The 57,459-nt window shown below is 72.0% G+C and carries 44 protein-coding genes, 1 tRNA gene and 1 pseudogene; 13 read left to right on the top strand and 33 right to left on the bottom strand.

The window, feature by feature from the left end; all coding sequences use genetic code 11:
* From AC3RJ6_RS18800 to AC3RJ6_RS18815, 4 genes and pseudogenes are all read right to left on the bottom strand, one after another.
* Window positions 1–110: pseudogene (locus AC3RJ6_RS18800) on the bottom strand (UTP--glucose-1-phosphate uridylyltransferase); the annotation flags it as partial.
* Between the two features lie 50 nt (window positions 111–160).
* On the bottom strand, window positions 161–1,615 hold the full coding sequence (locus AC3RJ6_RS18805; RefSeq protein ID WP_491428664.1) for an aminobutyraldehyde dehydrogenase: 1,455 nt from the start codon (window positions 1,613–1,615) through the stop codon (window positions 161–163).
* A 108-nt stretch (window positions 1,616–1,723) separates the two neighbouring features.
* The gene (locus AC3RJ6_RS18810; protein WP_491428665.1) at window positions 1,724–3,166 is read right to left on the bottom strand and encodes an NAD(P)/FAD-dependent oxidoreductase; all 1,443 of its coding nucleotides are present in this window, start codon (window positions 3,164–3,166) and stop codon (window positions 1,724–1,726) included.
* Window positions 3,163–4,464: a glycosyltransferase gene (locus AC3RJ6_RS18815; protein ID WP_491428666.1), complete on the bottom strand. Its 1,302-nt coding sequence runs from the start codon at window positions 4,462–4,464 to the stop codon at window positions 3,163–3,165. Before AC3RJ6_RS18815 ends, AC3RJ6_RS18810 begins: the two co-directional genes overlap by 4 nt.
* A gap of 130 nt (window positions 4,465–4,594) precedes the next feature.
* On the opposite strand from AC3RJ6_RS18815, the gene AC3RJ6_RS18820 reads away from it, so the two are divergent.
* Complete coding sequence (locus AC3RJ6_RS18820; RefSeq protein ID WP_491428667.1) at window positions 4,595–5,212, top strand: TetR/AcrR family transcriptional regulator; 618 nt, start codon at window positions 4,595–4,597, stop codon at window positions 5,210–5,212.
* Here the strand turns inward: AC3RJ6_RS18820 and AC3RJ6_RS18825 are convergent.
* The 4 genes from AC3RJ6_RS18825 to AC3RJ6_RS18840 are packed head-to-tail and all read right to left on the bottom strand — an operon-like array spanning window position 5,185 to window position 9,211.
* Window positions 5,185–6,363 carry an ABC transporter ATP-binding protein gene (locus tag AC3RJ6_RS18825; RefSeq protein ID WP_491428668.1) on the bottom strand — a complete coding sequence of 393 codons (1,179 nt, stop codon included), beginning with the start codon at window positions 6,361–6,363 and terminating at the stop codon, window positions 5,185–5,187. The two genes, AC3RJ6_RS18820 and AC3RJ6_RS18825, sit on opposite strands and share 28 nt — an antisense overlap.
* Entirely contained in the window at window positions 6,360–7,205 is an 846-nt protein-coding gene (locus AC3RJ6_RS18830) for an ABC transporter permease (RefSeq protein WP_491428669.1), read from the bottom strand. Before AC3RJ6_RS18830 ends, AC3RJ6_RS18825 begins: the two co-directional genes overlap by 4 nt.
* Window positions 7,198–8,100, bottom strand: a complete 903-nt coding sequence (locus AC3RJ6_RS18835; protein ID WP_491428670.1) for an ABC transporter permease — start codon at window positions 8,098–8,100, stop codon at window positions 7,198–7,200. Before AC3RJ6_RS18835 ends, AC3RJ6_RS18830 begins: the two co-directional genes overlap by 8 nt.
* Window positions 8,101–8,104: 4 nt before the next feature.
* Window positions 8,105–9,211: a polyamine ABC transporter substrate-binding protein gene (locus AC3RJ6_RS18840; RefSeq protein ID WP_491428671.1), complete on the bottom strand. Its 1,107-nt coding sequence runs from the start codon at window positions 9,209–9,211 to the stop codon at window positions 8,105–8,107.
* A gap of 120 nt (window positions 9,212–9,331) precedes the next feature.
* On the opposite strand from AC3RJ6_RS18840, the gene AC3RJ6_RS18845 reads away from it, so the two are divergent.
* From AC3RJ6_RS18845 to AC3RJ6_RS18855, 3 genes are all read left to right on the top strand, one after another.
* Entirely contained in the window at window positions 9,332–10,534 is a 1,203-nt protein-coding gene (locus tag AC3RJ6_RS18845; protein ID WP_491428672.1) for a hypothetical protein, read from the top strand.
* Window positions 10,498–11,493 (top strand): SIS domain-containing protein, encoded by a 996-nt coding sequence (locus tag AC3RJ6_RS18850; RefSeq protein ID WP_491428673.1) that lies wholly within the window; start codon window positions 10,498–10,500, stop codon window positions 11,491–11,493. Before AC3RJ6_RS18845 ends, AC3RJ6_RS18850 begins: the two co-directional genes overlap by 37 nt.
* A 98-nt stretch (window positions 11,494–11,591) precedes the next feature.
* Window positions 11,592–13,289: a flavin monoamine oxidase family protein gene (locus AC3RJ6_RS18855; protein WP_491428674.1), complete on the top strand. Its 1,698-nt coding sequence runs from the start codon at window positions 11,592–11,594 to the stop codon at window positions 13,287–13,289.
* A 136-nt stretch (window positions 13,290–13,425) separates the two neighbouring features.
* Here the strand turns inward: AC3RJ6_RS18855 and AC3RJ6_RS18860 are convergent, their stop codons facing one another.
* Window positions 13,426–15,972, bottom strand: a complete 2,547-nt coding sequence (locus tag AC3RJ6_RS18860) for an excinuclease ABC subunit UvrA (RefSeq protein WP_491428675.1) — start codon at window positions 15,970–15,972, stop codon at window positions 13,426–13,428.
* Between the two features lie 9 nt (window positions 15,973–15,981).
* A complete protein-coding gene (locus AC3RJ6_RS18865; protein WP_491428676.1) occupies window positions 15,982–16,599 on the bottom strand; it encodes a TetR/AcrR family transcriptional regulator in 618 nt (205 codons plus the stop codon).
* Window positions 16,600–16,701: 102 nt separating this feature from the next.
* Between AC3RJ6_RS18865 and AC3RJ6_RS18870 the strand changes: the two genes are divergently transcribed.
* Window positions 16,702–17,301: a dihydrofolate reductase family protein gene (locus tag AC3RJ6_RS18870; protein WP_491428677.1), complete on the top strand. Its 600-nt coding sequence runs from the start codon at window positions 16,702–16,704 to the stop codon at window positions 17,299–17,301.
* 85 nt (window positions 17,302–17,386) lie between these two features.
* Here AC3RJ6_RS18870 and AC3RJ6_RS18875 read toward each other — a convergent pair whose 3' ends face one another.
* From AC3RJ6_RS18875 to AC3RJ6_RS18910, 8 genes are all read right to left on the bottom strand, one after another.
* A complete protein-coding gene (locus AC3RJ6_RS18875; RefSeq protein WP_491428678.1) occupies window positions 17,387–18,448 on the bottom strand; it encodes a permease prefix domain 1-containing protein in 1,062 nt (353 codons plus the stop codon).
* Window positions 18,445–18,777 (bottom strand): PadR family transcriptional regulator, encoded by a 333-nt coding sequence (locus AC3RJ6_RS18880; protein WP_491428679.1) that lies wholly within the window; start codon window positions 18,775–18,777, stop codon window positions 18,445–18,447. Before AC3RJ6_RS18880 ends, AC3RJ6_RS18875 begins: the two co-directional genes overlap by 4 nt.
* A 94-nt stretch (window positions 18,778–18,871) precedes the next feature.
* Window positions 18,872–20,197, bottom strand: coding sequence for an MFS transporter (locus AC3RJ6_RS18885; protein WP_491428680.1), 1,326 nt, complete (start codon window positions 20,195–20,197; stop codon window positions 18,872–18,874).
* Window positions 20,194–20,763 (bottom strand): ArsR/SmtB family transcription factor, encoded by a 570-nt coding sequence (locus AC3RJ6_RS18890; protein ID WP_491428681.1) that lies wholly within the window; start codon window positions 20,761–20,763, stop codon window positions 20,194–20,196. The genes AC3RJ6_RS18885 and AC3RJ6_RS18890 overlap by 4 nt, the downstream gene beginning before the upstream one ends.
* A 150-nt stretch (window positions 20,764–20,913) precedes the next feature.
* Window positions 20,914–22,248 (bottom strand): flavin monoamine oxidase family protein, encoded by a 1,335-nt coding sequence (locus AC3RJ6_RS18895; RefSeq protein ID WP_491428682.1) that lies wholly within the window; start codon window positions 22,246–22,248, stop codon window positions 20,914–20,916.
* Window positions 22,249–22,362: 114 nt separating this feature from the next.
* Window positions 22,363–23,883, bottom strand: a complete 1,521-nt coding sequence (locus tag AC3RJ6_RS18900) for an APC family permease (RefSeq protein ID WP_491428683.1) — start codon at window positions 23,881–23,883, stop codon at window positions 22,363–22,365.
* Window positions 23,884–24,023: 140 nt separating this feature from the next.
* A complete protein-coding gene (locus AC3RJ6_RS18905; protein WP_491428684.1) occupies window positions 24,024–24,578 on the bottom strand; it encodes a TetR family transcriptional regulator in 555 nt (184 codons plus the stop codon).
* 54 nt (window positions 24,579–24,632) lie between these two features.
* Complete coding sequence (locus AC3RJ6_RS18910) at window positions 24,633–25,589, bottom strand: helix-turn-helix transcriptional regulator (RefSeq protein ID WP_491428685.1); 957 nt, start codon at window positions 25,587–25,589, stop codon at window positions 24,633–24,635.
* 60 nt (window positions 25,590–25,649) lie between these two features.
* Here AC3RJ6_RS18910 and AC3RJ6_RS18915 point away from each other — a divergent pair, with 60 nt between their 5' ends.
* Complete coding sequence (locus tag AC3RJ6_RS18915) at window positions 25,650–26,816, top strand: epoxide hydrolase family protein (protein ID WP_491428686.1); 1,167 nt, start codon at window positions 25,650–25,652, stop codon at window positions 26,814–26,816.
* An 86-nt stretch (window positions 26,817–26,902) separates the two neighbouring features.
* On the opposite strand, the gene AC3RJ6_RS18920 is transcribed toward AC3RJ6_RS18915, so the two are convergent.
* The 3 genes from AC3RJ6_RS18920 to AC3RJ6_RS18930 form a co-directional block, all read right to left on the bottom strand.
* Window positions 26,903–26,974 (bottom strand) — tRNA-Gln (locus AC3RJ6_RS18920).
* A 209-nt stretch (window positions 26,975–27,183) separates the two neighbouring features.
* On the bottom strand, window positions 27,184–28,698 hold the full coding sequence (gene gltX / locus AC3RJ6_RS18925; protein WP_491428687.1) for a glutamate--tRNA ligase: 1,515 nt from the start codon (window positions 28,696–28,698) through the stop codon (window positions 27,184–27,186).
* Window positions 28,699–28,751: 53 nt separating this feature from the next.
* On the bottom strand, window positions 28,752–29,699 hold the full coding sequence (locus AC3RJ6_RS18930; RefSeq protein ID WP_491428688.1) for a LysR family transcriptional regulator: 948 nt from the start codon (window positions 29,697–29,699) through the stop codon (window positions 28,752–28,754).
* A gap of 81 nt (window positions 29,700–29,780) precedes the next feature.
* Between AC3RJ6_RS18930 and AC3RJ6_RS18935 the strand changes: the two genes are divergently transcribed.
* Window positions 29,781–30,854, top strand: a complete 1,074-nt coding sequence (locus tag AC3RJ6_RS18935) for an aminotransferase class V-fold PLP-dependent enzyme (protein ID WP_491428689.1) — start codon at window positions 29,781–29,783, stop codon at window positions 30,852–30,854.
* Here the strand turns inward: AC3RJ6_RS18935 and AC3RJ6_RS18940 are convergent.
* The 5 genes from AC3RJ6_RS18940 to AC3RJ6_RS18960 form a co-directional block, all read right to left on the bottom strand.
* Window positions 30,847–31,341 carry a group III truncated hemoglobin gene (locus AC3RJ6_RS18940; RefSeq protein WP_491428690.1) on the bottom strand — a complete coding sequence of 165 codons (495 nt, stop codon included), beginning with the start codon at window positions 31,339–31,341 and terminating at the stop codon, window positions 30,847–30,849. The two genes, AC3RJ6_RS18935 and AC3RJ6_RS18940, sit on opposite strands and share 8 nt — an antisense overlap.
* An 11-nt stretch (window positions 31,342–31,352) precedes the next feature.
* Window positions 31,353–32,126: a fumarylacetoacetate hydrolase family protein gene (locus AC3RJ6_RS18945; protein ID WP_491428691.1), complete on the bottom strand. Its 774-nt coding sequence runs from the start codon at window positions 32,124–32,126 to the stop codon at window positions 31,353–31,355.
* A 107-nt stretch (window positions 32,127–32,233) separates the two neighbouring features.
* On the bottom strand, window positions 32,234–32,728 hold the full coding sequence (locus AC3RJ6_RS18950) for a GNAT family acetyltransferase (protein WP_491428692.1): 495 nt from the start codon (window positions 32,726–32,728) through the stop codon (window positions 32,234–32,236).
* Entirely contained in the window at window positions 32,725–33,840 is a 1,116-nt protein-coding gene (locus AC3RJ6_RS18955; protein ID WP_491428693.1) for a branched-chain amino acid aminotransferase, read from the bottom strand. The genes AC3RJ6_RS18950 and AC3RJ6_RS18955 overlap by 4 nt, the downstream gene beginning before the upstream one ends.
* Before the next feature lie 52 nt (window positions 33,841–33,892).
* Window positions 33,893–34,963 carry a 3-isopropylmalate dehydrogenase gene (locus tag AC3RJ6_RS18960; protein ID WP_491428694.1) on the bottom strand — a complete coding sequence of 357 codons (1,071 nt, stop codon included), beginning with the start codon at window positions 34,961–34,963 and terminating at the stop codon, window positions 33,893–33,895.
* Window positions 34,964–35,104: 141 nt separating this feature from the next.
* Here AC3RJ6_RS18960 and AC3RJ6_RS18965 point away from each other — a divergent pair, with 141 nt between their 5' ends.
* Complete coding sequence (locus tag AC3RJ6_RS18965; protein ID WP_491428695.1) at window positions 35,105–35,365, top strand: DUF6458 family protein; 261 nt, start codon at window positions 35,105–35,107, stop codon at window positions 35,363–35,365.
* 89 nt (window positions 35,366–35,454) lie between these two features.
* Here the strand turns inward: AC3RJ6_RS18965 and AC3RJ6_RS18970 are convergent, their stop codons facing one another.
* A complete protein-coding gene (locus tag AC3RJ6_RS18970) occupies window positions 35,455–37,104 on the bottom strand; it encodes an MFS transporter (RefSeq protein ID WP_491428696.1) in 1,650 nt (549 codons plus the stop codon).
* Between the two features lie 112 nt (window positions 37,105–37,216).
* Between AC3RJ6_RS18970 and AC3RJ6_RS18975 the strand changes: the two genes are divergently transcribed.
* Window positions 37,217–37,783 carry a TetR/AcrR family transcriptional regulator gene (locus AC3RJ6_RS18975; protein ID WP_491428697.1) on the top strand — a complete coding sequence of 189 codons (567 nt, stop codon included), beginning with the start codon at window positions 37,217–37,219 and terminating at the stop codon, window positions 37,781–37,783.
* A 281-nt stretch (window positions 37,784–38,064) separates the two neighbouring features.
* Here AC3RJ6_RS18975 and serA read toward each other — a convergent pair whose 3' ends face one another.
* The 4 genes from serA to AC3RJ6_RS18995 form a co-directional block, all read right to left on the bottom strand.
* Window positions 38,065–39,654: a phosphoglycerate dehydrogenase gene (gene serA, locus AC3RJ6_RS18980; RefSeq protein ID WP_491428698.1), complete on the bottom strand. Its 1,590-nt coding sequence runs from the start codon at window positions 39,652–39,654 to the stop codon at window positions 38,065–38,067.
* A 178-nt stretch (window positions 39,655–39,832) separates the two neighbouring features.
* Window positions 39,833–40,195 (bottom strand): bacitracin resistance protein, encoded by a 363-nt coding sequence (locus AC3RJ6_RS18985; protein ID WP_491428699.1) that lies wholly within the window; start codon window positions 40,193–40,195, stop codon window positions 39,833–39,835.
* Window positions 40,192–40,665: a DNA polymerase III subunit gamma/tau gene (locus AC3RJ6_RS18990; protein WP_491428700.1), complete on the bottom strand. Its 474-nt coding sequence runs from the start codon at window positions 40,663–40,665 to the stop codon at window positions 40,192–40,194. Before AC3RJ6_RS18990 ends, AC3RJ6_RS18985 begins: the two co-directional genes overlap by 4 nt.
* A gap of 29 nt (window positions 40,666–40,694) precedes the next feature.
* Entirely contained in the window at window positions 40,695–41,447 is a 753-nt protein-coding gene (locus AC3RJ6_RS18995; protein WP_491428701.1) for a copper homeostasis protein CutC, read from the bottom strand.
* A gap of 136 nt (window positions 41,448–41,583) precedes the next feature.
* On the opposite strand from AC3RJ6_RS18995, the gene AC3RJ6_RS19000 reads away from it, so the two are divergent.
* The 3 genes from AC3RJ6_RS19000 (at window position 41,584) to AC3RJ6_RS19010 (ending at window position 50,558) form a co-directional block, all read left to right on the top strand.
* Window positions 41,584–44,139 carry a S8 family serine peptidase gene (locus AC3RJ6_RS19000; protein WP_491428702.1) on the top strand — a complete coding sequence of 852 codons (2,556 nt, stop codon included), beginning with the start codon at window positions 41,584–41,586 and terminating at the stop codon, window positions 44,137–44,139.
* On the top strand, window positions 44,136–47,084 hold the full coding sequence (locus tag AC3RJ6_RS19005; protein WP_491428703.1) for an FG-GAP repeat domain-containing protein: 2,949 nt from the start codon (window positions 44,136–44,138) through the stop codon (window positions 47,082–47,084). Before AC3RJ6_RS19000 ends, AC3RJ6_RS19005 begins: the two co-directional genes overlap by 4 nt.
* A 273-nt stretch (window positions 47,085–47,357) precedes the next feature.
* Window positions 47,358–50,558 carry an ATP-binding protein gene (locus AC3RJ6_RS19010; RefSeq protein WP_491428704.1) on the top strand — a complete coding sequence of 1,067 codons (3,201 nt, stop codon included), beginning with the start codon at window positions 47,358–47,360 and terminating at the stop codon, window positions 50,556–50,558.
* 80 nt (window positions 50,559–50,638) lie between these two features.
* Here AC3RJ6_RS19010 and AC3RJ6_RS19015 read toward each other — a convergent pair whose 3' ends face one another.
* Window positions 50,639–51,085 carry a hypothetical protein gene (locus AC3RJ6_RS19015; RefSeq protein WP_491428705.1) on the bottom strand — a complete coding sequence of 149 codons (447 nt, stop codon included), beginning with the start codon at window positions 51,083–51,085 and terminating at the stop codon, window positions 50,639–50,641.
* Window positions 51,086–51,198: 113 nt separating this feature from the next.
* Between AC3RJ6_RS19015 and AC3RJ6_RS19020 the strand changes: the two genes are divergently transcribed.
* Window positions 51,199–55,386, top strand: a complete 4,188-nt coding sequence (locus tag AC3RJ6_RS19020; protein ID WP_491428706.1) for an nSTAND1 domain-containing NTPase — start codon at window positions 51,199–51,201, stop codon at window positions 55,384–55,386.
* 91 nt (window positions 55,387–55,477) lie between these two features.
* On the opposite strand, the gene AC3RJ6_RS19025 is transcribed toward AC3RJ6_RS19020, so the two are convergent.
* Window positions 55,478–57,367, bottom strand: coding sequence for a bifunctional metallophosphatase/5'-nucleotidase (locus AC3RJ6_RS19025; protein ID WP_491428707.1), 1,890 nt, complete (start codon window positions 57,365–57,367; stop codon window positions 55,478–55,480).
* Window positions 57,368–57,459 lie beyond the last annotated feature (92 nt).

Genomic DNA, 57,459 nt, shown 5'->3' on the forward strand with positions numbered 1-57,459 from the left:
TCCTTCGGCATCGCCTTCGTCGCCGGAAGGAACCGCGTACCCAGACCAGCAGCCGGAATGACCGCCTTCGTGATGCGCCCGTTCGCGGGCGCGGTCGTGCTCTCCGTCATCGTCGTGTCCTCTCTCGTCGCATCCGCAATCAGGTCGCCGCCGCGCCCGCTCAGGCGGGCCGGAACCCGGTCGTCTCGGGCGGCGGCGCGTGCCGGATCATGAGGTGCCGGGTCACCGAGTAGTCGAGCAGCGGCTCGATCGACATGTCCTTGCCGAAGCCCGATCCCTTGACGCCGCCGTGCGGCGCCTCGGACGCGATCGGCAGGTGGTCGTTGACCCACGTCACGCCGACATCGAGCGACTGGCTCACCCGGAGGGCGCGACCGACGTCGGTCGTCCACACCGACGAGGCGAGCCCGTACGCGCTGTCGTTCGCGAGCGCGATGCCCTCGGCCTCGCCGTCGAACGGCAGCACCACGAGCACGGGGCCGAAGACCTCGCCCTGCACGATCTCCGACGACTGCGCGGCCCCGACGAGCAGGGTCGGCGCGAAGTACGAGCCGACCCCGTCGATCGAGTGTCCGCCGACGAGCGCCTCGGCCCCCTCGGCGACGGCGCGCGAGACGAAGCCCTCGACGCGTGCACGATGAGCGCGAGACACGAGCGGCCCGATGTGCGTCTCGGGGCTCATCGGGTCACCCGCAACGACGCCCGCGACCGCCTGCCGCAGCGCCGCGACGCCGTCGTCGTAAACCGAACGTTCGAGGTACACACGGGTCGCGGCCGTGCAGTCCTGCCCGGAGTTGTAGGTCGCGCCCATCGTGACGGCCTGGGCCATCGCGCCGAGGTCGGCGTCGGCGAACACGATGACGGGCGCCTTGCCGCCGAGCTCGAGGTGCACGCGCTTCACGCCCTCGACCGCCCCGCGCATGACGGCCTTGCCCGTCTGCGTCGAACCGGTGACGCTCACCATGTCGACCTCGCGGTGCGTGACGAGCGCCTGCCCGACCTCGGCGTCGCCCGTGACGACGTTGAACAGCCCGGCCGGCAGGCCCGCCTCCACGGCGAGCTCCGCGAAGCGCAGCGTCGTGCGCGGGGTCGCAGGCGCGGGCTTCACGATCACCGCGTTGCCGGCGGCGAGCGCGGGCCCGGTCTTCCAGATCGCCATGATGAGCGGGAAGTTCCACGGCGTGATGCCCGCGACGACGCCGACGGGGCGTCGCGTGAGGATCGACGTGTACCCGTTCGAGAACGATCCCGCCCCGGTGCCGTCGAGCGAGCGCGCCGCGCCGGCGAAGAACCGCAGGTTGTCGATGCCGAACGGCAGCTCTCCGTCGAACGCGGTCGTCCAGGGCTTGCCCGAGTCCTCGACCTCGAGGCGGGCGAGGTTCGACGCGTCGGCCTCGAGCGCGTCGGCGAGCCGCAGCAGCGCGAGTGACCGCTCCCCCGGCGTCTTGGCCGCCCACGCCGGCTGCGCCGCCCGCGCGGCCGCGGCGGCCTCGTCGACGTCGGCGACGCCCGACAACGTGAACGACGCGACCTCCTGCTCGGTCGCCGGGTTCGTGATGACGGCGTCGCCGCCGGTGCCGGCGCGGTAGTCGCCGATGAAGGTTCCGGTGCTCATGTCGAGCTCCTCTCGGGCTGGTGGTCGGGGCCGGATGGCCCGGCGTGGGTTGGTGAGCGGGGCGGATGCCGCGCGGGCGGGTGTGCTCGGAGGCCCGGCGAGCGATCGCTACGAGTTGAACCCGAGGCCGAACCGGTCGAGGGTGCGCAGCCACAGGTTGCGCCGGCCCTCGTGCGCGTCGGCCGCGAGGATCGAGCGCCGCGTGAACTGCACGATCGGGTTGCGCAGCGGCTCGGGCGGGATGGGGAACGGCCGGCGCCGCACGATGTCGTACCGCAGCCGCGACGTGGGCTCGCCCGCGAGCAGGTCGAGGGCGACGTCGGCCGAGAACCGCGACGCACCGACCCCGAGGCCGGTGTGCCCGACCGCGTAGGCGACCCGGCCGCCGCGCGCCGTGCCGTACGCCGCGGTGAATCGGGTGGTCGAGTCGATGGGACCCGCCCACCGGTGCGTGAAACGCACCGCCTCGAGCTGCGGGAACGTCTCGAAGAAGTGCCGCGCGAGCAGCTCGTGCGAGGCGTCGCGCTGCTCGAGGCTCGCGTCGACCCTGCCGCCGAAGTAGTACACGGCGTCCCAGCCGCCGAAGAGGATGCGCCCGTCGACGGTCGGCCGGTAGTAGTGGAACTGGTTGCCCGCGTCGGTGAGCCCCTGCCCCTCGGACCAGCCGATCGCCGCCTGCTGTGCGGCGTCGAGCGGCTCGGTCATGAGCACGTGGTCGTAGAGCGGCATGATGTAGTTGCCGAGCCGCCGGAGCGGGGACGGGTAGGCCGCGGTCGCGATGACCGCGGCCTTCGCGTCGACGTGGCCGAGCACGGTGCGCACGCGCACGCCCGCGCCCTGCCGGTCGATGCCGGTGACGGCGGATGCCTCGAAGATGCGGACCCCGCGGCGTTCGAGCTCGGCGGCCATGCCCCAGGCGAGCCGCGCGGGGTCGATGAGCACCGTGCCGCTGCGGTCGCGAAGGCCGCCGAGGTAGGTCGGCGAGTGCACGTCGGCCTGCACCTCGTCACGACCCTGCAGCTCGAGGTCGACGCCGTGCCGTGCGCCGAGCTCGTGCGCCTCGCGCAGCCCGTCGAGCTGCCACGGCTCGATCGCGATCGTCGTCTTGCCCGCGCGCCGCAACCCGCAGTCGATGCCGGCCGCCTCGATCGTGGCGACGAGCTCGGCGAGGTTGCGCTCGCCCTCGTCGTGCAGGGCACCCACCTGGTCGGGCCAGATCGCGGTGCCGTGGGTGAGCCCGTGCGTGAGCGAGCTCGAGACGAAGCCGCCGTTGCGCCCGGTCGCCCCGTGCGCCACGCGTTCGGCCTCGAGCACGACGACGGATGCCGCGGGGTCGCGCTCGAGGGCCCGCCACGCCGTCCACAGCCCCGTGAACCCGGCACCGACCACGACGAGATCGGCCTCCGCGCCGCCCGTGAGCGGCGGCCGGGGTGCCCACGCTCCGGTGCCCGGTGCCCGGTCGGTCCAGTAGGCGCGCGGGGCCGCGTCGGCGAGCGCCGAGCGGGCCTGCTCGTGCGCCCGCGACTGCGCCCGCGCCCTCGTCGCGGTCACACCCGTTCCCGCGCGCCGACGCGCTCGATGACGTCGGCCGCGGCCGAGACGCCGTCGCGCGAGCGGATCTCGGCGCCCGCCGCCGCGACGCGCTCGCGCAGCACGGTGTCGTCGAGAAGCGACCGCACGGCGCCCGCGAGCTCGTCGGGCGTGAAGCGGTACGGGTCGAGACGCACGCCGTAGCCCCGCTCGTGGACGCGCTGGGCGTTGTCGTACTGGTCCCAGAAGAGCGGGAGCAGCACCATGGGCTTGCCGAAGTGCAGCGCCTCCGTCGTGGTGTTGTTGCCGCCGTGGGTGATGACCAGGTCGACGAGCGGGAGGATCTTCGTCTGCGGCAGGAACTCGGCGCCCCACATGTTGTCGGCGAGCTCGATCTCGTCGTGCAGCGGCCCCTTCGAGACGATGACGTTGATCGGCTGGTCGGCGAGCGCGGCGATGACGCGGCGCATGAGCTCGACGTCGGCCGAGCCGAGCGAGCCGAGGCTGAAGTAGACGAGCGGCCGGCTGCCGTCGGTGAACGAGGCGGGCAGCTCGGCGGGCGCCTGCTCGGTCTCGCGCACCGACGAGTCGAGCCGGTGCCAGGTCTCGTCGAGCGGACGCTCGTCGGTGTAGTCGAGCACCTCGGGGTAGACGTAGAGGTTCTCGTCGCCCCGGTGGATGAACTCGAGCTCGGGCAGCGCGGGCGCGCCCTGTTCCTGCACCCAGGCGTCGAACGCCTGCCAGAGCGCGCGGTGCGTGCGGTCGTACTCGGCTCGGAAGCCGGGCCACGCGGCCCGGTCGTCGTCGGCGAGCCCCGAGAACACGGGCGCGATGCCCTCGCCCGGCACCTCGAGCGGGTTGCACGAGACGATGCGCACGAACGGCACGCCGGCCGTCATGAGCGCGGGGAACGCGAGCACGTTGTCCTCGATGATGACGTCGGGCCGCACCCGTTCGATGATCGCCCGCAGCTGGGGCTCGCAGTACTTCGCGCCGTCGACGAGCGCCTGCCAGATCGGCAGCGTGACGGTCTCGAGCTGCTCGGCAGTGGTCTTGCGGAACTCGGGCGAGACGTCGCGGATGTAGTCCTTCCAGAACTGGCCGGCGTCCTGCTCGACCTCCTCCTCTGGGGCCGGGGCGAGGTCGACGAGGTCCTCCTCGAACCCGAGGGCGGCGAGCTTGCCCTCCCACGAACGCTCGGCGGCGAACACGACGCGGTGGCCGCGCTGCAGCAGCACGTTGCCGATGCCGATGCAGTTGTTCGTCGGGCCGTAGGCGCTCTCGGGCATGAAGAGGAACGTGCGGCGCTCGCCTGCCATGATGACTCCTTCGTCGATTTATTGAATGGTGATGAAAAGAATTCGGCTTGTCAAGGGTTCGACAGAATATGGCCGTGACGACGTATCATTGAGCAGCGATACAGAGAACTCGACGACGAGGGGGCCACGCATGGCGCGACCGAAGCGGCAGGAGGAGCGACGCAGCCAGCTCGTCGCGGCTGCGCAGCGCGCGATCGCCGCGCACGGACCCGACGGGGCACGGCTCAATCGGGTCGCCGAGGAGGCCGGTCTCACGTCGAGCGCCGTGCTCTACTACTACCCCGACGTCGACGAGCTCATGTTCGAGGCGAACCGCGCCGGCATGGAGCGGTTCTACGAGGAGCGCGTGCGCATGCTCGAGCAGCTGCCCGACGACCCCGTGCAACGTCTCATCGCACTCGCGGCGTCGGGCCTGCCGAGCGGGCCGGGCGACACCGAGGTTCGCCTGCTCTGCGAGCTCGGCGGGTCGGCCGGCCGCAATCCCGTCATGGGGTCGCTGCTCACGACCCTGTACGACCGGCAGGTGGGCATGTACCAGGTGGTGCTCGAGCAGGGCGCCGCCCGCGGCATCTTCACGCTCGCACAGCCCTCGCTCGTGATCGCGCGCAACCTCGTCGCACTCGAGGACGCCTACGGGTATCGCATCATCGCGCGGCACCCCACGATCGACCACGACGGCGCACTCGAGCTCATCCTGGCGAGCGCGCGGCTCGCGACGGGTCATGCGCTGACGCCCTCCGCCTCCTGAGCGGCGCCGCCGCCGGCCTCCCCCACTGCCGCGGCGTCGGCCTTCGCCGGCGACCCGGCGTCGAGCGGGGCGGATGCCTCGGCCGCGGCATCCTCGTCGGCCGGCGTCTCGCGCGCGACCGCGGCCGCCCGGCCGAACCGCACGCCGACCACGTCGCCGCGCGAATACGTGCTCGCGCCGTGCACCGACGCGATGACCGGGGCCGTGAGGCCCGGCACCTCGACGGCGAGGGTCGACGCCCCGCCGAGGAAGTAGGTGTCGACGATCACCCCGCGGAGCGGCGCCGTGGCGGCGTCGGCCGACAGCTCGACGTCTTCGGGACGCACCACGGCGGTCGCCGCGGCCCCCTCGGCGAGCGGGTGCCCGCCGACCTCGACGGCGCCCGCGCCGGGCACGTCGACGCGACCGGCGCGGGCCACGCCGTCGAGCAGGTTCGCCGAGCCGATGAACGACGCGACGAAGCGGGTCGCCGGGTTCGCGTAGAGCTCCTGCGGCGTCGCCAGCTGCTCGAGGCGGCCGTCGCGGAGGACCGCGATGCGGTCGGCCATCGACATGGCCTCCTCCTGGTCGTGGGTGACGACCACGAAGGTCAGCCCGACCTCGTGCTGCAGTCGCTTGAGTTCGAGCTGCATCGAGGCCCGCACCTGGCGGTCGAGCGCCGAGAGCGGCTCGTCGAGCAGCAGCAGCTTCGGCCGCTTCACGATGGCGCGCGCGAGCGCGACGCGCTGGCGCTGGCCGCCCGAGAGCTGCCCCGGGCGACGCTTCGCGAGGTGGCCGAGGCCGACGACGTCCATGACCTCGGCGACGCGCTTCGCCGTCTCGGCACGGCCGACGCCCTCCGACTCGAGGCCGTAGGCGACGTTCTTCTCGACCGACATGTGCGGGAACAGCGCGTAGCTCTGGAACATCATGTTCACGGGCCGCCGGTGCGCCGGCATGCGCAGCAGGTCGTCGCCGTCGAGCTCGATGCGACCGGCGGCGGGCATCTCGAACCCGGCGATCGAGCGCAGCAGGGTCGTCTTGCCGCAGCCCGAGGGCCCCAGCAGCGCGAAGAACTCGTTGCCCTCGATGTCGAGCGAGATGTCGTGCAGGGCGACGGTGTCGCCGTAGACGGCGCGGACGCCGTCGACGCGGAGGAGGGGTGCGTTCATGGCTTCGTGGTTCCTGTCAGTCGGGTCAGGCGCTGCGCCGCGATCACCGTGACGATGCTCACGAGCAGCAGGATGCTGGCGAGGGCGTTCACCTCGGGCGTGACCCCGAAGCGCACCATGGAGTAGATGACGATCGGCAGGGTGGGCTGCGTCGGCGCCGTCGTGAAGAATGCGATCACGAACTCGTCGATCGAGAGCGTGAAGGCGAGGAGGGCGCCGGCCACGATGCCGGGCGCGAGCTGCGGCAGCGTCACCCGCATGAACGTGCGCACGGGCCCCGCCCCGAGGTCGCGCGACGCCTCCTCGAGGCTCTGGTCGATGCTGGCCATGCGGGCGAGCACGATCGCCGTGACGAACGCGGTCGCGAACACCGCGTGCGCGAGGATCGCCGAGTGCAGCCCGAGCGTCACCGAGAGCAGCGAGAGGAACGTGAGCAGGCCGATGCCGAGCAGCAGGTCGGGCAGGATCGCGGGCGCGATCGCGAACGCGCGGATGAGCCCGCCCCGCGTGTACTTCTGGATGCCGTAGGCGAGCAGCGTGCCGAGCACCGTCGCGATCGCCGTGGCGCCCGCGGCGACGATGAGCGTGTTCGCGAGCCCCTGCATGATCTGCTCGTCGGCGAACAGCTCGGGGTACCAGCGCAGTGAGAAGCCGCGCCACACGAACAGGTTCTCGGAGTCGTTGAAGCTCATCACGACGACGACGAGGATCGGCAGGTAGAGGAACGCGTACCCGAGCCACAACGGCACGAGGATGCCGCGGGCCTTGCGCACCGGGCGCGGCGCCGACGCCGGATCGGCCTCGCGCATCGCGGTCGTCGGCGGGTTGCGGACGTCAACCACGGCGGCTCCCTTCGGTCAGGCGCCGCGACACGGCCGACTGCACGACGATGACGAGCACGAGCATGATCGTGAGCACGAGCGCGAGGGTCGCGCCGAACGGCCAGTCGCGCGCCTCGAAGAACTGGTCGCGCACGAGGTTGCCGACCATGATCGTCTTGCCGCCGCCGATGAGCTCGGGGATCACGAAGTTCGACATCGCCGGAACGAAGACGAAGATGCAGCCCGTGAGCGCGCCGGGCAGCGAGAGCGGCAGGGTGACGGTGCGGAAGGTGCGCCACGGCGTGGCGCCGAGGTTCGTCGCCGCCTCACGCAACGACGGGTCGAGCTGCTGCAGCGACGCGTAGAGCGGCAGCACCATGAGCGGCAGGTACATGTAGAGGAGGCCGACCACGATCGCCTGCGGGGTGTAGAGCATCGAGATGGGGTCGTCGATGATGCCGAGCCCCTGGAGCCACTGGTTCACCCAGCCGGCGTTGTTGAGCAGCAGGATCCACGCGTAGGTGCGGATGAGGAAGTTGGTCCAGAACGGCAGCACGATCGCGACGAGCGCGACGGTGCGCCACTTCGGCGAGAGGCCCGCGATGGCGTACGCCATCGGGTACCCCAGCAGGAGGGCGAGCGCCGTCACGACGAGCGCGACGACGATCGACTGGCCGATGACGCCGAGGTAGAGCGGCTCGAAGAGCTTCACCCAGTTGTCGAGCGTGAACTCGAACACGACGCCGCCGAAGCGGCCGCGCTTGAAGAAGCTGTAGAAGGCGAGCAGCCCAACGGGGATCGCCATGAAGACGATCAGGAACCCGAGGCCGGGCGCGAGGAACGGAACGGGGGCCAGCCCCCGCCGCGCGCGCGGTGCGCGCGCGCCGGGGGCCTTCCGGTCGAGCGTCGAGGTCACGGCGTCAGTTGGTCGCCAGCACTTCGGCGTTGAGGTCGACGTACTTCGTGGTGTCGTCGCCGAGGTCGACGATGACCTCCTGCTCGAAGAGCTCGTCGACCGACATGCCGAGCGTCGGGTACTGCTCGACGAGGGCCGGGTCGAGCGCCTCCATCGCCTTCTGGTTCGGCACCTTGTAGAGGATGTTCTCGGCCACCCAGGTCTGCACCTCGGGGTCGAGGATGTAGTTGACGAAGGCCATCGCGGCCTCCTTGTTCTTCGAGCTGTCGAGCACGGTCATCGTGTCGACCCAGAGGTCGGCGCCCTCCTCGGGCATGACGAACTCGATCGTCGGGTCCTCGGCGATGCCGTAGTTGCACCAGCCGTCCCAGGCCTCGACCATGGCGGCCTCGCCCGAGACGAGCTTCGAGTAGAACGTCGTGTCGTCGTAGGCGAGGAGCGTCGGCTTCGTCTTCAGCAGCTGCGCCTTCGCCTCCTCGAGCTCGGCGTCGTCGGTCGTGTTGACCGAGTGCCCCTCGAGCTTGAGGGCGGGCATCGCGAGCCAGCGGTCGGTCGAGAGCATCGTGGTCTTGCCCTCGAGCTCGGGCTTCGGGTTGAGCAGGTCGCCCCACGAGGTCGGGTCGAACCCGGTGAGGTCGGGTCGGTAGCAGAGCCCCGTCGTGCCCCAGGCGTAGGGCTCGGAGTAGACGTTGCCCGGGTCGTAGTCGAGGTCGAGCGCCTCGGGGTAGAGGTTCTCCTCGTTCGGGATGAGCGCCTTGTCGAGCTTCGCGAGCAGCCCCTGCTCGCCGAGCGCCTGCGCGTACTGGCCCGACATGAAGGCGACGTCGATGCCGGAGTCGGCGCTCGCGGTGAGCTTCGCGACGATGTCCTCGTTCGTCGTGTGGTTGACGATCGTCGTCTTGACGCCGGTCGCCTGCTCGAACTGCTCGGCGAGGTCTTCGGGGTAGTAGTCGGACCAGATCGAGACGGTCAGCGACTGCGCGCTGAGATCGGCGTCGGGGTCGAGGGTCTCGCCGGCGGCGTCGCCGCCGCCCGACGCGCATGACGAGAGGGCGAGCGCGAGCGCGACCGTGCCGGCCGAGGCGGCGACGAGACGTCGGGTCGAACGCATGGTGAACCTCCTGCAACAGTGGACAAGGTTGAGCGATTGTTGCACCGGTCATCAAGAAATGGCAATGCCCCCGAGAAAGTACTAGAGCGGGCTTCACCGAATAGTTACAATCCGAATTCAATGAACTCGATCATCAGCGACGATGCGGCGATCAGCGGCGAGCACCCGATCGTGGGTGGGCGCGTGCTCGCCGTCGACGACGACGGCGCGGTGCTCGTCGACGGCCGCCGCGCGGCCGCGGGCGACGGCCTCGCACGGACGCTCGCCCGCGCGGTCGCGGGCCCGTCGGTCGGGCCGGATGCCTCGGAGCGGGCGATCACGGTCGACCAGACGAACGTGTCGGTCATCGTCGACGAGCGGCTCATCGTGAAGATCGTCGGCCGGTGGGCGGCGTCCGATCGCTCGGCGGCACTGCTCGAGCGCCTCGCCGCCGCCGACGTCGCGGGCGTCGAACGCTTCATGGGGAGCATCGGATGGCGGCATCCCGTGCACGGAATCTCGACGCTCGCGATCGTGACCGAGTACCTGCCGGGCGCCGAAGACGGCTGGACCTGGGCGGTCGACGACGTCGTCGAGCTTCTCGGCGGGGGCCCGGAGCCCGACTGGCCGGCCCTCCTCGGGGCGCGGATCGCGCAGATCCACGGGGTGCTCGGCGAAGCGGCGGCCCCGTCGGGCTCCGGCGCACCGGCCGCCCGCCTCGCCCGCGCCGACGACGCGCTCGCACGGGCGCTCGCCGCGACCGATCCCGACGACGGCGCCGGCGGTGCCCGGCTGCACAACCGTCGCGCCTCGCTCGCGCGCGACATCAGGTCGCTCGAGGGCACGGCGGCGGGCGTCGAGTTCCCGATCCACGGCGACCTGCACCTGGGGCAGGTGCTGGCCTCCCCCGACGGTGGCCGAGGCCGGCGGTACACCCTCATCGACTTCGACGGCGACCCGCAGCTGTCGGCCGACGACCGCGAACGCGCCGACGCGGCCGCGCGCGACGTCGCGCACCTCGTCGTGTCGCTCGACCTCGTCGCCGCAGTGGCGCAGCGACGGCTCGGCCGAGCCGACGACCGCGCCTTCGCGTGGGCCGATCGGGCCCGCGCGGCGTTCCTCGAGGCGTATCGCGCAGGGCTCGCCCGGCCCGAGCTCTTCGACGAGTCGCTCGTGCGCGGGTTCTGCGCCGAGCAGCTCGCGGCCGAGCTGCACTACGCCGACCGGTTCCTGCCGGTGTGGCGCTACGCCCCCGACGCCGCCATCACCCATCGCCATCCCTCGACCGCCGACCATCCGGAGACTCCGTGGACACCACCGCCTTCCGCGCCGACCTCGACCTGATCCCCCGCTCGCTCGGCGACCTCGCCGACGCGCTCGATGCGGGCCTGCCGGGCCTCGACGGCGTCGCCGCGCTCGCCCGTGGCGGCGTCGAGCGAGTGCTCGTCGTCGGCATGGGCTCGAGCCGCTACGCCGCCGACGTCGTCGCCCGGCGGCACCGCGCCGACGGTGCGAACGTCGTCGTCGAGCTCGCGAGCAGCGAACTGCTGCCCACGCCCGCGCCCGGCCTCGTCGTCGTCGCCGTCTCGGCGACGGGCGGCAGCGTCGAGGTGCTGCAGGCGGTCGAGCGGTACCGCGGCACCGGCCGGCTCGTGGCCATCTCGAACCGGCCCGACTCCCCCCTCGGCGAGCGCGCCGACGTCGTCGTCCCGCTCGTCGCCGGCACCGAGGCATCCGGCGTCGCCTGCCGCACGTTCCGTGCGACCTTCGCCGTGCTCGACGCCGTGCTGCACGCCCTGCGGCCGTCCGCGGCGACGGGCGTCGACGCAGCCGTGCTGCGGCGTGCCGCGAGCGCGTCGGCCGAACTGCTCATCGCCTCGGCCGAGTGGCTCGACCCGCTGACGAACCTCTTGGCCGGGCCGAGCGGCGCGTGGACCCTCGCACCGGTCGAACGGCTCTCGAGCGCGCAGCAGTCGGCCCTCATGCTGCGCGAGGTGCCGCGCGTCGGCGCCTTCGCCTCCGAGACGGGTGACTGGTCGCACGTCGACGTCTACCTCACGAAGACGCAGGACTACCGCGCGCTCGTGTTCGCCGGCTCGGCCTGGGACGACCAGGCCCTCGAGTGGATGGCGTCGCGCGGCTCGCGCTTCGCAGCGGTCGGCCGTGAGCTGCCGGGCGCCGAGCTCGTCGTGCGCCACCGGCACGACGACGAGCCCGAGGTCGCCGCACTCGTCGAGGTGCTCGTCGGCGAGCTCGTCGCGAACCGCCTCCTCGACCGGGAGGAGGTGCGTCAGGGCGCCTGATGCCGCGCCGCTGGGCCGTCGGCGCGTCCGCCGACCCCGGGCATCGTTCTTGCTCCATGTTCGGCACCGCTCCACCAATCGGAACAGCGAGGTTCTTCATGCAGGCAACTCCCCGCGGCACCACGCCGCTCACCGCACGGATCGGCTCGATCCTCCGCGCCCACGGCGAGGCCGACCAGCGCGGCATCCCCGTCGACGACGTCCTCGGCGAAGTCGCCGAGGCTCGCGCCGCAGCCGCCGGATCGAGTAGGCGCGCCAGCGCCGTATCGAAATCATCCGCCACCGGCCACCCGAACCAGCCGCCCAGCCGGCGCGACGCCCTCAGGGTCGCGGGCATCGCCGGCGCGGGCGCCGCGCTCGCACTCGCCGCCGCGCCGATGCCGGCCGCGGCCGCCGCCGCCAAGCCCGCCCCGGCGCCAAGCGTCGGCATCGTCGGCGCCGGGCTCGCCGGCACCCGCGCCGCGCACTGGCTGTGGCGCACGAAGGGCATCTCGTCGACGCTCTTCGAGGGCAGCGCTCGCGCCGGCGGCCGCTGCTACAGCCTGCGCGACCACTTCTCCGACGGCATCGTCGTCGAGCACGGCGGCGCGCTCATCAACACCGACCACAACGCCATCCGCAACCTCGCGTCGAACCTCGGCCTGAGCCTCGACGTCGTCGCGGGCGGCAGCTACATGGGCTGGGTCGACAAGTACCGCATCGACGGGGCCGACTACCCCTACGACGACGCGAACGACGACTGGGGCGAGGTGTACCAGGCCATGAAGGCCGACCTCGCAGCCGCTCCGTACTGCCAGACGTTCGACGTGCACACGGCCGCGGGCGTCGCCCTCGACGAGATGACGGTCGACGACTGGCTCGCGGCGAAGGTGCCCGGCGGGCTGTCGAGCCGGTTCGCGAAGCTCATGCAGTCGAACGTCATGGCCGAGTACGGGCTCGAGTCGAACCAGCAGTCGGCGCTCAACCTCGTGTACCTGCTCGGCTGGAACGCGCAGAACAGCCTGTCGCCCATCAACGGCGCCGACGAGAAGTACGTGGTGCGCGGCGGCAACGACCAGATCGTGAGCCGCATGCTCGCAGAGCTTCCCGCGGGCACGGCGCGCTACGGCCACGAGCTCGTCGCCGTGAAGCGCAACGCCGACGGCACCGTGCGGCTGAGCTTCAAGGTCGGCAACCAGACCGTCGACAAGACCTTCGACCGGGTCATCCTCGCGCTGCCCTTCACGACGCTGCGCGAGTGCGACCTCAGCCAGTCGGGTTTCTCGGCGCACACCCGCCGCGCGATCGACGAGCTGGGTCTCGGCGCGAACGCGAAGGTGCACGTCGAAGTGTCGCACCGGCCGTGGGTCGAGCAGGGCTACGGCGGCGCGGCCTACACGAACCCGTCGGGCTTCCAGTGCGGCTGGGACGACACGGCCTCGCACCCCCTGCCGATCGGCGTGTACAACTTCTTCCCCTCTGGCGACCAGGTGAAGGCGTGGTCGGGCCAGCCGTTCGGGGTCGCACCCGCGACCCAGGTGCAGGGGCTGCTCGCCCAGCTCGAGCCGATCTTCCCGGGCGTGACGGCGGCGTACACGGGCAAGAGCTACCGGGACTTCTGGTGGGCGAACCGCTGGTCGCACGGCGCGTACACATGCCAGCGGCCCGGGCAGTACACGCAGCTGTTCGGCGCGGGTTCGACGCCCGAGGGCAACGTGCACTTCGCGGGCGAGCACACGAGCGTCGAGTACTACGGCTTCCTCAACGGGGCGGTCGAGTCGGGCGAGCGCGCCGCGAAGGCGGTCGCGCTGAGCTGAGGCGCGGCGTGGAGCGAGGGCGGGGGCATCGTGCGGATGCCTCCGCCCTCAGCCCGTTCCGACGCCTCCGTCCTCCGTCGTGCCGACGCGGACGACGGGGCACGGCGGGGCCGGCCATCGATTCCCCGCACGTCGCTCAGTCGCCCGCGATCGCGAGGTGCCGGGCGAGGTACCGCCCCGTCGCGGACGAGGGATCGCGGGCGAGCTCGTCGGGGGTCCCGACCGCGACGATCCGGCCGCCGGCCGCTCCGCCGCCCGGACCGAGGTCGATCACGTGGTCGGCGTTCGCGATGAGGTCGAGGTCGTGCTCGATGACGACCACCGTCGCGCCGCGATCGCACAGCCGCTGCAGCACCCGCAGGAGCGTGCGCACGTCGAGCGGATGCAGCCCGACGCTCGGCTCGTCGAGCACGAACACGGCGTCGGTCTGCCTGCGGTGCATCTGGCTCACGAGCTTGAGGCGCTGCGCCTCGCCGCCCGAGAGCGCGGGAGTCGCCTCGCCGAGCGCGAGGTAGCCGAGCCCGAGCTCGTCGAACGCGACGAGGTGCCTGTGCACGCGCGGCAGGTCGACGGTGAACGCGAGCGCCTCGCGCACGGTCCGGCGCAGCAGCCCGGGCAGCGAGATGCCGTCCCGCTCGAACTCCTCGGCCGCCGGCGCGAAGCGGCCGCCGTCGCAGTCGGGGCAGACGATGTCGACGTCGGGCAGGAACTGGACGTCGAGGGAGATCTCGCCCGTGCCCTCGCAGCGCGGGCACGAGAGCGATCCGGTGTTGTACGAGAAGTCGGAGGCGGTGAGTCCGGCGGCCCGTGCGGCCGGGGTCTCCGCGTAGGCGCGGCGCAGGTCGTCCATCACGCCCGAGTAGGTCGCGACGGTCGAGCGCACGTTGAGCCCGATGGGCGTCGCGTCGACGACGTGCACCTTCATCGCCGCGGGGGCGTCGAGCGTGCGCACGTGCGCGGGCAGGGGTGCCGGCGCCGTTCCCGACGCGGCGGTCAGCGCGGGCACGAGGGACTCGAGCACGAGCGTCGTCTTGCCCGAGCCCGAGACGCCGGTGACCGCGGTCAGCCGGCCGAGCGGCACTTCGGCCTCGAGCGCGTGCACGGTGTGGATCGGAGCGGTCTCGAGGCGGATCCGGCCGCGATCGAACACCGACGACGAAGCCGCCCGCTCACGCACGACCACGGGCTCCGCGCCGTCGAGGAATCCGGCGAGCCGTGAAGCGCCCGAGCGCCCGAGCTCGCCGGGCGCCCCCTCCGCGACGACCGTGCCGCCCTCGGCGCCCGACCCGGGGCCGATCTCGACGAGCCAGTCGGCCTCGCGCAGGATCTGGACGTCGTGGTCGACGAACACGACGGAGTTGCCGTCGGCGAGGAGGTCTCGCATCACCCCGAGGAGGCCCTCGACGTTGACCGGATGCAGTCCGATCGACGGCTCGTCGAGCACGTAGAGCACGCCGGTCGTGCGGTTGCGGACGGCGCGCGCGAGCTGGGCGCGCTGCCGCTCCCCCGTCGAGAGCGTCGCCCCCGCCCGGTCGAGCGAGAGGTAGCCGAGCCCGAGCTCGTCGAGTCGACGCGCCATGCCGTGCAGGGTGTCGACGAGGGTCACGGCCATGGGCTGCATGTTCTGCGGCAGCGCTGGCACGACGCCGGGTGCCCACGCGAGCAGCTCGTCGAGCGTCATCGCGGTGACCTCTGCGAGCCCCAGTCCGCCGATCCGAGGCATCCTGGCCGCTTCGCCCAGGCGCGTGCCGCGGCAGTCGGGGCAGACGCCCTCGACGAGGAAGCGCGCGACCTTCGCCAGCCGCTTCTCGTCGTGCGCGCGCTTCAGCTCCTCGGTCACCGTCAACCGGGCGTTGCGGAAGGTGAAGTCGAGTTCGTGGACGCCCTTCCGGCTCGTGACCGTGATGTGCTTCTTCTCCGCGGGGCCGCCGAGCACGATCTCGCGCTCGGCGGCGGTGAGCTCGCGCCACGGGACATCGGTGCGCACGCCGAACTCGCGCGCGATGTCGGGCTGCACGTTGAACCCGAACATCCGCCACGGCGCCACCGCGCCGCCGTCGATCGTCTTCGTCGGGTCGGGCACGAGCGCCGCGTCGTCGACCGTGCGGACGACCCCGGTGCCCTGGCACGTCGGGCAGGCGCCGCCGGAGTTGAACGAGAGGTCCTCGGCGCCGGGCGGCTCGACCCGTTCGCCGCAGACGGGGCACGAGAACGGCACCTCGGCGGCGACGTCGATCGTCGGCGGCACGCGGTGGCCGTTCGGGCACACGTGCGAGGCGAGCCGCGAGAACATGAGCCGCAGCACGTTGAGCAGCTCGGTCGAGGTGCCGAAGGTCGAGCGCACCCCCGGCACGCCCGGCCGCTGGCGCAGGGCGAGCGCCGCGGGGACGTGCTCGACCGAGTCGACGGCGGCGCGCGGCGCCTGGGCCATGCGGCGCCGCGTGTACGTCGACAGCGCCTCGAGGTAGCGACGTGAACCTTCGGCGTAGAGCACGCCCATGGCGAGCGACGACTTGCCCGACCCCGAGACGCCCGCGATGCCGACGAGCGCGTGCAGCGGGATCTCGACGTCGACGTCCCGGAGGTTGTGCACGCGCGCCCCGCGGACGGCGATGCGCGACGGCAGACCGCGGTCGATCGCGGTGGGCGACGGGTCCGTTGCGTCGGACGGGTGGCGGCTCATGTCGTCACGCTACCGGGACGCCGCCGGATGCCCGCCGTCGCCGGTGCTCGTGAGGAGCGCCGCGACCCCCCTGACGTGACGGGCGAGGGTCCGCCGATCGGGTGGTGACAACGGCGCCGCGGTCGTGAGCACGTCGTGGATCGCCGCGGTGAGCACGAACCCGAAGGCGGGCACGTCGGCGTCGGCCCGGATCTCGCCCGATCGCTGACGCGCGGCGAGGAACTCGCTCATGACGCTCGCCCACGACCGGGTCGCTCCCCGGGCCGCGGCCTCGCGGAGGAACTCGTCACCGCGGGCCTGGGCGGAGACGTGGGCGACGAGCATCGGCGCGAGCGAGTCGAGATGGAGGTCGGCGAATTCCAGGATCCGCTCCGCGAGGTCGCCGCCCGGTCTCGCCGACCACTCGTCGATGCGGGCGTTGAGCTCATCGAGCGACCGTCGGGTCAGCTCGTGGAGGAGTTCGTCGCGCGACGGGAACGCCTTGTACGACAGCCCGACCGCGGTACCGGCCTCGTTCGCGAGGCTTCGCATGGTGAGCCCGCCCGGCCCCTGCGTCGCCACGAGTCCGCGAGCGTGCTCGAGCAGTCGCTCACGGAGTTCGTCGACGTCGTACGCGGCGCGTGGCATACCGACTCCTCCCGGGGCTTGACGGCCACCCTAGCATGAACTACCGTTCATGAACATTCGTTCATGAACTGTGGTTCATGACTCACGACGAAGGGAACGAACATGCGCACGAACACGATCGACGCGGTCGCCGACGAGCGGACCCGCCCGGGCGGGCGCGGGCAGGTGCGCCTGCACTTCACGATGTCGCTCGACGGCTACATCGCCGGGCCCGACCACGAGATGGGTTGGATGGCTGGCTTCTCCGAACTGCCGCCCGGCACGGTCGAAACCTCGGTCGACGCCACCGGGGCCATCCTCTGCGGTCGCGACTTCTTCGACGCGGACGCCGGCATCCACAGCATCTACGGGGGCGAATGGAGCGGTCCGGTCTTCATGCTGACCCATCACCCGGCCGATGCCCGTCGCGTCGACGGAGTACGAGTGCTCAGCGGCGACGTCGCCGACGCCGCCGCCACCGCGCTCGATGCCGCGAACGGCAAGGACCTCGAGGTCTTCTCGGCCCAGATCGGCACCCGGCTCCTCGAGCGCGGCCTCATCGACCGCATCGATCTCCACATCCTCCCGATCCTGCTCGGGCGCGGCCGCCGGCTGTTCGCGGGCCACGACGGCCCGCCGATCAGGCTCGCGAACCTCCTCGGCGACGATCCTGCCGCGGCCGTCTCGGTGTGCTTCGCCCCCGAGGAGATCCGGCGGGCGTGAACGCGGCACGGCCGGGTACCGGGCTGCGCCGCCGGTTCGGGATGCCTCGCGGCGAGGCATCCCGAACCAGCGGGCGCTGCGCGCCCTACTGGGCCGCGCGATACCGCTCGACGGCACGAAGGCCGCCGGCGAGCGCGCCGAAGAGCACCGCGGCGATCGGCCAGATGACCCACGAGATGCCCCAGGCGCTGCCGATGAAACTCCACGCGAGGAAGATCGCGACGACGATCGGCCAGTAGAACGCCGCGATCACGCCGACCAGGCTGCGACGCTCGCCGTCGGCGGAGTACCCGTCGCCGTCGGTCTTCGTCAGCGTCTCGGCGACCGACTGCGCCCAGTTCCGCGGGATGAAGACGACGAGCCCGGTCGCGACCATGACGAGCGTGCCGGCCACGGCGACGCCGATCCAGCTGTTCGTCACCGACGGCGGCGCGAGCAGGCTCATCGCGATCACCGGTGACGCGCAGAGCACCCAGAGCCCGATCGCGACCTGCAGGGCCGTCGCGCGCGACGGCGCGACCTCGCCGGCGAGCTGTTCGGCCCACCGGTCGACAGCGGGGGTGCGAGTGAACTCCCCCGCGGTGAGGCGGCGGAACGGCGCGAGCTGCTGGTCGCGCCGCACGATCATGAGCACGGCCGCCACGACGACGAGCAGGAGGCAGGCGAGGCCGATGAGCACGGCGACGTCTTGGCCGAGGCCGATCGCCCCGCCCGACGAGAGCGTCGCGAGCGCGACGAGCGGCGCCGGCGAGACGACGAACATCGCGATGGCGAGGCCGAGTCGCGGCTCGGTGCGGCGGCGCACGTCGGCGTACCGCTCGGCCTCGTCCTGCGTGACCGGGGCCGGCGCGATGCGGCGCGACGCCGGGCGGGCCGGCTGGGCGGGCGCCGACGTCGGCACCGGCGCCGCGCCGGCCGCGGCCGGGGCGATCTCGGTCGCGATGCCGAGTTGCGGCGCGAGCTCGTCGAGGTTGCCGAACTCGGTGATGACCCGACCGACGGCTTCGTTCTCGCTCAGCCCGTCGGCGATGAAGCCCGTGTAGGCGTCCTCCATCATCGCGTGCAGCTCGGCCTTGGCCTCGAGCATCTTCGCGGTCTGCGGATAGGCGCTGAACATCGTCTCGAGGTAGGCGGTGATCACGTTCATGCTTCGACTCCTTCGATGAATCGGTCGACGACCGACTTGGTGTCGCGCCACTCGGCGACCTTGGACTCGAGGTAGGCGAGCCCCTCGGGGGTGATCTGGTAGTACGTGCGCGGCTTGCCCGACGCCGAGGCGCCCGCGTACGAGGTGACGAGGTTCGCGCCCTCGAGGCGCTTGACCGCGGAGTACAGCGTCGTCTGCTTGATCGAGTAGTCGGCCCCGGTGACGGCGTGGATCTGCTGCGCGAGCTCGTAGGCGTACGAGGGCCGCGTGCGAAGCAGGGAGAGCACCATGAGATCGACGTACCCGCGAATGGCGTCGGCGCTGATCATCTCGGACTCCTTTCACGTGCCGGATCGATAGTGCTCCGAACGTACTATGTCTGCCGTAGTACGTCAAGCATTCCATTCTTCGGCATGGAATGGGTCACTCGGCCGCGAGACTCCCGGTCGGACGACGCGGGAGGTCGCGCCGGCGCAGCCACGGCTGGAACCACGAGGCGGCGTTCGATGCGAGCGCCACCGTGCCCATGGCGAAGATCACCGGCGCCGGCCCCCACTGCTCGGCGAGCACACCGGCGAGCACGCCCGCGACCGGCATCCCGGCGAAGTTCACGAGCTGCGCGCTCGTGCTCTGGCGCGCGAGCATGTGCTCGGGCACGTACGACTGGATCCACGTGCGGCGCAGCACGTTCGCGGCCACGATGCCGGCCACGGCGAGCGCGTCGGCGACCACGACGGCCCAGAGCACCGGCCCGGGAGCGGCGAACGCGAGGAGCGGCAGCATGAGCCCGGCACCCGTCAGCATGATGCTGATGCCCCGGGCGTCGCCGAGCGCCCGGCCGAGCCATGGCGCGGCGAGGGCGCCCGCGACGCCGCCGACCGACGTGATCGCGAAGACCAGTCCGATCGCCGCGGGGTCGAGGTGCAGGTCGCGGCTGAGCCACAGCACGAGGATGGCCTGCTGCCCGATGAGCCCGAAGTTCGCCACGGCGCCCTGCAGCACGAAGAACCGCACCATGCGGTCGCCGAACACGAGCCGGAGCCCCGACCGCACCGACGCCCACAGGCGCTCGCGCGTCGCCGGCGCCTCGACGGGATGCCGGCGCATGAGTACGAGGCAGACGAGCGAGACCGCGAGTCCGATCGCCTCGCCGAGCATGCCCCTCACGGGCCCGATGAGCTGGCCGACGAGGCCGCCGAGGCCCGGCCCGACGGTGTTCGCCGCGTTCTCGGTGCCGAACAGCAGGCTGTTGGCGACACCGCGATCGCGTTCGGGGACGATGCGCACGAGCAGCTTCGTGTAGGCGGAGCGGAACGCGATCGTCGCGGTGCCGGCGACGAGGGCGACGACCACGAGCTGCCACAGCGTCAGCACGCCGAGGAGCGCGGCGACCGGCACCGAGGCGTAGGCGAGCATCGAGATCGCATTGGCACCGATCATCACGCCGCGCGGCGAACGGCCGTCGACCCAGGCGCCGATCGGCAGGCCGACCACCAGCCACGGCAGCCACGTCGCCGCGGCGATGACCCCCATCCAGATCGCCGAGGCGTCGAGCTGGTGCACGGCGATGAGCGGCAGGAGCACGCTCGTCATGCCGGCGCCGGTGACCGAGGCCGCCTCCCCCGCCCAGAGCAGCAGGAAGTCGCGATTGCGAGCGAGGCCGGCCCGCCGGGCGGGCCCGCTCCGACCATGCCCGTCCGCGCCAGACGCCTCCGCAGTCGCGACGACCGTCGTCTCGTCGATGCTCACGGCCGGTTCGGGAACGCGCGCGCCCACGCGAGCACGGCCTCCCGCCCCTCCGGGTCGCGACCGGCGAACGACCGGAAGACGGCTTCGAGCGCCTCGCCGAACTCGGTGGTCTCGGCCGGGGTGAGCCACAGCCGCGACTGGTGCGCGAACGCGACCTCGGCCCACTCGGGCCGGTCGTCGCGCTCGGCGAGCCACTGCCGCGCCTGCGCGTGCTGCTGCTCGAGCATCTGCACTTCGATCGCGTCGGCGATCGCACGGCCGGCCGGGTCGTCGAACCCCGTCGATGACCAGCGGATGCCGCGCTGCGCCCGCTGCCACCAGTGCTCGCGGGCGTCGCGCGCGAGTTCTGGCGCTTCGACGATGAGCCCGGCCCGGGCGAGGATGCCGAGGTGGTGGCTGACACTGCCGATCGCGACCCCCGCCTTCTCGGCGAGCATCGAGACCGTCGCCGGGCCGTCGATCGAGAGCAGGTCGTAGAGGCGGTTGCGCAGCGGGTGCGTGAAGGCCTTGAGCACGTCGACGTCGACAATGTCGCGGATGCCGTCGGGGTCTGGGGTCGTCGCCATGCCCCTCAGACTAGAAGCACAAGAGTGTTTGCACAAGTAGTCTTGTGCATTTCACGCCGATCGATCGGGGCGGCCGGAAGGCGGGTCGATCGGTGCGCCGCGTCGGGCCGCCCGTGCGGGACTCGGCAGACGGCACCGGGCTCCGGCCGGTCAGGCCGCCCGGCGCACGCCCTCCGCGAGCCTCGCGAGCGGGATCTCCGCCCCGACGATGCGCTCGGCCGCGCGATGCCCCGACAGCAGAGCCCCGTGCACGGTGGCGGGGTCGGTGCTCCACGCCGCCTCCCCCGCGAAGTGCAGCACGCCGCCGACGGGCGTCGCGAGCGCGTCGTGGTCGGCGTGCGAGGCCCCCGCCGCGACGTACGAGTACGAGCCGAGCGAGAACTCGTCCCCGCCCCAGCGGGTGATCCAGCGGCCGACCGGGTCGGGCACCGACTCGCCGTAGTTCGCGCGAAGCCCCTCCATCGCCGACGCGACGATCTCGTCGTCGGCCATGGCCTCGATGCGCCTCGCCCACTCGCCGCCCGCGAACGTGAGCAGCATCGGTTCGCCGCTCACCGCCGACACGTCGTACCACGAGTGCCACGGGAAGCCGGGCTCGCCGTGCTGCCGGATCGCATAGACGCCGTCGTGCCAGAACCGCTCGGGGAATCGCAGGAAGACCTTGTCGAAGACGCCCATGCCGAGCCGCTCGATGGGACCGGCGACGACGTCGGGCAGCTGCGGTGAGAATCGGATGCCGCCGGCCTTCAGCACCCCGAGCGGCACCGTGACGACGGCGCTCGACGCCTCGAAGACGTCGGTCGCGGTCTCCACGCGCACACCGGACTCCGACCATGCGATCGCCGTCACCCGCTGCCGGAGCCGCACGTCGAGCCCGTCGGCGAGCGTGCGCGGCAGCACGTCGTAGCCGCCGGGGAAGATCACCTCGTCGCCGTCGATCGCGTCCTCGTCGAGCCCGTGGGCGGCGACCTGCTCGATGTCGGCGCCGCACTGCTCCTCGGTGCGGTGCCGGTGGAACGCCCGTACGCGCGCCGCACGACGGGCGTCGAGACCGGATGCCGCGACCGCGCGCTCGCTCGCGTCGGCATAGGTCTCCCCCGGCACAGACGTCGCCGCGGCCGCCAGCAGCAGCTCGTCGGCGGCCTCGACGTCGGCGATCCACTGCCGCGTCTCATCGCCGGAGAGGCGCCGGTGCTCCTCGTCGAAGTCGGCGATCGGACGCCCGCCGGCCTGGAAGCTGCCGACCGTGAACTCCGCGGTGTCCATGCCGAGCTCGGCCACGAGCTCGGTCAGCGGGTTGTCGGTCAGCCCGTGGATCCACGACGCACCGCGGTCGACCGGGAAGCCGGCCGTGCGGTCGGTCAGCATGCGCCCGCCGACGCGATCGCGCGCCTCGAGCACGACGACGTGTCGGCCCTCCGCCTGGAGCAGTCGCGCTGCGGTGACGCCGGCGATGCCGGCGCCGATGACGATGGTGTCGACCATCGGATTCTCCTCGTCGGGTTCGGTGGTGCTGAAGCGGGCGAGACGGGATGCCTCGAGCCCGAGCGGCTCGATCGCGCGAGCACGGCCGGCCCGAGGCATCCGCCCCGATTCAGGTCATTCGGGGGCGAGCACCTCGGTGTCGCGGTTGAGCGAGCGCTTCTCGAAGTAGTCGCGAGCACCCGGGAACATGGCCCACACGAACATGAGCACGGCGCCGAGCAGGAGCGAGCCGACCCCGACGATGAAGGCGCCGCCGACGCCCGCGAGCTGCGAGTACCCGTAGTCGGGGTTCAGCATGTCGATCGCCGACTGCACGAAGGCCCACGCCATGAAGACGCCCCCGATGAGCGGGAAGACGAGGCGGTAGAAGACGTTACGACGGCTCGCGAAGAGGGTGCGGCGGAAGTACCAGACGCACGCGAAGCTCGCGATGGCGTAGAAGAAGGCGATCGCGAGGCCCATCGAGAGCAGCGAGTCGGCGAGCACGTCGGTCGAGACGAGGTTCATGCCCGCGTAGTAGACGATCGCGACGACGCCGAGCAGCGTCGTCGAGAACGTCGGCGTCTTCGTGACGGCGTGCACCTCGGCGAAGCGCGCGGGCAGCGCCTTGTAGACGCCCATCGCGAAGGTGCCGCGGGCGGTCGGCAGGATCGTCGTCTGCGACGACGACAGCGCCGAGATGGCGACCGCGATGACGAGGAACCAGCCGAACGGGCCCATCGCCGTGCCGGCGAGCACCGAGAACACGTCGTCGGCGTGCGCCTCGTTCGCGAGGCCGGTTCCGGTGTCGCCGAGGCCCGCGTACATCATCGCGACGACCGTGACGCCGACGTACGTGAAGAGCAGGATCACCGTCGTGAGCGTCGCGGCGCGACCGGGCGTGCGGCGGGGGTCCTTCGTCTCCTCGGTGAGCGCGAGGCACGTGTCCCAGCCCCAGTAGATGAACAGGGCGAGCAGGATCGCCTGCACCATGCCCGTGCCGTCGGCGAGGAACGGGTTGAACCAGTCGAGCGAGACCGGCGTCGGGTCGGGTGCGGTGCCGGTGAAGAAGCCGATGAGGCAGCCGACGACGAACGCGGCCATCGCGAGGTACTGGATCGCGAGCAGCACCTGCTGCATGCGCTCGCCGATCTCGACGCCGCGCAGCGACACCCACGTCATCACGGCGATGATGATGCAGCCGAAGGTCGTCACGATGAAGCGGTTCTCGGCGAGCGAGCCGTCGCCGATGAGGCTCAGGAGGTAGGCCGAGGCGATCTCGGCGAGGTTCGCCATCACGAGCACGCCGGCGACGGCGATGCTCCAGCCCGCCATCCAGCCGGTTCGCGGGCCGAAGGCCTTGGCCGCCCAGGTGAAGACCGTGCCGCAGTCGGGCACGTCGTCGTTGAGCTCCTTGTAGGCGAATGCGGTGAAGAGCATCGGCACGAATGCGAGCACGAACGCGATCGGCGCCTGGGCGCCGACCGCGATCACGACGTAGCCGAGCGTCGCCGCGAGCGAGAAGAGCGGCGCCGTCGACGCGATGCCGATGACGGTCGAGCCCCAGAGCCCGAGCTTGCCGATGGCGAGGCCCTTCGTGGGGGTGCCGCCGGAGGGGTGCGGGGATGCCGCGGTCGCGGTCGCCGGGGTGTTCATGGGTGGTGCCTTCTCGTCGTCGAGGTCGTCGGACTCGAACGAGTGTAGCCCACAGACCGACTAGTCGGTCGGTCGATCGGATCACGATTCGAGCACGCCGGCTTCACCGGTGGCGGCGGGCTGCCGGCGGGCGCTCGCCGTCAGCCGCGCGAGCGATCCTGCAGCGACTCGATCGATTCGATGAGCGCCTCGACGTGCCCGGGGGTCAGCACGTCCTCCTCCCCCGCGGGAAGACTCATGAGGGCGTTGTGGTTGACCCCGTCCCCGACGAACAGCACGACGCGGGCGAGCGACGGGTCGCCGGTCGCCGACTCGAGCAGGTCGAGCCAGCCGGAACGGCAGTCGCGGAGGACCGCGAGCGCGTCGTCGTCGCCCGTCTGCGCGATGCGATAGCAGGCCTCGATGAGCCGTTCGAGCTCGCTCTCGCGGTCGAGCGACGAGCTCAGGTAGTAGCGGATGGCCCCCTCGGGCGCCGCGGCCATCTGCTCGGCGTCGCGCTCGGCCTGCGCCCTGAGCTCGGTGAACATCGCCGTGCGCAGCGCGCGCACCGAGGTGAAGTGGTGCAGCGTTCCCGACTTCGAGAGCCCGGCACGGGTCGCGACCGCTTCGAGCGTCGCACCGCGGATGCCCCGCTCGACGAGGAGGTCCGTGTACGCCGTCAGGATCCGCGCAGCCGGGCCATCCACAGTGATCACCCGACCATCGTACGAGAGGCGCGAGCCGTGGTCCGCCGCGGAGTGGGCGCCGGGTCACCGAGCGGCTGCGCGCAGCAGCCGCTCGCCGAGGTCGGTGAGCGCACGTCGCACCTCGTCGCCGTGCTCGACCTCGAACTCGATGCCCGACATGCCGAGGTACGCGGCGAACTCGACGGCCGAGTTCGAGCCGGCGACGAGCACCGTCGTCCCGTCGCCGTCGTCGGTCAGCGAGACGGCTGTCGCCTCGAACCTGCGGGCGACCTCGGCGATCGGTGCGAACATCCGCACCGTCGCACGGTGGCGATACGGCGCCGTCGTGATCGAGCGCGACGTGAACTCCAGGAGGGCCGACTCGGGGATCTCGCGGAGCGGGAACCCGTCCTGCAGCATCACCGCGCGATGGAGGCGATCGATGCGCAGCGTGCGCCATGTCTCGCGCTCGGCGTCGAGCGCAATGAGGTACCAGCGTTCCGCCGTGTGGACGATGCGGTGCGGATCGACCTGGCGGCGCACCTGTTCGCCGTCGTGGCGGACGTAGTCGATGCGCAGGCGGCGGCGTTCGGCGATGGCGCGTGCGACGGTCGTGACGACGGTGAGGTCCACGCGGTCCGCACTCGGCGCGAGGGGCACCATCGCCTGTTCGACCGCGCTGATCTGCTCCCGCGTGGCCGTCGAGAGCGACTGCTCGAGTTTCGCGAGGGCTCGCGCCGCGGCATCCTCGATGCCCGTGACGACGCTCGTCGCGGCCGCCCGCAGCCCGACTGCGATGGCGACCGATTCGTCGGCCGTCAGCGTGAGCGGCGGCACGCTCGCGCCGGCGCCGAGCCGGTAGCCCCCGTGGCGCCCGCGCACCGCGTCGATGCCGTAGCCGAGGGCCCGAAGATCGTCGAGGTCGCGACGCAGGGTGCGATCGCTCACCTCGAGACGTTCGCGCAATTCGGCGCCGGTCCACTCGCGTCGCGTCTGCAGCAGAGCGAGGAGCGCGAGGGTGCGCCCGGTGGTCCGACTCATGCATCGATTCTCCTCACTATCCGGCCGCATTGCGACCGGATATCGCCGGACGATGGAGACATGAACACGCAGAGCATCGACCCCCGACTCGTCCCCTTCCGCATCGAGGTCGCCGAGTCCGACCTCGCCGACCTCCAGGCCCGGCTGGAACGGACGCGGCTCCCCCACCCGCTGCCGGGCGACGGCTGGGACACGGGCGTGCCCGTCGCGGTCGTTCGCGAGCTGGTCGCGCGGTGGGCCGCCCACGACTGGCGCGCGACCGAGCGGCGGCTCAACGCGCTGCCGCAGATCACGACCCGGATCGACGGACAGACCATCCACGCCGTGCACGTGCGTTCGCCGCACGAGGGCGCGATCCCGCTCGTGCTGTTGCACGGGTGGCCGGGCTCGTTCCTCGAGTTCGAGCACCTCATCGACCCGCTCACCGATCCGGTCGCCCACGGCGGAGCGGCCGCCGACGCGTTCGACGTGATCATCCCGTCGCATCCCGGTTTCGGCTTCTCGACGCCGCTCGAAAGCGACGGCTGGACGGTCGAGCGCACCGCCGCCGCCTTCTTGGAACTCATGACCAGGCTCGGGTACGAACGGTTCGCCGTCCAGGGCGGCGACCACGGTGCCGCCGTGGCACCCGAGATCGCCCGGCAGGCGCCCGAACGGGTGATCGGCGTGCACGTCAACGGCTCGTTGGGGTCGTTCGTCGGCGAGATCGACGCGGAGACCCGGGCGAGGCTGACGCCGATCGAGCAGGATCGGCTGCGCCGTGTCGCCGAGTTCATGCAGCGCGAGTTCGGGTACATCGCGATCCAGGGCACGCGGCCCGGACTCATCGGCGAGATGGCCGCGGACAGCCCGGCCGGTCAGTTCGCGTGGATCTACGACAAGCTGCAGGCGTGGACCCACCCGCTCGAGGCATCCGCCCTCGATCTCCTGGGCGAGCAGTTCGTCTTCGACAACGCGTCGCTCTACTGGTTCACCGCGAGCGCCGGCTCATCGGCGGCGCTCGTCTACGCGCTCAACAACGCCTGGGGCGGGCCGAAGCCGAGCTCGGGCGTACCCACGGCGGTGATCGTGTTCGCCCACGACGTGGGACTGCGGTTCGCCGAGGAGCCGGGTCACAACATCGTGCGCTGGACCGACGTCGAAGACCGCGGAGGCCACTTCGCGGCACTCGAGGAGCCGGAGCTGCTGCTCGGCGACGTGCGGGCGTTCTTCGGCGAGCTGCGCTGAGGGCTTCGGCGAGCTGCGCTGAGGGCACAGTCGCCCGCGAGCCGCAGAGACACGAAAACCCCCGCACAGGCGGGGGTTTCTCGAAGCTGGGGTACCTGGACTCGAACCAAGAACAACTGAACCAGAATCAGCCGTGTTGCCAATTACACCATACCCCAATGGCCTGAAACCGCAGTTCCCGGGCCGAGAGACAACATTAGCCTACCGAGCCGCCCCAGCCAAACTGAGCTGCCCTCCGGGCGCGCCCGCCGCTCTCCGGCGGGCGCGCCCCGCGTTTCGAGGGTGCTTTTCCGCAGGATCCTCGCCGCCGAGGCGGCGGAAGTTGCGGAAAAGCACCCCCGGAACGGGTGGTCTCGACGAGCGCGCGTCAGCCGACGAGCGCCGCCAGCCGGTCGATGCGCGCGAGCGAGTCGACCTTGCCGAGGATCTGCATCGACTCGAAGAGCGGCGGCGAGACGCGGCGCCCCGAGATCGCGGTGCGCACCGGGCCGAAGGCCACGCGCGGCTTCAGGCCGAGGCCGTCGATGAGGGCGGCACGCAGTGCTTCTTCGATCGAAGCCGTGCCCCATTCGGCGGCGGGCAGCGCGTCGAGGGCGGCGCGGGCAGCGGCGAGCACGGCGGTCGCATCGGCCGGCAGTGCGCCGACGGCGGCCTCGTCGTACTCGAGCCCCGCGGCATCCGTGAACAGGAAGCCGAGCATGCCAGGTGCTTCGCCGAGCAGTCCGATGCGCTCCTGCACGAGCGGCGCCGCCTCGGCGAGGATCGCCTGGTCGGCCGGCGACAGCGGCGCGGCGACGACGCCGGCCCTCTCGAGGTACGGCACGGTGCGTGCGGCGAAGTCGGCGACCTCGAGCTGGCGGATGTGGTCGCCGTTGATCGCCTCGGCCTTCTTGAGGTCGAAGCGCGCGGGGTTCGGGTTCACGTTCTCGACGTCGAACGCGGCGACGAGCTCGTCGCGGCTGAACACGTCGCGGTCGGCCGAGAAGCCCCAGCCCAGCAGCGCGAGGTAGTTGACGAGACCCTCGGGGATGAACCCGCGGTCGCGGTGGTGGAACAGGTTCGACTCGGGGTCGCGCTTCGAGAGCTTCTTGTTACCCTCGCCCATGACGTAGGGCAGGTGACCGAATCGCGGGATGAACGTCGTCACGCCGATGTCGATGAGGGCGCGGTAGAGCGCGATCTGGCGGGGCGTCGACGAGAGCAGGTCTTCGCCGCGCAGCACGTGCGTGATGCCCATGAGCGCGTCGTCGACGGGGTTCACGAGCGTGTAGAGCGGCGCGCCGTTCGGGCGCACGAGCACGAAGTCGGTCGTCGATCCCGCCGCGAAGTCGATGCGGCCGCGCACGAGGTCGTCGAACCCGAGCTCGACGTCGGGCACGCGCAGGCGCAGCGCGGGCCGACGGCCCTCGGCGCGGAACGCGGCCTTCTGCTCGTCGGTGAGGTCGCGGTCGAAGTTGTCGTAGCCGAGCTGCTTGGGCCGGCCGGCGGCCTCGTTGCGGGCGTCGATCTCCTCCGCGGTCGAGTACGACTCGTAGAGGTGGCCGGCGGCCTTGAGCTTCTCGATGACCTCGGCGTAGATGTCGCTGCGCAGCGACTGCCGGTACGGCTCGTGCGGACCGCCGATGCCGATGCCCTCGTCCCACTCGAGGCCGAGCCAGGTCAGCGCGTCGAGGATCTGCTCGTAGCTCTCCTCGCTGTCGCGCGCGGCGTCGGTGTCTTCGATGCGGAACACGAACGTGCCGCCGGTGTGCCGTGCGTACGCCCAGTTGAAGAGGGCGGTGCGCACGAGACCGACGTGCGGGGTTCCGGTCGGTGAGGGGCAGAAGCGCACACGGATGTCGCTGCCGGTGGCCTGGGTGACGGGGTGAGCTGAATCGGACATCGGCTCAATGCTACCGAGGCCCGGGCGACGACCACGGTGCCGTCGTGGCGGGCTCAGCCGACGAGACCGTCCAGCGCGGCCAGCGCGCCGAGCGCCGCGGCCACGGCCGGCACCCGGTCGGCCCCCTTCGCGGTGACCAGGTGCAGCGATCGCACGTCGGCCCGGGCGGTCGGCCTGGTCACAACGCCGGGGTGCCGGGGCGATGCGGCGAGCGCGAGCGCCGGCAGCAGGGCGACGCCGAGCCCCTGCGCGACCATGCCCTCGACCGCGACGAAGTTGTCGGTCTCGAACGCGATGCGCGGCGTGAAACCGGCGGCGTCGGCGAGCTCGAGCAGGTGGCCGCGGCAGCGGGGGCAGCCCGCGATCCAGGGCTCCTCCCCCAGCTGGGCGAGGTCGATGGTCTCGGATGCCGCGGTCGGGTGACCGGCGGGCAGCACGAGTCGCATCGGCTCATCGCCGTAGGAGCGCACGTCGAGTCCGCGCGCGCTCGCCCGGTGCGGGTCGTCGCGGTCGCCCGGGTAGCTGAACGTGATCGCGACGTCGGCGCGGTCGGCGCGCACGGCGGCGACCGCCTCGGGCGGCTCGGCCTCGACGTAGGTCACGGTGACGCCGGGATGCTCCGCCGCGAGCGCGGCGATGAGCCGGGGCACGAGCGTCGCCGACGCCGAGGGGAAGGCGACGAGACGCACCCGCCCGGCGCGCAGGCCGCGGAGCTCGGCGAGCTCGCCCGCTGCGGCTTCGAGGGCGGTCGCGACGGCGTTCGCGTGGCGCGCGAGCACGCGGCCCGATTGGGTGAGCCGGATGCCTCGGCCCACGCGTTCGACGAGGGCGATGCCCGTGCGCTCCTCGAAGCGGCGCAACTGCTGGCTCACGGCGGGCTGGCTGTAGCCGAGCGCCTCGGCGGCGGCGGTGAGCGAGCCGTGCTCGGCGATGCGGCGCACGACCCGCACCGTCTGCAGGTCGAGCGCGGCGGCGAGGGCTTCGATCGAGGCGTCCGACATGCCGCAATCATAAGCCTTCGTTATCTGTGTCATAGATCACTGGGCCTTGTCGAATCAATCGTGCTCGCCGAGGCTGGAACCATGCTCGAACCCGGAGACCGCCTCGCACTCGGAGACCGCTTCGCCGGCGGCCGCGGCTACCTCGCCGCCTGCACGCTCGGCCTCCCGGCCGACGTCACCCGTGACGCCGTGCGCCGCGATCTCGAACGCTGGTCGACGGGTTCGGCGACCGCGGCCGACTACTCGGCGACGCTCGAGCGGGCTCGGGGACACGCGGCCGCGCTCCTCGGCACCGCCGCCGAGCGTGTGGCGACCGGCTCGCAGGTGTCGGTGTTCACCGCCCTCGCCGCCGCGTCGGCACCCGCCGGCGCCGAGATCCTCTGCGTCGACGGCGACTTCTCGTCGGTCGTCGCCCCGTTCCTCGCGCGCGGCGACCTGCGCGTGCGCCACGCGCCGCTCGATGCCCTTGCCGAGGCGATCACCCCGTCGACCTGGCTCGTCTCCTATTCGCTCGTGCAGTCGGCGACGGGCGAGGTCGCCGACGAGGCATCCATCACCGCCGCCGCGCGCGCCGCGGGCGCCCTGTTGCTCGTCGACACGACGCAGGCGACGGGCTGGATGCCGACCGACCGGGTCGCGGGCGACCTCGTCGTGTGCCACGCGTACAAGTGGCTGGGCGCGCCGCGCGGCGCGGCCTTCGCCGCGTTCTCCGACCGGGCGGTCGCCGAGTTCACCCCGCACACCGCCGGCTGGTACTCGGGTGCCGACCCGTGGGCCTCGTGCTACGGACCCGAGCTCCACCTCGCCGACGGCGCGCGCCGGTTCGAGGTCTCCCCCGCGTGGCACGCCTGGGCCGGTGCCGAGGCGGCGCTCGGCTTCGCCGCCGCGCTCGACCTGGCCGAGGTGCGGCGCCACGACGTCGGGCTCGCGAACGCGTTCCGCGAACGGCTCGGGCTCGATGCATCCGATTCGGCGATCGTGACCTGGCCCGATGAGACCGGATGCGACCTGGCGGCGCTGACCGCGGCGGGGCTCGTCGCCTCGGGTCGCGCCGGCCGCGCGCGTGTCGCGTTCCACCTCTGGAACGACGACGACGACGTCGCTCGCGCCGCCGACGCCGTCATGGGTTCGAAGCGGCCACTGGGCGTCAGCTGAGGCGTTCGGCCTCGCCGCCCGAGGCGCCCGTCGCGTCGATGAGGCCGTCGGCCTCGAGCCGCTCACGCGTCGTGATGGTCTCGTACTGCGAGCCGGTTCCCCCGGCCAGGCGCCGCTGGATCGAGACGGCGATGCGGCGCGCCTGCGTCTTCGCCCGTTCGGCGATCGGGCCGACGAACCGGGCGTCGACCTCGGTGTCCCAGCGGGAGAGCCACCGGTCGAAGTGGGCGTCGCCGAGCGGAGCCTTCGCGTGCACGGCGACATGCAGCGCGAGTGCGTTGCGACGATAGGCGCCGGAGTCGAACAGCACCGTCTCCCAGAAGTCGACCATGATCGGCAGGTGGTGGTCGAGGTCCATGTGCGCCACGTCGGTGAAGATCGGGCCGATCAGCGGATCGGCGAACGCCCCGCGGTAGAACGCCTCGATGAGCGCGCCCAGGTCGTCGCGGTCGCGGATGTCGCGGCGTGCCGCATTCGGTGCGCCCATGGTGGCTCCGCCTACTGCGCGGCGCGCACCGGGTTCGAGAGGGTGCCGAGCCCCGAGATCGTCACCTCGACGGTGTCGCCGTCGACGATCGGGCCGACGCCCGCCGGCGTGCCGGTGAGGATGACGTCGCCGGGCAGCAGCGTGAACACGCTCGAGGCGTAGGCGACGATCGCCGGGACCGAGTGCACGAGGTCGGCGAGCCGGCCGTCCTGCCGGCGTTCGCCGTTGACGCTCGTCTCGATGGTGCCCGACGCGAAGTCGACGTCGGTGTCGATGACCGGGCCGAGCGGGCAGAACGAGTCGAAGCCCTTCGCCCGGGTCCACTGGCCGTCGCGGCGCTGCAGGTCGCGGGCGGTGACGTCGTTGGCGATCGTGTAGCCGAAGATCACCTGGTCGGCGTCGGCCTCGCTCACGTTCCTCGCGATGCGGCCGATGACGACGGCGAGCTCGCCCTCGTGCTCGACCTGCTCGCTCTGCTTCGGCAGCACGATCGTGTCGCCGGGACCGATCACCGACGTGTTCGGCTTGAGGAAGAGCAGCGGCTCGGACGGCGCCTCGCCGCCCATCTCGGCGGCGTGGTCGTGGTAGTTCTTGCCGACCGCGACGACCTTCGACCGCGGGATCACGGGCGCGAGCAGCTTCGCCTCGGCGAGGGGAACCCGCTCGCCCGTCGGCTCGTACCCGGCGAACATCGGGTCGGCCTTGAGGACGACGAGCTCGTGCTCCTCCTCGTCGACGACGCCGAACGAGATGGCCTCACCATGGCTGAACCGTGCGATCTTCATGGCGTCCAGCCTATCTTTCGCCGAGTCGCCGAAAAGTGCTGCTCACGCGGCGACGAAGCGCAGGTTTCGGCGACTCGATGAGCATGCCGGCGGGCGGTTCGACGCGCTCAGGCGTCGGGAATCAGGCGTTTGCCGAGGCTCACCGCGTCGTCGACCGTGTAGCCGAGGCGCTCGTAGAAGGCGATCACCTCGGTGTTCGACGTGCGCACCTGCAGGTTGAGCTTCGGGCAGCCGCGCTCGAGCAGCAGCCGCTCGGCCTCCTCCATGAGCACTCGCCCGAGGCCCGTGCCGCGGGCCGGATCGGCGACCGCGAGGTAGTTCACCCAGCCGCGATGCCCCTCGTACCCGACCATCGCCGTGCCGACGACGTCGGCACGCCCACCGCGCGCGGCACCCGAGACCGCCACCAGGAACAGCTCGGGCTGCACCGTCAGCTTGCGCTCGATGTCGAGGTACGGGTCGTTCCACGGCTTCACGAGCCCGGCCGCACGCCAGAGCGCGACGACCTGCTCGGCGTCGCCGACGGCGAACGGCCGGATCGAGATCGATCCGGCCGCCGTCGTCACGTCGGCAGGTGCCGACGAAGAATCCGCGTCGGTCACGCGTCGAGCCGCAGCATCCACCCGTGCCGATCGTCGACGCGACCGTACTGGATGCCCGTGAGCTCCTCGCGCAGCGACATCGCGAGCTCGGTCGCGGCCTCGCCCTCGTGGACGATCTCGAAGTCCTCCGCGAGCAGCTTGCCGATCGGCACGACGACCGCGGCCGTGCCGCACGCGAACGCCCCGACGATCTCGCCCGACTCCGCACCCTGTCGCCATTCGTCGATCGAGATCTTGCGCTCCTCGACCTCGATGCCGCGGTCGCGGGCGAGCTGCAGGATCGAGTCGCGCGTGATTCCCTCGAGGATCGAGTCCGACTCGGGCGTCAGCAGGCGCCCGTCGCGCGTGACGAGCACGACGTTCATGCCGCCGAGCTCCTCGAGGTTGCGCTCGTCGTCGAGGAAGAGCACCTGCTGGCAGCCCTTCTCGTACGCCTCGGCCTGCGGCAGCAGGCTCGACGCGTAGTTGCCGCCGGTCTTCGCGGCACCCGTGCCGCCCTTGCCGGCGCGTGCGTAGTTCGTCGAGAGCCAGATGTTCACGGGCTGCACGCCGCCGGGGAAGTACGCCCCGGCCGGGCTCGCGATGAGGTAGTACGCGACCTTCTTCGCGGGGCGCACGCCGAGGAACGCCTCTTTCGCGAACATGAACGGCCGCAGGTAGAGGCTCGTCTCCTCGGCCGAGGGCACCCAGGCCCCGTCGACCGAGACGAGCTGGGTCAGCGAGTCGAGGAAGATCGACTCGGGCAGCTCGGGCAGCGCGAGACGCCGGGCCGAGCGCTGCATGCGCGCCGCGTTCGCCTGCGGGCGGAAGGTCCAGATCGAGCCGTCGGCGTGGCGGTACGCCTTCAGGCCCTCGAAGATCTCCTGCGCGTAGTGCAGCACGGCCGCGGCCGGGTCGAGCTGGATCGGCCCGTACGGCGAGACCCGCGGCCGGTGCCAGCCGCCCTTCTCGCTCCAGCACACGTCGACCATGTGGTCGGTGAAGTGCTGGCCGAAGCCCGGTGCGGCGAGGATGGCGTCGCGTTCGGCGTCGGACTTCGCCTCGGGGTTGCGGACGGTCTGCCAGATGAGCCCGGCGGCGGTCGGGGCCTGGAGCGGAAGGTCGATGGTCATGGCGCCCTCTTTCAGAGATGCATTTCAGAGATGCAGTTGTCGGATGCGGTTGCTACGAATTCGCGGGCACCGTGGCCGCGACGCGTGCGGCGATGCGGTCGCCGATCTCGGAGGTCGATGCGGCGGCGCCGCCGCGCTCGGCGACGTCGTCGGCGATCGCCCGTTCGACGCGGGTCGCGGCATCCGCCTCGCCGAGGTGGCGGAGCAGGAGTGCGACCGAGCCGATCGCGGCGGTGGGGTCGGCGATGCCCTTCCCGGCGATGTCGGGAGCCGAACCGTGAACCGGCTCGAACATGCTCGGGAACGTGCCGTCGGGGTTGATGTTGCCCGAGGCTGCGAGTCCGATGCCGCCGCTGATTGCGCCGGCCAGATCGGTGAGGATGTCGCCGAAGAGGTTGTCCGTGACGATGACATCGAATCTAGCAGGGTCGGTGACGAGGAAGATCGTCGCGGCATCGACGTGCAGGTAATCCACGGCGACGTCGGGGAACTCGGCGGCGACGGCATCGACCGTGCGCTTCCACAGCGACCCGGCGAAGACGAGCACGTTGGTCTTGTGCACGAGCGTGAGCCTGTTGCGACGGCGGGATGCCTCGGCGAACGCGAACCGCACGACGCGCTCGACCCCGTAGGCGGTGTTGACCGAGACCTCGTTCGCGACCTCGGCGGGCGTGCCGACGCGGATCGCGCCGCCGTTGCCGACGTAGGGGCCCTCGGTGCCCTCGCGCACGACGACGAAGTCGACGTCGCCCGGGTTCGCGAGCGGGCTCGCGACACCCGGGTACAGCACGCTCGGGCGCAGGTTGACGTAGTGGTCGAGCTCGAAGCGCAGCTTCAGCAGCAGGCCGCGCTCGATGTTGGCGCCGGCGAGCCGCGGGTCGCCCGGTACTCCCCCGACGGCGCCGAGCAGGATCGCATCGTGCGACCTGATCGCGTCGAGGTCGGCGTCGGTCAGCACGTCGCCCGTCTCGAGGTAGCGCGCGGCGCCGAGCGAGAACGGCGTCTGCTCGAAGGCGAGGTCGCCCCCGGCCGTCGCGGCCTCGAGCACCTTGAGCGCTTCGGCGACGACCTCGGGGCCGATGCCGTCCCCGGGAATGACCGCGAGCTTGACCGTACGTACCATGGATTCTCCTTCTCGCACCAGCCCCTCCAGCGTAGTGCCGTCGCTCGCTACGCTCAGCCGTATGACGAGGACTTCGTCGCCCAACGCGGCGCCTCGTCGACGCGGGGCCACCCCCGGCTCCGCGGGGAGAGGGAGGACGTCATGAGTCTCGGACTCGGAATCGTGCTCGTCGTCATCGGCGCGATTCTCACCTACGCGCTGAACATCAGCGTCGAGTGGATCGACCTGCAACTCGTCGGCTACATCCTGATGGTCGCCGGCGCCGTCGTCATCGTGATCGGCATCATCCTGCTCGTACGGCGTCGCAAGACGATCGCGACCGAGCACACGAGCATCGACCCGTCGAGCGGCGACCGGATGACTCGTGCCGAGCGCTCGACGCCGGAGGACCCGACGCTCTGACCCGCGGGGTCGTCCGCGTCACGGACGATCCGGGCGCAGGCCGCCGAGCGGCAGGCCTGCGTCCGGATCCGGGACGACGACGCGACGGCTCAGTCGTGCTGGGCGGGGTTGCGCAGCGTGATCGCCGCGATCACCGCCGCCGACACCATGAGCCCGACGCCGATGAGCGACGTCACGAGCACACCGCCGTCGAACGCGACCGCTGCGGCCCGCATGAGCGCATCGGCCTGCGCCGCGGGCAGTTCGGCTGCGACCGCCGCGGCGCCCGCGAGGGTCTCGCGAGAGGCATCCGCCTGGGCCGCGGTGAGCGAGGCGGGCAGTTCGATGGCGCTCGCGTAATGCGCCGCGATGATGCTGCCGAGGCCCGCGGTGCCGAGCACCGCACCGAGCTCGTACGCCGTCTCGGAGACCGCCGAGGCAGCGCCCGCCTTGGCGGGCGGCGCGCTCGAGAGGATGAGCTCGTTCGACACGGTCTCGGCCATTCCGATCCCGATGCCGAGCATCGTGAACGCGAGCACCACCGCACCGGTCGATCCCTCGGAGGCACCGAACGCGACCACGAGGTAGCCGCCCGCCGAGAGGCTGAGCGCCGCCGGCACGAGCACGCGCGGGTGCACGCGCCGGGCGATCGGCACGACGACGAGCCCCGAGACGATCATCGCGATGAGCCCCGGAAGGAGCGCGACCCCCGCCTCGACGGGCGACAGGCCCGCGATGATCTGCAGGTGCTGCGACACGAAGAACAGGAACCCGACGAGCGAGATCACGCTGAGCAGGTTCACGAGCACGGCGCCGCCGAACGGACCGACCGTGAACAGGCGCACGTCGAGCATCGGCGCGTCGCTTGCGAGCTGACGACGCACGAACAGCCAGCCGGCGAGGAGGCCGACGACGATGAAGAGCGGACCGGCGGCGTCGAGCCCCTCGGTCGCGATGTGCTTGATGCCGAACACGATCGGCGCCATCGTCGCCAGCGAGAGCAGGATGCTCCAGACGTCGATGCGGCCGGGGTTCGGGTCGCGGCTCTCGGTGACGAGCAGCGGCACGAGGACGAGCATCGGCACGAGCACCGGCACCGCGAGCAGGAACACCGAGCCCCACGCGAAGTGCTCGAGCAGCAGGCCGCCCACGAGCGGGCCGAGCGCGCTGCCGGCCGCGAACGCCGACGCCCAGATGGCGATCGCGAGCCGGCGCTGCTCGCGATCGGTGAAGATCGAGCGCAGCAGCGACAGGGTCGAGGGCATGAGCATGGCGCCGAAGAAGCCGAGCGCAGCGCGCGCAGCGATGAGCAGCTCAGCCGTCGGCGCGAAGGCCGCCGCGATCGAGACCGCGGCGAAGCCGATCGAGCCGATCATGAGCATGCGGCGACGGCCCCATCGGTCGCCGGCGCTGCCCATCGCGACCAGCAGGGCCGCGAGCACGAGCGGGTACGCGTCGATGATCCAGAGCTGCTGAGCGGCGGTGGGCTCGAGGTCGCTCGAGATCTCGGGCAGGGCGAAGCTCAGCACCGTGTTGTCGATCGAGATGAGCAGCGCGGGCAGCATGAGCACCGCGAGGGCGAACCAGGCGCGCCGCGGTGCGCGGCCGGTCGCGGCGCCGGCACCGCGGGCGCGGGTTCGGTCGCGGGCGCCTGTGGCGCCGCCTGCAGCAGCGGCTGCTGCGGATGCCTCGGGCAGGATGCCGGCGCGCTCGTTGGTCTCGTTCATGGTCGGGGTGGTGGTGGCCGTCTGCTCGGTCATGGTTTCAACTCAGTTTCTATACCGTCTGGTTGGTATAGTAACTGATGCGACCCGCGTTTCGCCAGCGGCCCCCCTCGCACGCGACCACCGCCGTTTCAGGGAGAATGAGTCCATGGCCCGCCCACCCGCCGCCCGCGAGGCGGTGCTCGACGCCTTCGAGCGGCTCATCATCTCCGACGGCGAGCGCGCCGCGACGATCGACGCGACGGCGCGCGCAGCCGGCGTCTCGAAGGGCGGCCTGCTCTACCACTTCGGCTCGAAGCAGGCGCTCGTCGCCGGGCTCGTCGAGCGGTTGCTGCGCCTCGTCGACGAAGACCTGTCGCGCATCGACGAGGCGCCCGACGGCGCGATCGCGTACTTCCTGCGCTCGTCGCTCGACATCGAGACGGCGCTCGACCACACCTTCGTCGCGATCCTGCGCCTCGCCCAGGGCGGCGACCGCGAGGCCGGTCGCGCGCTCGACGAGGCCGAGACCCGCTGGCTCGAGAACCTCACGGCCCACGTCGGCGACCCGACGCTCGCCCTCGCCGTCACGCTCATGGGCGACGGGCTCTACCACCGGGCGGCGCTGCGCGCCGAGGCGGTCGACGTCGACCTCACGGCGACGACGACCGGCGCCGTCTCCACCGAGCAGCTGACGTCGCTCGTCGCCCTGCTCGAGCGCCTCGTCGCCCGCTGAGTGGGGCGCCGCGCTACGCCCCGCCGCGCCGATCCGGCTCCCTGCCGACCGCCCCATCCGTTGCGAGGGTGCTTTTCCGCAAGATCCGGTGCCCGGAAGCGGCTTCACTTGCGGGAAAGCACCCTCGAGACGCAGCCCCGCTGCGAAGGCGGGGACATGCGCGGGCGGGAGGCTGCGCATGCGCACACGTCAGCAGAACGACGGATGCCCCGGCGCAACGCCCGCGAAGGGCGCTGCGCCGAGGCATCCGAGCCGATGAGGCGACCGACCTGTGACGCGGCTTATTCGGTGATGTCGATCTCGACGAAGAGCGTCGCGTCGATCGCGTCGCGCACCCGGTCGAGCACGTCGGCGGGAACCGGCGAGTCGACCGTGAGCACGCTGAGCGCCGAGCCGCCGGCCTCACGACGGGCGATCTGCATGCCCGCGATGTTGATGCCGGCGTCGCCGAACTCGCGGCCGTAGACCGCGACGATGCCGGGGCGGTCGGTGTACTCCATGATGATGTGCGTCGTCGCGATCGGCACCTCGAGCTCGTAGCCGTTCACGCCGACGAGCTTCTCGGCCTGCTTCGGGCCCGTGAGCGTACCGGCGACCGACACCTGCGTGCCGTCGGAGAGCGCGCCGCGCAGCGTGATGACGTTGCGGTACTCGGGGCTGTCGGCCTCGGTGATGAGGCGAACCTGCACGCCGCGCTGCTCGGCGAGGAGCGGCGCGTTGACGTACGACACCGTCTCGGACACGACGTTCGTGAAGACGCCCTTGAGCGCCGCGAGCTTCAGCACGCTCACGTCGTAGTCGACGAGCTCGCCGCGCACCTCGACGTCGAGGCTCGTGAGCGCGCCGTGCGCGAGGCCCGAGAACAGCTGGCCGAGCTTCTCGACGAGCGGGATGCCGGGGCGCACGTACGGGTCGATGACGCCGCCGGCGACGTTGACCGCGTCGGGCACGAGCTCGCCCGCGAGCGCGAGGCGCACCGACTTCGCGACCGAGATGCCCGCCTTCTCCTGGGCGTCGTCGGTCGAGGCACCGAGGTGCGGGGTGACGATGAGGTTCGGCAGGCCGATGAGCGGCGACTCCTTCGGCGGCTCCTGCACGAAGACGTCGAGCGCGGCGCCCGCGATCTCGCCCGAGACGAGCGCGTCGTGCAGCGCCTGCTCGTCGATGAGGCCGCCGCGGGCGACGTTCACGACGTAGGCCGTCTTCTTCATCTTCGCGAGCTGCTCGGTGCCGATCATGCCGAGCGTCTCGGGCGTGCGCGGCATGTGGATCGTGACGAAGTCGCTGCGCTCGAGGAGCTCGTCGAGCGAGACCGTCTGCACGCCGAGCTGCTGTGCGCGGGCGGCCGTGATGTACGGGTCGTACGCGATGACCTCCATGCCGAACGCCTGCAGGCGCGCGGTGATGAGGGCGCCGATTCGGCCGAGGCCGATGATGCCGACGGTCTTCTCGTAGAGCTCGGTGCCCGTGTACGACGACCGCTTCCACTGCCCGGCCGAGAGCGAGGCGTGGCCCGCGGGGATGTGTCGGGCGAGGCTCAGGATGTGGCCGATCGTGAGCTCGGCGGCCGAGATGATGTTCGAGGTCGGCGCGTTCACGACCATGACGCCGGCGGTCGTGGCCGCCTTGACGTCGACGTTGTCGAGTCCGACGCCCGCGCGCGCGACGACGCGCAGCTTCGGGGCGGCGGCGAGCGCTTCGGCGTCGACCTGCGTGGCCGAGCGGATGAGGATCGCCTCGGCGTCGGCGAGGGCCGACAGGAGGGCCGGGCGGTCGGTTCCGTCGACCTGGCGGATCTCGAAGTCGGGCCCGAGGGCGTCGACGGTGGCGGGCGAGAGTTCTTCGGCGATCAGCACGACCGGCTTTGACACGAACGGTTCCTTCGGGGGCGGTGCGCGACGAAGCGCGCGAGTGGGGTGCGCCTACGCCAGTGGGGGCGCCGTTACCCCGACAACCCTACCGAAGCATGACGTCGCATCTCGTTCTGTGACGGTGCGCGACGCCGGTCGATCGGGCCGGGATGCCGCGCACGCCCGCACGTTCTGCGCGTCAGCCGACCGCACCGAGTCTCAGCAGCACGACCACGAGGCTGAGGAACACCGCACCCGACACGCACAACCCGGTGAAGTAGAGGGCGACGCGGGCGAGCACGCCGCGCGAGCGGCCGAGCACGAACGCCGCCGCGAAGCACGCGAGCGGTGCCACGAGCGCGATGGCGAGCACGACCCACTCGCCGATGCCGACGGGGATGCCGAACGACGAGGCCTGCGCGTAGACGGCCATGCTCTCGACGACCTCCCAGACGTCATAGGCGTAGAACAGGCCGAACACGACCGCGAGCGCGACGTCGAGCCACATCGGCAGGCGCGCGGCCGGGGCGGATGCCTCGGGCGACAGCTGCTCGGCGGTCATGCGGTCACCCCCAGCACGAACGGCAGCGGCACGAGCACGACCGCGCCGGCCACGAGCCAGACGAATCGCGAGCGGGTGGTCGGGGCGCCGCGCAGGGCGAGCGCGAACCAGCACGGTGCGGCGAGCACGGCGAGCCACAGGCCGAGCGAGTACATCGCGTCGCTCAGCACGCTCGTGCCGGGCGCCGTGGTGCGCACGGCCGTGATGAGCCAGCCGATCGTGTAGAGCAGGTAGACGCCGCCGAGCACCCCGAGCGCGACGAGGGCGACCGAACCGGTCTGCGCGGCCGCATCGGCCCGGTCGGCGTCGGCCGCCGCCGCGTCGGCGTCGGCGTCGGATGCGACCGTGTCGTCACCCGCCGTCGCGAGCGGAACCGCCTTGCCGACCGTCTTCCATCCGGGTGCGAGCGTCGGGTCGTCGTCGCCCTCCCAGCGCAGGGCGTCGTCGTCGGAATCGGGGTCGGGACGCATGGCTCCAGCCTAGTGGCGCCCCCCGGCGCTCAGACGCCGGCGGCCGCCGCCAGCCGGGCGGCCTCGACCGCCGCCGCGACGAGCGCGGCATCGGTCTCGTCGAAGCCGTCGACTCCCCCGCCCGGGCCGCTCGCACCGCCGCGCAGCGCGCGCCCGCGCGCCGAGAGGTGCACGGCGTCGACGCCGGCCGCGGCGAGCGCGGCGATGTCGTCGGTCTTGACTCCGCCGCCGGCCATCACCTCGAGCACGCCCGATGCCCCGGCCATCGCCTCGAGCGTCGCGAGGCCGGCGCGGCAGTCGGGCGCACCGCCCGACGTCAGCACTCGCCGCACGCCGAGCCGGGCGAGCGCCGCCACCGCGGCGCGCGGGTCGTTCGCCGCGTCGACCGCGCGGTGCACGGTGACGTCGGCGGAGCCCGCCGCCTCGACGAAGCGGTGCACGGCGTCGACGTCGAGATCACCGGTGCCGGTGAGCGCGCCGACGACGACGCCGTCGGCACCGGCCGCGATCACGGCCCGGATGTCGCGCTCGATCGTGTCGAGCTCGTCGGCGTCGTACGCGAATCCGCCGCCGCGCGGCCGGACGAGCACGTGCACGAACGACGCGGCGCCGGCCTCGGCCGCGAGCGCCACCGCCTGCTCGACGAGCCCGATCGAGGGCGTGAGGCCGCCGAGCCCGAGGGCCTGGCACAGCTCGATGCGGGCCGCCCCGCCCTCGAGCGCGATGCGCGTGCCCGCGGCATCCTGAACGGCGATCTCGACGGGGAGCGGGTAGGCGACCATTCACGACAGCGTAGCGGTCGCGGCGCTCGGTAATCCGTCAGTAAGCGCGCGTCGATAGCGTGCTGCCAGCCCGCGGCCGTCGAGGTCCTCGCCCGCTCGCGGATCAGAGCCGTCAACCGTTGTGAAGGAACACGACATGCACAAGCCCAGAACCGCCCGCACGTGGGTGGCCTCGCTCGCGGCAGCCGCCGCGGCCGCGGCACTCGTCGTCACGGCACCGCCGGCCGTCGCCGCGCCCGCCGACGGCGCCGACAAGATCGACCCCGCCGTGCTCGCCACGGCGAACGCCGGCGACGACGCCACGTTCTTCATCGTGCTCACCGAGAAGGCCGACCTCTCCGGCGCGCGCAAGGCCAAGGGCCACGAGAAGAAGGCGACCCTCGCGTACGAGGAGCTCACGACGACGGCCGCGAACACGCAGCGGCCGCTGCGCAACTACCTCGACAAGCACGAGGTCGAGTACCAGCCGTTCTGGATCACGAACACGATCCGGGCGACCACCTCCGACGCGGAGCTCATCGAGGACCTCGCCGCCCGCAAGGACGTCGCCGAGATCGTGCCCGAGCGCGCGTACGAACTCGACGACACCGTCGTCGAGGGCTCGACCGAGGCCGCGGTCGACGCGGCCGACGTCGCCGCCGACACGACCGTCGAGTGGGGCATCGCCGACATCAAGGCCGATCAGGTGTGGTCGCAGTACGACGTCGACGGCGACGGCATCGTCATCGCCAACATCGACACGGGCGTGCAGTTCAACCACCCCGCGCTCGCCGCCAACTACCGCGGCAACCTCGGCAACGGCACCTACTCGCACGACTACAACTGGTACGATCCGACCGGCGTCTGCACGACCGCGGCGCCGTGCGACAACAACAATCACGGCACCCACACGATGGGCACCATGGTGGGTGCCGGCGGCATCGGCGTCGCCCCCGGCGCGACCTGGATCGCCGCGAAGGGCTGCGAGGGCCGCACGTGCTCCGACCCCTTCCTGCTGCTCTCGGGCCAGTGGATGCTCGCACCGACCGACCACAACGGCCAGAACCCGCGGCCCGACCTCTCGCCCGACATCGTGAACAACTCGTGGGGCGGCAGTGACGACCAGTGGTTCTTCACCGACATCATCGAGGCGTGGAACGCGGCCGGCATCTTCGAGGCCTTCGCCGCGGGCAACGACGGCGACGGCGTCACCTGCTCGACCACGCACGCCCCCGGCGGCCGTGGCGACGCGTACGGCGTCGGCGCCCACGACGTGAACGGCAAGATCGCCTCATTCTCGGGTTTCGGGCCGTCGCCCGTCGACGGCTCGCTGCGACCCGACATCACCGCCCCCGGCGTGAACGTCCGATCGGCGATCCCCGGAAGCCGGTACACGGCGATGAACGGCACGTCGATGGCCACGCCGCACCTCGCCGGCGCGGTCGCGCTGCTCTGGGCCGAGGCCCCGACCCTCATCGGCGACATCGAGACGACGCACGAGCTGCTCAACGCCGCCGCGCACGACGTCGACGACACGCACTGCGGCGGCACCCCGGCCCGCAACAACGTGTGGGGCGACGGACGCCTCGACATCCTCGCGGCGGTCGACGCCGCGCCGCACACGCGCTCGATCGTCACGGGTACGGCGACCGACGCCGCGACCGGCGCGACCCTGCCGAACCTCACGGTGCACGTCACCGGCGCCGGCTTCGACCGCACCACGACGACCGACGCGAACGGCGACTACCGAGTCGTGCTCCCCGCCGGGACGTTCTCGTTCGAACTCAGCGGATACGGCTACGAGACGCTCGTCGACGACGGCTACGTCGTGGCCGCCGGCACCGACGCGGTGCACGACCTCGCCCTGACCGCCGTGGCCCACCACCGCGTGTCGGGCATCGTGCGCGATGTCGTCGGGGGGCCGCTCGCAGGCGTCACCGTCTCCGTCGAGAACACGCCCGTACCCACGGTGACGACCGACGCCGACGGCCGCTACACGCTGCCCGACGTCGCGGAGGGCTCGTTCTCGCTCGCTGCCTCGCCCGCGCAGCCGGTGCTCTGCAACGGGATCTCCCGCGCAGAGCTGACGGTCGGCGCCGACGTCGTGAATGACATCGACCTGCCCGCCCGCACCGACGCCGCCGGCACCTCGTGCCTGCCCGCGACCTACTCGTGGATCAAGGGCGCGACCAAGGTCGCGATCTCGGGCGACGAGGATGCGAAGAACGTCGCGCTGCCCTTCCCGGTCACCCACTACGGCACGACCTACACCTCGGCCGCGGTGACCACGAACGGTCTCGTGAACTTCGTCGCTCCGCGCATCGGCGACTACGCGAACCAGGCCCTGCCGACCGCTGCCGCCCCGAACGGCATCGTCGCCGCCTACTGGGACGACCTCGTGATCGACAAGAAGGCGAGCGTGCAGACCGCGACGACCGGCACCGCGGGTGCCCGCAAGTTCGCCATCGTCTGGAACAACGCCGCCGTCGCCGCCGACACGAACGTGCGCCTCTCGTTCGAGGTCGTGTTCGACGAGAAGACCGGCACCGTCACCCTGCAGTACAAGGACGTCGCGGGCAACGCGCTCGAGCGCGGATCGTCGGCGACGATCGGCATCGAGAACGCCGCCGGCACCGACGCACTGCAGTACTCCTTCGACCAGGCCGTCGTGACCGACGGCTCGGCGATCAGCTTCATCCGAAAGGGAGCATGATGTTCACCCGCAGACAACGCCGAGGCATCGGCATCGCCGCCGCCTGCACGGCACTCACGATGACGTTCGGCTTCGCGTCGCCTGCCTTCGCGGCGACGACGAGCGCCGACGGCCAGGACCCGATCGTCCTGACGCCCGAGCAGATCGACGAGCTCGCCGCCCGCGCCCAGGCCGACCTCTACCGCGACGCGGCCGGTGACGCGGATGCCGCGCCCGACCCGGTCACGGGCGCCGAGACGACGCCCGCGCCCGACGCCGAGGCCGAGCCCGACGCCGGCAGCGAGGCTTCCGGCGGAAACGAGATCGACGGCGAGACCGACGCCGTCACGTGGAAGCACACGATCCGCGGCGCGTTCGAAGGCGACTACGGCGCGGTGCAGACCGTGCCGATCGCCGGCGGCGGCGACGACTACTTCGCGATCGACTCGCTCGGTCTCGTGCAGCGCCGTACCGCCGCGGGCGAAGAGGTCTGGCAGCGCGGCAACGCGTCGTTCTACGCCGACTGGGGCGTGAAGCCCGCCCGGCCGTGGCAGACCGAACCGTACCCCGCCCGCATCGTCGTCGGATTCAACGCCGTCTCGCCGTTCTCGCCCGCCTCGGAGGACGGCTTCGCGACCGGCGACCTCACGGGTGACGGCGTCGCCGATCTCGCCTTCACGGCGAGCGTGGGCGCGAGCCCGTACCGCCCGATGCTCGGCACGCCCGCGACCGGCACGTTCGTGACGATCGTCGACGGGGCCGACGGCCGCACGCTGTGGTCGAAGCTGTACTCGGCGGTCTACTCGCTGACGCTCGTCGACGGCACGCTCGTCGTCGCCGACTCGCCCTACTTCAACGTCAACGCGCCCGCCGGCTCGAAGATGCTGCTCACCGGCCTGACCTTCGCGGCGGCCGGGGACCGCCTCGAGGCGACGCCGGCGTGGACGTACGACCCGCAGGCGCCGAAGGCCTCGGGCTGGGGCGACCTCGAGCCGATCGGCGACGGCCTGCTGGCCGTCTCGTGGAACCGCCGCAAGGACGCCCTCGCGACGGTGCCGAGCGGCAACACGGCCGTGATCGACGCCGGCACGGGCGAGGTCGCCTGGACGGCGACCGATCGCATGTACTCGCGCCAGCTGCACCTCGACGCCTCGCGCAAGCGCCTCGTGGCGCTCGAGCAGGCCGACCCGAACGAGGGCCTGCAGTACCAGATCGCGTCGTACGCGCTCGCCGACGGTGCGCGCACGTTGCTCGACACCCGTGAGAACGCCCTGCCGCTCGCCGCCGAGGTGGGCGACCTCGGCGGCAGCACCGCGAACGAGATCGTCGTGAGCGAGGCGACGCTCGACGCCAACCGCGCGTTCAACGCGACCACCGTGCGCGCCCTCGACGGCGGCACCGCCGCCCAGACGTGGTCGCGCACGCTCAAGCGCGACGGGGGCAACGCGGGCGACGGCGTCCTCGGCTGGGGACTCGAGATCGCCGACGGCCGCGTGATCGTCAACTACCGCGACGACCAGGACGGCGAGACCGCCGAGAACCGCGGCGGCGGCTGGTACGGCCGCATCTCGGTGCTCGCCGGCAACAACGGCGCCGTCAAGTGGGAGCACACGGGCACCGCGGCGTCGCAGCTGTGGTCGCAGGTCGTCGTGAACGGCAAGGAGACCCGCGTCCGCACCGTCGACACGCTCGAGAACGTGCGCACGTACAACCTCGGCTCGGGCAAGCAGGTCGACTTCACCCCGCTCGTCGCCGACTCGTCGTCGGCGACGTCGCTCGACCTCAACGGCGACGGCGCCGACGACCTCGTGGTCGGCGGCATCTCGCAGGGCGTCTTCGCGTACGACGGCAAGTCGCTCGTGAACGGGCAGCGCGTGCCGCTGTGGTCGGCGACCGTGCCCGGTTCGGTGCACGCCTTCGTGCTCGCCGACGTGACGGGTGACGGCGCCGACGAGATCGTGGTCGCCGCCGACACGGCCGCCGCCGTGATCGACGCGAAGACCGGCAAGGTCGTCCGCACGATCGACGCCGACGGACAGTTCGTGCGCACCGTCGCGGCATCCGACCTCGACGGCGACGCGAAGGCCGAGATCGTGCTCTCGACCGACGCGGTGCGGGTGTACCACGGCGACGGCAAGCTCGCCTGGACCTACGCACCCGCCGACGGCCTCGTGTTCGGCGACGTCTCGTTCGGCGACGGACGCGTGTACGCGTCGTACGAGACGCGCGACTCGCTGGCCCTCGCCGAACCTGGCGCGGTGGGCGGCGTCGCGCTCGATGCGGCGACCGGTTCGGTCGTCTGGCACGCGACGCCCGAGGCACCCACCCAGTTCGGCTTCACCGACGCCGTGTGGGGCGCCGGCCAGGTCGGCGCGACGTTCGCATCGCCCGAGATCCCGTACGCCGACGGCCACGCGGTCGTCTACGCCTGGATCGGCCGTACGACCGCCACCGGCGCACCGCCGCAGCTGTTCATGGAGATCCGCGACGGGCGCACGGGCGAGGTGCTGCACACCGCGAGAATCGGCGGCGTGCACAACCTCAACGGCTGGCTGACGGCGCCCGAGGGGCTCATCGCCGAGACCACCGCCACCATCCGCACCTTCGGCGCGAACGGCGCCGACTCGGCGATGTCGACCATCGCCACGACGCAGCAGGTCGGGTTCGCGACGACGCCGACCGGCGAGCGCATCCTCGCCACGTCGAGCGACGGGGGCCTGAACACCTACCCGGTGTCGAAGCTGCTCGTCTCGCAGGGGTTCGAGAGCCCCGCCGCGTTGACGACCATCCTGGCCGGCAGCGGACTGCACCTCGCCGACCTCGACGGCGACGGGCGGGTCGAGATGATCTCGCTCAACCCCGACGCCCGCGGTGCCGACCGCACCGCAGGCCTGCACGGCTCGGCCCTCTCGATGCCGTTCACAGCCATGCGGCAGCTCGTCGTCGCGACGATCGACGCGCTCTGATGCAGCGCAGCTGACCGGTTCGGTCGGCGACCGGCACGGCTGGCGCGACCGGGTCGGCAGGCGACCGCAGGTTCGGCCCCTCGTCCCACGGACGGGGGGCCGAACCGCGTTGCGGCGACTACCCTCTGATACATGGCCAGCGCGAGGGATGCCGCGGCGGACGCACCCGTAGCGCCGCGCCTTCGGCTGCACCTCCTCGGGGGCTTCCGTACCACGCGCGACGGGGGTGTCCCGCCGCTCGAGCCATGGCCGCGGCCGAGCGCTCGTACCCTCGTGAAGCTGCTCGCGGTGGCCCCCGACCATCGGCTGCATCGCGAGGCGATCATCGCCGTCTGCTGGCCGGATGCCTCGCCCGAGGCCGCGGCGCGAAGTCTCGGCGTCGCCCTCCATGCGGCGCGACGCGCCCTCGAACCCGAGCTCGCCGCCCGTCGGCCGTCGAGCTACCTGACGGGCGAGGGGTCGATGCTCCGGCTGGACCCCGCGACGGTGTGGATCGACGCCGACCACGCCGAACGCCTCGCCGCCACCGCGCTCGAGGGCGGCGGTGTCACCGAGCTCGCCGCGGCGGCCGAGTCACTCGCGGGCGAACTGCTGCCCGAAGACCGGTACGCGGCATGGGCCGCGGCCAAGCGCGAGCGGCTCGCCGACGTGCGGCTGCGCGTGCTGCTGCACCTCGCCGACGCGCTGCTCGGCGCCGACCGCGCCGAAGACGCGATCGTCGCGGCACGCGACGTGCTCGCCGATCACCCGGCCGAAGAACGCGCGCACCGCACGATCATGCGGGCGTTCCTGTCGCTGGGACTGCGACGGCAGGCGATCCAGCAGTACCACGTGTGCCGCGAGGCCCTCGACGAGGAGCTCGGCGTGCGCCCCGGGCCGCAGACCGAGGAACTGCATCTGCAGGCCCTCGATGCGCACGGTGGCGTGGCGCGCACCGACGGCGGCACAGTGCTGCCACCGCCGGCCCTGCGGGTGACGCCCGCGACACCCGTGCGCGGGCGGGCCGAGGCGATCGCAGCGCTCGGCTCGCCGAACATGCACGGTGTGGTGCTCGTCACGGGCGAGGCGGGCATCGGCAAGACCCGCGTCGTCGCCGAGGCGGCCCGTACGGCGCTGCACGACGGCGCGATCGTGCTGTGGGGCGCCGGGCGCGACGCCGAAGGCCAGACTCCGTACGGCGCGATCGTCGAGGCGCTCGATGGCTGGCTGTCGGGCCGCCCCTCGCTCGAGCGCGCGCGAGTCGGTGGCGAGTTCCCCGAGCTCGCGGGCCTCCTGCCGAGCCTGGGCAACGCCGCACCCGAGTCGTATCGCAGCCCCGACGACGAGCGTCGCCGGTTGTTCCTCGCGGTCGCCGGGCTGCTCGAAGACCTCGCGTCGTCGGCCCCGGTGCTGCTCGTGCTCGACGACCTGCACGCAGCCGATCTCGGCACCCTGCAACTGGTCGGCAACCTCGCCCGGCGCTCGACGGGCGCGCGTTCGCCGTGGCGCACGATCGCGACCCTCCGCGACGACGAGCTCGCGACCGGCGACCCCCGGCGGGCCCTCCTCGACGCACTGCGACGCGACGGGCTCGCGACCGAGTTGCCGCTCGGACGGCTCACGCGAGCCGACTGCCTCGCGCTCGCGTCCGACATCGCCGGCGTCGAGGCGACCGAACGGGTGTGGGAGTTGTCGCTCGGGCACCCGCTCTTCGCCGTCGAACTCGCACGCGAGGCCGATGAGCTCGGTGAGCGTTCCCCGCGTTCTCAGGGGGTGCGCCAGCTCGTCGCCGCGAGGCTCGCCCGGCTGCCGGTCGCGGCGCGGCGGGTCGCCGAGATCGTCGCCACGGCGGGCGGCGAGGCCGCGACCGCCGAGGTCGTCGACGTGGCCACGCAGGCACTGCACCCGCCGCTCTCGACGGGCGAGGCGGCCGAGGCCGTCGACGCCGCGCTGCGGTCGGCCGTGCTCGACGAGCGCGACGTCGTCATCGACGGACGCCCGGTCCCCGGTCTCGTCTTCCAGCACCCGCTCGTGCGCCTGACGACCTACGACGAGCTCACCGCCGCGCGGCGGCAGGTGCTGCACTCGTCGTACGCCGACGTGGTGCTGCGCCGGCGGCCGCACGCGGTCGACGCGCTCGCGACGCACCTCGTGCGCGCCGACGACCCGCGCGCGATGACGTTCCTGCGACAGGCCGCCGAACGCGCGGCAGCGCTCAGTGCGAACGACACGGCCGACCTCTACTACGCCGAGCTCATCAGTCGGCTCGACGCGGTGAGCGCCGAAGCCGCGTGGGTGCGGCTCGACCGGAGCGTCGTGCTGCAGCGCACCGCCCGGTTCGACGAGGCACGAACGGTGCTCGCCGAGGCGCTCGCCGACCTCCGGCGGCGCGGCGACCGCGACGGCGTCGTGCTCGCGACGGCGCGGCTCGCCGAGGTGATGGTGAGTACCGCAGCGCCTCACGACGCGCTCGCACTGCTCGACGCCGACCGGCCCGACGAACACACCGCGGCGCTGCCCGCCACGACGCATCACATCAGTCGCACGCGCGCCATGCTCGTCACGGGCCGGTACGCCGAGGGCGTCGTCACCGCCCGCGAGGCGCAGGCGGCGGCCGAACGCATCACCGGGCCGGAGCGCCGCGGGCTCCTCGCACGCGCCCTCCAGTTCCAGGCGGCGTCGCTCGCGCTCGACGGCCGGTTCGCCGAAGCCGGCCCGGTCGCGGCGGAGGCGCTGCCACACGCCGAGGCCTTCGGCGACCCGCAGATTCTCGCGTCGGTGCTCTCCGTGCAGCGCGAGCAGGCCCGCCGATCCGGTCGGCTGCGCGAGGCGCTCGAGATCGGCAACCGCGCCTTCGAACTCGCCGACCGGTCGGGCGAGCCGATCAGGCGAGCCTTCGAGCAGGCCAACCTCGCCGAACTGCACCTGCTCATGGAGGAGCACAACGAGGCGGCGCGGCTCGCGGACGCGGCCGTCGCGGCTCCGGTCGACCGTACCTCGTCGTCGCGTGCGTATTCGCTGCTCGCACTCGCTCGGGTGCGCATGCGGCGAGGCGACGACCCGCTACCGCAACTCGACGAGGCCCAGCGACTCGCGGCGGAGTCGTCCGAGCGCCAGGCGCTCGACGAGGGCGGCCAGGCGCGCGCCGAGTGGCTCGTCGACACCGGCGCCTTCGACGAGGCGCTCGACGTGCTCGCGGCGCTGCCGCGCCCCTCAGCGACGACGACGTCATGGGCGCACCTCGGCCGGGGCGATGCCGCGACCGCTGAGCGCATCGCCGGCTCGGAGGTCGATCGGGCCACGGCGGCCGGCGAACGCCTGACCGAGATCGACGCGCGCATCGCCCGGGCCGCTGCCCTCACCGCACTCGGTGAGTCCGACGACGGCGAACGCGAGTTCGCGGCGGCCGAACGACTCGCGAGCGACCTGCCGTACCCGGCCGGCCTCGTCAGCCTGGCGCGAGCGCGCGGCCTCGTCGGCCGATCGGCGGGGTGAGCGGCACGCACGTGACTGCAGCCCGTCCGGCTCCCTCCGAACGGGCCGTCGACGCGACGATGGCCGGAGCCTGCCGGGCATCACCATCCGTTGGTGGTGACCCCGTGCAGCCCACGCGGGTCGTCGTCGTTGATGAGTCGCCTCGGCTGCGGCGCGGGTGTCGGCGAGTCGGCTTCGGCCTCCATCTGCTCGATCGAGGTCACCCGGCCCGGCTTGGTCACCCCGTGCAGTCCGCGTGGGTCGATGTCGTTCATGACCTCGGACGTGAAATGCGCCGTGCCGATCCCACGGAGTTCCGGGGCGCCGTGCAGGCCGCGCGGATCGTTGTCGTTCACGCGCAAGTTGCGGTAGCGGGCGAGCTCGCGCTGGATGACGATCGAGATCGACGTGCTCGACAGGTCGGACTCGGGCACGTCGACCCTCGACGCCGGTTCTGACGGGGCTTCCGTGGCGCAGCCGGCGAGGCCGAGTGCGAGCACGGTGGCGGTCGCGAGGACCGCGGCAGTGGAGCGGATCGTGGTGTTCATGACTCCACGTTCGGCCCCACCGGTATCCGATCGGGGATCGACCGGTATCCGTCGGGTATCCACCCCTGTTCTCGGGCGTTGACCGGCCTTCGAGCGGCGCGCACAATGCGAGCATGACCGTCAGCGTCCTCGGGACGCTCGTCGTCGACGGGGGTCCGATCAGCCCGCGGGAGCGCACCATCCTCGCGGTGCTCGCCCTGCGGACCGGCGCGGCCGTCGCTCCCGACGTCCTCGCCGATGCGGTCTGGGGCGAGCGACTGCCCGCTACCTGGCCCAAACAGGTGCAGATCGCGATCGCGCGCCTGCGCCGCCATCCCGGCGTGCCGCCGCTCCGGACCGAGGCGGACGGCTACCGGCTCGAGTCCCCCGACGGCGCCGTCGACGCGCACGAGTTCGAGCGGCTCATCACGGCCGGCGCGCAGCACCTCGCGGATGCGCACGCCGACCGCGCCGAGGCGTCCTTCTCGAAGGCGCTCGCACTCTGGCGCGGCGCCCCGTATCTCGAACTCGCCGACTGGGTGCCGGCTTCGGCCGAGCGATCGAGGCTCGGCGAGCTGCGCGAATTCGCGCAGGAGGAGCTCGTCGCGAGCCGGCTCGCGCTCGGCCGCGCACCCGACGTCGTCGGAGACGCCGAGCGGCTCGTGCGCGAGTCCCCGCTCCGCGAGCGCCGGTGGGAGCTGCTCGCGATCGCGCTCTACCGCAGCGGGCGGCAGGCCGACGCCCTCGCCGCGCTGCGCGAGGCCGCGCGCCGCTTCGACGACGAGCTCGGCATCGAGATGTCCGAGCGGCTGCGCGAGCTCGAGACGGGGATGCTGCGCCACGACGCCGCGCTCGAGCCGCCGGCGTCCGCTCCCTCCGCCGACGCCGACTGCCCGTACCGCGGCCTCGACGCGTTCGACTCCGACGACGCGGACACGTTCTTCGGGCGCGACGCCGACATCGCGTCAGCGCTCGCACGGCTCGAGCACGCACCGTTCGTCGCCTTCTCGGGGCCGAGCGGATGCGGCAAGTCGTCGCTCATCCGGGCGGGCGTCGTTCCCGCCCTGCGGCGGCGCGGCCATCGCGTCGAGATACTGCTGCCCCGCCGCGGGATCGCGACCGTGCTGCCCGACCGGCTCGCGGGTCTCCGGGCCGGCGACATCGTCGTCATCGACCAGTTCGAGGAGGTGCTGCAGCTCGGGCTCGACCCCGACGACCTCGACGCGATCGGCGCCGGCATCGACGGCTTCGTCGAGTCGGGCGGAGCCGTCGTGCTGACGGTGCGCAGCGACCGCCTCGACGAGTGCGCCGCGCTGCCGCGCCTCGGGCCGCTGTTCGCGACCGGTGTGCAGCTCGTGCCGCCGATGGACGTCGATCAGTTGCGGGAGGCGATCGTCGGGCCCGCCGAAGCCGTCGGGCTGCGGGTCGAGCCGGGGCTCGTGGAGCTCGTGCTGCGCGACGCCGCCGGACGCCCCGGTGTGCTCCCCCTCGTCTCGCACGCGCTCGTCGAGACGTGGCTGCGCCGCGACGGATCGACCCTCACGGTCGCGGGATACGAGGCGGCCGGAGGCCTCTCCGGCGCGATCGCGCAGTCGGCCGACCGCATGTACCGCAGGATGTCGCCGAGCGAACGGGAGGTGTGCCGCTCGACGATGCGTCGCCTCATCGCACTCGGCAGCGACGGAGTTCCCGTGCGGCGCAGCCTGCAGACGAGTGCGCTGCACGGCGACGAGACACGCGAGCGGGTGCTCGCCCGGCTCTCGGACGCCCGGCTCGTGAGCGCCGACGACCAGGTCGTGGTGGTCGCGCACGAGGCGCTCGCCGACGCGTGGCCGCGCCTGCACGGCTGGCTCGACGAGGACCGCGCCGCGCTGCGCACGATGCACGCGGTCGCGAACGCCGCGGAGGCGTGGGACGCCGGCGGTCGGCTCGATGAGGACCTCGCGCGCGGCGCCCGCCTCGAGGCGGCGCTCGAGTGGGCCGCCGGCGCCGAGCACGAACTCACCGCGACGGAGACGGCGTTCCTCGCCGCGTCGGCCGACCACGAGGCATCCGACCGCCGGGTACTCGAGGAGCGCGCGAAGACGGACCGGCGGCAGAACCGCCGCCTGCGAAGCCTGCTGGCCGCTGCCGCGGCACTCATCATCGCGCTCGTCGGCGTCGGCACGTTCGCCGGCTTCAGTGCGAACGAGGCCGAGCGGCAGCGCGGCGACGCCGCGATCGAGGCGCTCGTCGGCAAGGCGCTGTCACTGCGCGACTCCGAACGGGATGTCGCGGCCCTTCTCGCCGCGGAGGCGTATCGCCGCTGGCCCGACGACCCGAGGACCCGCGCGGGGCTCATGGGCATCCTCACGGGGGTCGGCGGATTCCTCGGCAACGCGTTCATGGACGAGTCGCCGTCGACGACCGGAGCGGTGATCCCCGGCACGCGGACCGTGCTCGTCGCCACCGACCGCGGCGAATTGCAGGTGCGCGACATCGCCGACGCAGCAGTGGTCGCGGAGATTCCGCTCGGCTTCCGTACCGACCCGACGAGACGATACGTCGCGGCGAGCGGCGACGGCAGGATCGGAGCCGTCGCCTGGGACGCCGACGCGCCGCCGGAGTCGAACGCTCAGCACCAGGGATCGACGGGATGGTCGACGCTCGCCGTGTTCGATCTCGCCGAGGGTCGTCGCATCTTCGGCCCGGTGCGCCTCGACATCGCCGCCGGCGCCATTGCGATCGACGAGGACGGCGGCACGGTCGCGGTGACCGACTACGAGAGCGGCTCACTGCGCCTGGTGACGCCCGCGACCGGGCAGATCCGGCCGCTCGCCGGCGAGCGCGTCGCCGTCACCGGGAGCGACGACATCTACAGCACGAACGCCGCACTCGCGTTCACCCGCGGCGGCAGACTGTACGTCGGCCGAACCGACGAGCGCATCGACGTGGTGGACGTCGAGACCGCGGCGATCTCCGACGTCGTCCCGGTGCCGATGGCGTCCGCGCACGCCGCCATCTCCTCGTTGCCCGATGGACGCCTGCTCGCGTCGGGCGACCGTGCCGTCATCGCCGTAGATCCGGCAAGTCACGGCGTGAACTGGATGACCCCGATCCCGCAGTATCCCGAAGGCCAGTGCAGTTGGCTCGTCGCCTCAGAGGTCTCCGAGCGGGTCTACTGCGCGGGGCTGTTCGGACGCATCCAGGAGTACCGTCTCGACGACGGCCGCCCCATACAGCAACTCGATGTGCTGCTCGGAGGGGTCGGGCCGATCGCGACGGTCGACGACGGTGCGGAGCTCGTCACCATCTCGGTGGGCAGGGCGGCGATCTCCCGGTGGCGGCTCGACGGCGGCGGACCGGTCAACCGCCTCGTCGCGCCCGGGTGGTACGTCACGGGCAACTATGCGTTCGAGGGCAGCGTCGTGTTGGTGTCACCCCGGCGCGAGCCCGACGGAGACCCGCCCGACACGATGGTGCTCGACACGCGAGACGGCACCACGACCTCGATCGGGAACCGGCTCGCCGAACCAGGCTGGGTTGCCGGCGGGCACCTCGTCGGTTACGACGTCAGGGCCGATCGCGGCCGCATCGTCGATGCCCGCGACGACGAAGTCGTCGCCGACCTCCCCGACGGCGCGTACCGACACTGGGTCTCGGCCGACGGCGACAGGATCTTCGTCGCGCGCGACAACGACACGGTCGTCATGGTCGATCCGCGGAGCGGCAAGACGGTCGGCCCCGCGTTCCCCGCCGAAGCCGGCGGGCTCGGCGCCGTGGGCGTGACCGAGAACCCGGACGGTACGCGCATCTCGATCAATGACGGGAACGGCGGCGTGTTTCGCAATGCGATCTACGACACCCGCACTGGCGAACGTCTCGCGCTCAGCGAGCTGTACATCACGGTACTGCTCGACGACGGCGGCATGATCGGCTTCAACGACAATCGGGTCACCCGCTATCCCGGCCTCGACGAGACCGGCGCCGTCGCCATGGCCGGTACTGCCGGCGGGCTCGGCACCACATCGGTGAGCGCCGACGGTCGACTCCTGCTCGTACGAGCCGTCGACGAATCGGCGTCGCTGTTCGACCTGCCGAGCGGCGTCCGCCTCAGTGAGCCGTTCCGCATCGACGCTCCAGACCCCGTCTCAGCCATACTGCGCCCCGACGGCGGCGAACTCGCGGTCAGTGTCGCCGACGGCATCATGATCTGGGACCTCGATCCCGGGCACCAGTTCGACGCCGTCTGCCGGATCGCCGGCCGCAACCTCACCGAGCAGGAGTGGCGTGCGTACCTGCCCGAATTCGACGGCCCGAGCCGCACGTGCGAAGAGGAGTGACGCCGCAGACGATGAGGCGTGCCACCCGACCAGATGCCGACGGCCCGCCCCGAGGCATCCTCGAAGCGGGCCGCCGTGCGCGCGGTGCGACTCAGAAGACGGGCACCCCGTTGCGCACGAGCCTCCAGTTCACGGCGTGGAACGTCGCCGGGTCGATCGTGCCCTGCGCCGACGCGTAGGCGACGATCGCCTCGCGGATGGCGACCTGCGCGTTGTACACGACCGGGGCCGTCGCGATGTGCGGGAACCCGCCGCCGCCCGACTGGCGGTAGTTGTTGACCGCGACGACGAACTGCTGGTCGTCGGCGACCGGCGAGCCCCCGTACGTGAGCGGCGAGATGCGCTGTCCGACCGGCTTCGAGAGGTCGATCGTGTACTCGACGCCCGAGAACTGGTCGTAGTTGTAGTCGGGCGTGCCGTTCGCCGCACGCGGAGTGACGGCGTTGGTCCACGCCGCCGGGTCGACCGGCGCGTCGGGGGCCACGGGCTTGAAGTACTCGGCCGAGAACTCGAGATACTCCTTGATCTGCTTGCCGGTGAGGATCGACGCCATGAGCGTGTTGTCGTAGATGTAGAGGCCGGCGACGTCCTTGATCGTGACCTCGCCCGCCGGGAACTTCGCGGCCCGGTTGAACGGGGCGGCGATCGAGACGATCGGCAGGGATGCCTCGGGGGTGCCGGCGACGGCGGCGCGAACGGTCTCGGTCTGTACCTCGTTGACGTAGTCGAGGATCGCCGTGTCCTTCCAGCACGATTCGGTGGCGAGCATCTCCTCGGTCGAGACGGCGACCTTCGAGTGCATGTAGTCGACGACCGCATCGTGCTGCGCCTTGATCATCGCGACGAACTCGGCGTCCTCCTGGACCGTGTTCGTGGCGATCGTCGTCGGCGGCGCGGCGGGCGGGCGCACGCTCCAGCGGCCGAGGCCCGTGTACTTGAGGTCGAGGTCGAACACGCTCACGCGCTTGCCCCACGCGAACGGCTCGCTGATCTGCACCTTGCGGCCGTCGGGTCCGTCGACGACGTCGTTGACCTCGACGTGCGCGTGCCCGAAGAGCACCGCGTCGACGCCCGGCACCTGCTGGGCGACGAGCTTCGCGGCGTTCTCGACCGGGAGCTCGGGACCGTACGACGACGTGCCGCTCGCCCCCGAGTGAGCGGTGATCACGACGATGTCGGCACCGGCCTGGCGCATCACGGGCACCCAGCGCTTGGCGGTCTCGACGAGGTCGAGCACCTCGAGCTTGCCCGACACGTTGGCCTTGTCCCAGATGACGACGCCGGGGTTCGTCATGCCGAGCACACCGATCTTGACCGGCGGCAGCCCGTCGACGACCGGCATCTCCTTGATTGTGTAGGGCAGGTACTTCGGCACCTTCGTGCCGGCGACGACCGCGTTCGCGCCGAGCACGTCGGCGTCCATCTGCGAGATCCAGTTGTCGAGGAAGTCGAGGCCGTAGTTGAACTCGTGGTTGCCGAGCGCGACGGCGTCGTAGCCGAGGGCGTTCATCTGCACGGCCATCGGATGCGTGGCGCCGGTCTCGGTCACGGGCTCGACGGTCGCGTAGTAGAACCCGAGCGGCGTGCCCTGGATCGTGTCGCCCGCGTCGAGCAGCAGGGTGCGCTCGGCGCCGACCTGCCTGCGCACTTCCTTCACGACGCTCGCGACCCGGGCGAGGCCGACGGTGTCGCCCTTGCTGTCGGTGTACGCCGTGTCCTTGTAGTAGTCCCAGTTGACGACGTTGCAGTGCAGGTCGGTCGTGCCCATGATCGTGATGCGCAGGTTCTGTCCGCCCGGCTTCGACGGCGGCGCGGCCTGCGCGGGGCCGGCCCAGCCGGCGGCCGCGAGGGCGCTCGCGGCTGTGGCGCCGATGAGGACGTTGCGTCGGGTGAAGCCGGAGTGCGTGTGGCCGACCGCTTCGTCGGGCTCTGGGCACGAGCACCAGCGGGGGACGGCTTCGTGATTCGAGTGATCGCTCATGGCACCGAATCCGACCACGACGGGATGCCCCTGTGCAAGGGTTTGCAGGCGAATTCCTCGTGCTCATTCGCGCACGACGACGAACGGCCCGT

Source organism: Agromyces cucurbitae (assembly GCF_058349945.1).

What these genes read in the sequence shown, in the direction of transcription:
- AC3RJ6_RS18820 (WP_491428667.1), top strand. Translation starts at nt 4,595, where the DNA reads ATGGCGCGACCGAAGCGGCAGGAGGAGCGACGCAGCCAGCTCGTCGCG.
- AC3RJ6_RS19000 (WP_491428702.1), top strand. Translation starts at nt 41,584, where the DNA reads ATGCACAAGCCCAGAACCGCCCGCACGTGGGTGGCCTCGCTCGCGGCA.
- AC3RJ6_RS18860 (WP_491428675.1), bottom strand. Translation starts at nt 15,972, where the DNA reads ATGAGCCGCCACCCGTCCGACGCAACGGACCCGTCGCCCACCGCGATC.
- AC3RJ6_RS18965 (WP_491428695.1), top strand. Translation starts at nt 35,105, where the DNA reads ATGAGTCTCGGACTCGGAATCGTGCTCGTCGTCATCGGCGCGATTCTC.
- AC3RJ6_RS18960 (WP_491428694.1), bottom strand. Translation starts at nt 34,963, where the DNA reads ATGGTACGTACGGTCAAGCTCGCGGTCATTCCCGGGGACGGCATCGGC.
- AC3RJ6_RS18975 (WP_491428697.1), top strand. Translation starts at nt 37,217, where the DNA reads ATGGCCCGCCCACCCGCCGCCCGCGAGGCGGTGCTCGACGCCTTCGAG.
- AC3RJ6_RS18880 (WP_491428679.1), bottom strand. Translation starts at nt 18,777, where the DNA reads ATGATCAGCGCCGACGCCATTCGCGGGTACGTCGATCTCATGGTGCTC.
- AC3RJ6_RS19025 (WP_491428707.1), bottom strand. Translation starts at nt 57,367, where the DNA reads ATGAGCGATCACTCGAATCACGAAGCCGTCCCCCGCTGGTGCTCGTGC.
- AC3RJ6_RS18935 (WP_491428689.1), top strand. Translation starts at nt 29,781, where the DNA reads ATGCTCGAACCCGGAGACCGCCTCGCACTCGGAGACCGCTTCGCCGGC.
- AC3RJ6_RS18865 (WP_491428676.1), bottom strand. Translation starts at nt 16,599, where the DNA reads ATGCCACGCGCCGCGTACGACGTCGACGAACTCCGTGAGCGACTGCTC.
- AC3RJ6_RS18875 (WP_491428678.1), bottom strand. Translation starts at nt 18,448, where the DNA reads ATGAACGTGATCACCGCCTACCTCGAGACGATGTTCAGCGCCTATCCG.
- AC3RJ6_RS18815 (WP_491428666.1), bottom strand. Translation starts at nt 4,464, where the DNA reads ATGGCAGGCGAGCGCCGCACGTTCCTCTTCATGCCCGAGAGCGCCTAC.
- AC3RJ6_RS18895 (WP_491428682.1), bottom strand. Translation starts at nt 22,248, where the DNA reads ATGGTCGACACCATCGTCATCGGCGCCGGCATCGCCGGCGTCACCGCA.
- AC3RJ6_RS18940 (WP_491428690.1), bottom strand. Translation starts at nt 31,341, where the DNA reads ATGGGCGCACCGAATGCGGCACGCCGCGACATCCGCGACCGCGACGAC.
- gltX (WP_491428687.1), bottom strand. Translation starts at nt 28,698, where the DNA reads ATGTCCGATTCAGCTCACCCCGTCACCCAGGCCACCGGCAGCGACATC.
- AC3RJ6_RS18890 (WP_491428681.1), bottom strand. Translation starts at nt 20,763, where the DNA reads ATGGCGACGACCCCAGACCCCGACGGCATCCGCGACATTGTCGACGTC.
- AC3RJ6_RS18840 (WP_491428671.1), bottom strand. Translation starts at nt 9,211, where the DNA reads ATGCGTTCGACCCGACGTCTCGTCGCCGCCTCGGCCGGCACGGTCGCG.
- AC3RJ6_RS18900 (WP_491428683.1), bottom strand. Translation starts at nt 23,883, where the DNA reads ATGAACACCCCGGCGACCGCGACCGCGGCATCCCCGCACCCCTCCGGC.
- AC3RJ6_RS18825 (WP_491428668.1), bottom strand. Translation starts at nt 6,363, where the DNA reads ATGAACGCACCCCTCCTCCGCGTCGACGGCGTCCGCGCCGTCTACGGC.
- AC3RJ6_RS18915 (WP_491428686.1), top strand. Translation starts at nt 25,650, where the DNA reads ATGAACACGCAGAGCATCGACCCCCGACTCGTCCCCTTCCGCATCGAG.
- AC3RJ6_RS18985 (WP_491428699.1), bottom strand. Translation starts at nt 40,195, where the DNA reads ATGACCGCCGAGCAGCTGTCGCCCGAGGCATCCGCCCCGGCCGCGCGC.
- AC3RJ6_RS18855 (WP_491428674.1), top strand. Translation starts at nt 11,592, where the DNA reads ATGCAGGCAACTCCCCGCGGCACCACGCCGCTCACCGCACGGATCGGC.
- AC3RJ6_RS18945 (WP_491428691.1), bottom strand. Translation starts at nt 32,126, where the DNA reads ATGAAGATCGCACGGTTCAGCCATGGTGAGGCCATCTCGTTCGGCGTC.
- AC3RJ6_RS19020 (WP_491428706.1), top strand. Translation starts at nt 51,199, where the DNA reads ATGACCGTCAGCGTCCTCGGGACGCTCGTCGTCGACGGGGGTCCGATC.
- AC3RJ6_RS18910 (WP_491428685.1), bottom strand. Translation starts at nt 25,589, where the DNA reads ATGAGTCGGACCACCGGGCGCACCCTCGCGCTCCTCGCTCTGCTGCAG.
- AC3RJ6_RS18930 (WP_491428688.1), bottom strand. Translation starts at nt 29,699, where the DNA reads ATGTCGGACGCCTCGATCGAAGCCCTCGCCGCCGCGCTCGACCTGCAG.
- AC3RJ6_RS19015 (WP_491428705.1), bottom strand. Translation starts at nt 51,085, where the DNA reads ATGAACACCACGATCCGCTCCACTGCCGCGGTCCTCGCGACCGCCACC.
- AC3RJ6_RS18970 (WP_491428696.1), bottom strand. Translation starts at nt 37,104, where the DNA reads ATGACCGAGCAGACGGCCACCACCACCCCGACCATGAACGAGACCAAC.
- AC3RJ6_RS18845 (WP_491428672.1), top strand. Translation starts at nt 9,332, where the DNA reads ATGAACTCGATCATCAGCGACGATGCGGCGATCAGCGGCGAGCACCCG.
- AC3RJ6_RS19005 (WP_491428703.1), top strand. Translation starts at nt 44,136, where the DNA reads ATGATGTTCACCCGCAGACAACGCCGAGGCATCGGCATCGCCGCCGCC.
- AC3RJ6_RS18805 (WP_491428664.1), bottom strand. Translation starts at nt 1,615, where the DNA reads ATGAGCACCGGAACCTTCATCGGCGACTACCGCGCCGGCACCGGCGGC.
- AC3RJ6_RS18955 (WP_491428693.1), bottom strand. Translation starts at nt 33,840, where the DNA reads ATGACCATCGACCTTCCGCTCCAGGCCCCGACCGCCGCCGGGCTCATC.
- AC3RJ6_RS18990 (WP_491428700.1), bottom strand. Translation starts at nt 40,665, where the DNA reads ATGCGTCCCGACCCCGATTCCGACGACGACGCCCTGCGCTGGGAGGGC.
- AC3RJ6_RS18995 (WP_491428701.1), bottom strand. Translation starts at nt 41,447, where the DNA reads ATGGTCGCCTACCCGCTCCCCGTCGAGATCGCCGTTCAGGATGCCGCG.
- AC3RJ6_RS18870 (WP_491428677.1), top strand. Translation starts at nt 16,702, where the DNA reads ATGCGCACGAACACGATCGACGCGGTCGCCGACGAGCGGACCCGCCCG.